Below are 57,671 nucleotides of genomic sequence, written 5' to 3' on the forward strand. Positions count from 1 at the left end.
CTTGGTCTGGCAATGGAAACAAACATGAAAGCAGATCTGTGTGTCCATACACTGGAAAACGCCCTGACTGCTTATCCTGCACTGGAAGGCGCTATCATCCACAGTGACCGTGGAACACAGTACACCAGTGAGGTCTACCGTCAGGCCATTCGGAAGTATCACATCCATCAAAGCATGAACAGTGCCGGAGGACGCTGCCATGATAATGCCCGTTGCGAGAGCATGTGGGCCAGAATGAAGACAGAACTTCTCTACGACCGCTATGAAACAAAGCAGATGACTGTAGAGGAATTAAAGGTACTCATTTGGAGATACTTCCTCAGCTACTGGAATAACCGGAGGATATGCTCTGCCAATGGCGGGCTTCCACCTATGATAAAACGCAGGCAGTATTATGAGGATTTGGAACTGGCCGCATAGTCAGTGATATGCTTGAGAAAAATGTGTCAACTAATATTGACAATATCATTTCTTCACTTGTTAAAATAAATGAAAAGCTTAAAAATATTGCTAATCAAGAAGATGAATAGAAAATATAGTTTCAAGGGCATACTTTTAAACTTTATATAATCATCAATAACAAACAAAAAAAGAATCCTAAGAAATTTGATTTTCTCGGATTCCTATTTTATGTTAGAGATTATTTTGGATAATATCGTTGTTTTTATCATTGAAGTGAATTTTGCATACCGCTGGTATCTGGGATATGGGCTGTCGGAAGAAGTTCCTCATTTTTCTACCTTTGGCAAAAATTATCCCCGCCGTTTTGATGGGACTGGTCTATTTGAAACAATCTTTGCCCGTATTGATAGAGGATGGGAAAACGCCAGTGATGCCGTATGGCAGGCCAAAGACGATAAAAGGATTTTTCCGAAAAAATGAATTTGTATATGACGAGTACTATGACTGTTACATATGTCCAAACAATAAAATACTGCACTACCGGACCACCAACCGGGAAGGATACCGGGAATATAAAAGTGAGTGGGCGGTCTGTATGCAATGCCCTTACCGGAACCGGTGTATAGAAAGTAAGGCGTATGAAAAAGTAATCACGCGTCATGTATGGGAAGGCTATATGGAGCAGGTCGAAGAAATACGCCATACTCTGGGGATAAAAGAAAAGTACCAGGAAAGGAAAGAGACAATTGAACGAGTATTTGCCGATGCTAAGGAAAAACACGGCATGCGCTATACCCAATACAGAGGTTTAGATAAGATCAAAATGGAGCTAAACCTCTTGTTTTCTTGCATAAACTTAAAGAAACTAGCCATTTGGAAATGGCGTAAGAAGTGGGGAGCCTGGTACAAAGATCTACCTACTGTTTGTACCCTATCTCAACTATGGAGAATAACCATGAAATGGTTCTCGGGCAACGCCCAGAGAACCATTTTGTCTACGGTCTGAGAGTTCCGTAAATGGAACTCTTGATTTCTGCCCTGCAGACAAAGTGTACTATCTGGTTTCTAAAAAAGTAGCTTCTTTTTTTCCTTTTTCATCGTCCGGATAGGCTTTTACATATTCTTTTGCATAATGGTATGCTGTTTTAAAATCAAATTTAGCTTCATAAAGGCTGATCCTTGCAAACATCAGCTCTTTTTTCTTGGTGGTAAGATTCTGCTTCAAAGCTTCACTTACAACAGAAAGTCCTTCATCGTACTTCTTCTGCTTCGCAAGAATACTATACTTGGCATAATAACTTTCTCCTTCTGAGGGGAGAGAACGTATCCCTTCACTGCAGACCTCCAGTGCCTGTTCTTCGTGTCCTAATCCCACGTAACAAAGTGCTTTCCATTCATAAGCCCTGCCCTGCGGCTTTTTCTCTATGATCCGGTCATAAATGCGAATGGCATCTTTATAACGCTTCAGCCGGCAGAGAGCTTCCGCCTGATAAAACATCACATCATTTTTCTGGTTTGTCCACAAAAGAGTCTTTTTACTGCCTGCTTTCTCAAATGCTTCATACGCTTTCTGGTATTCACCCTTGGAGAGCAGCTCAATTCCGTCATTTGCCGTAAGTTTCTGAGTCACATACTCATATCCGAGAAATCCCGCACCGCCGACGACAATAACCAGCACCGCGATCAGGACTGCTTTTAATTTCTTATCCATGTCATATTCTCCTTTTCACTTCAAGTCATTTAGATTTTAACACAACACGTCCGAAAATTCATGAGTTTTTTATCACTATTTCCGTCACGCTTTGAAATGCGCTCCTCCAATAGTGATAAAAAACGATCGTTGAATGGCTTCTTTTGTTCAATGGATACTTCTGGAGAGGCTTTCATGAAAGTCAGAAAATCTTACATCTCTGAGACAGCAATCCGGAAAACTGTCCAAAATGTCATCTTTTATTGCCGTCTTCTTACAGCATTCTGTATATCTTCAGTTTTTTTCTTCTTATAGCTGTATTTCCGGTATAAAAGGACTGCTGCCAGAGCCGCTGCCGCCTCTGCTGCCGGAAAAGAAGCCCAAATTCCATTGATCCCCATGCGAGAAACCAGAAATAAAGAAAGAACCGGAATGATGAAAAACTGTCTCAATGTAGACACGGCCAGAGATGCACTCCCTTTTCCCAGCGCCTCAAAGACACCGGAATACACTACTCCCACAGCAGAAAACAGGAAACCAATGCTGATGATCCTAAATGCCATGATTCCCATCTTAAGAAGCGTACCCCCTGCGTGGAACAATCCCATGATCTGCACAGGAAAAACAACAAATAAGACGGTTCCTGCGGCCATAATCCCACCGGTGACAAGAAGACTGTCCCTAATCGTCTCTTTCACTCTGTCATCTCTTCCTGCCCCGCAGTTAAAACTGATGATGGGCCTCATCCCCTGGATCAGACCGTTGGACGGCATATAGATAAATGTCTGTACTTTAAAATAAATGCCGAGTACTGCAATTCCCACTTCTGAAATTCCGGCCAGTATCCCATTCAGGATCGAGATCAATATAGACGGCAGAGACATGGTGATGGCGGACGGAACTGCTACCATATAAATCTTTTTGAGCAGTTCCCGGTCAAATGCAAAGCCGCGAAACCGGATGTGGACGGTATGTTCCTTCCGAAACAGGAGGAAAACAGCGAGGAGGCAGGCGCTCCACTGTCCGATCACTGTGGCGATTGCTGCTCCTGCTACTCCCATTTTAGGAAAGATACCAACCCCAAAAATAAAAAGAGGATCTAATATAATATTGATCAGGGCACCCATCCCTTGCAGGATCATCGGCACTTTCATATTCCCCATCGCCTGAAAAATCTTTTCTATCGCTACATGAACAAGTGAACCGGCAGACAGCAGCACCACAATATATGTATACTGGCTGCTCAGGGAAAGAACTTCCGGGTCTTTTGTAAACATTCCAAGATACGCACGGATTCCCATAAGGCCGGATGCGATAAAAACTAATGCATGAAGACCGGCCAGCACCAGTCCGTGGACAGCTGCCTGATCTGCTCTTTTGGTATCCCCTGTTCCGTGACTCATGGCAATACAGGCATTAACGCCTACTCCCAGTCCTACACCGACGGATAAGATGAGGTTTTGCAGCGGATAGGCCAATGAGATGGCTGTAATGGCATTCACCCCAAGCCTGGCCGCAAACATACTGTCTACGATATTGTAAAGCGACTGGATCATCATTGAGATCATAGGAGGCACGGCCATAGAAATCAGCAGAGGAAATACCTTTTTCGTACCCATTGGGTTTGCAATAGTATCCATAATTTCTCCTTTCCATGTAAAAAAGCTATATATTTTTCTGTTTGTGATCAGAAACAGAAAAATATATAGCTTTTTTACAGCAGGGACAGAATAGCATATAGTAAAAGAAGCTGTCAAGCATGAAACAAAAAAAACAAATGAAAATCCTTCTCCGACTTTTTATCTGTGCCTGTACATTCATGGGAAATTATACCCGGAACAGCTTTATCTTTTGTATGTGCTGCTATTTTAATTTTACTGCTCCGGGTATAATGCTCCACTTAGGAATTATATTACATTTGGATTGATTGAACAAGAACTAAGAGAAATAAATTTAGTATCCCCTAAATGAAAAAGTAACTTCCACTTTTTTATAACGGTTGACGCTCTTGCTATATCCGCTACTGTTTCCCCTGAAACAGGAATAATCACTTCATTTCCTTTACTAAAAATGGCACCATTTTTACCTCTGAAAAATGATATCTTATTATATTTCTACCCCTAATATTTTAAGCTGCTCTGCAATTTCCCTTTCCAACTGCTCAATTTCTTTATTATCTTCCTCTATTTGCTTGATTACCTCCTGCAAATCAATAGGTTCTTCTTCCTCAAAGGTATCTACATACCTTGGAATATTTAGATTGTACTCATTTTCCTTTATTTCTTCATTAGATGCAACATGGGCATACTTATCGACATCTTTACGTGCCCGGTATGTTTCTAAAATTTTATTTATATTTTCATCACTGATGTAGTTTTGATTTTTCCCTTTTTCAAACTCTTTGCTGGCGTCAATAAACAATACATCCTTCTTTTTCCTGTTTTTCTTTAACACCAATATAATTGTCGGGATACTTGTCCCATAAAACAGGTTAGGAGGCAATCCAATTACAGTATCCAAGTAATTTTTTTCAATAATTGCCTGCCTGATTTTCCCCTCTGCCGCTCCTCTGAACAAAACTCCATGAGGAAGGACAATCGCCATTGTACCACTACTGTTAAGATGGTAAATACTGTGCAATACAAATGCAAAATCTGCTTTAGAGGCCGGTGCGAGTTTTCCGTATTCGTTAAATCTTGCATCCTTTAATTTCGTTTTTCTATTATCCCATTTTGCGGAGTAAGGTGGATTAGCTACCACGGCGTCAAAACTTCTTGGCTGATCAATACCCTTTTCGTCCGGACCGTCCGGCCAGTCTGCTTCCAATGTGTCTGCATTATTTAAATTCATATTGTTAAACGAAACACCATGCATCATCAAATTCATTCGAGCCAAATTATAAGTTGTTGTATTCAGTTCCTGCCCATAAAATTTAACTGCTCCCGGCCGATTACCGCCTGCTAATTCATCACGAACCGTCAATAGTAAAGAACCAGATCCCATAGCCGGATCATATACGGTAAAAGTCTTGTCCGATTCAGCAATACCGTCTGTCACTATTTTTGCTAAGATTTTGCTGACTTGATGCGGTGTATAGAATTCGCCGCCCTTTTTGCCTGCGCTGGCTGCAAATTGTCCAATAAGATATTCGTATACTTCACCTAAGATATCTTTCCCATCATCACTTTTATATTCCAGACTATCCACCAATTTCACAATATTATTTAATGATTTTGCGCGCGCTGTTGTGGAACTTCCAAGTCTTGAATCCCCCAGATTTATATCGTTAAATATACCCCTGAAGTCTCTGGAAGCCTCTATATTTAATTCAGCATTTCTATTAAAATTGTCAAATATAGTTTGATAATCACTGGGGATAATCTGAGCCTCATCGATCTTATAATTTAAAGATGCCCATGTGTCCTCTGGTTCAATAGCATATCCTAAGCTAGAAGAAATATCCTCCAGATAATCTGGCAAATCATCTCCTGATGCCTGTTCCTTATATGCTTCGTTAATAGTCTGTCCCGGGGCTATATCAATGATATCGTATCTTGCTAAATACTTTTCTTGATGCTCTGACAAATAGCGGTAAAACATAAATGCAAGGATATAATTTTTGAATTCTGCTGCGTCCATATTGCCCCTAAGTTCATTTGCCATTGCCCATAATTTATTTGATATTGTCTGAATATTGTTATTTGACATTTTTTCTTCCTTTTCTTCTATTTCTCCTATTTTATATAAACATCTGCTGCAATAGGCCCTTTTTTAAATCTTTTACATGTTCCAGCTTACGTTGATGAAGGGTGATGAGGTTGTCAAGAGATTCAATAAAATTTCCTATCCTCTTTTGTTCTTCATATGATGTGAAAGGAATATCTATAGTTTTCATTCCTTCAATGTCTATGCTTCTCCCATCTCTTATTCCATAAACATGAGGCAAAAGTCTTATTTTTATAAAATCCTGCGATCTAAAATACGAATAATAAAATCTTGAATCCGTCCCGACCCCATGGAACGTATGATAGGCAGGACTTATGATTCCATCACTATTTGCTTTTTCTAGTCCCCCCTCAAAGGAACGTAAATGCACAATAAAATCATTCTTTTTAACCATCTTATAATTTGACAGACTAGATTTATCATACTGCAAATTCCTATCTGATTTTTCTCGGAGAATTGTTCCTCCTCCTTGAATAATTGTTAACACTGGAAGTTCCTCGTGTTTCTTTTCAGAATATTCTTGAAACACATCTCCCAACTTACGCTGTTCCCAAGTATCAGTAAATCCGGGAAATCGAAGTTCTGGAACTTTTTCTCCCTTTTTAGGAAACATTTTTTGAAGTAAAGATTTCTTCAATTTTTGTAAATGCTCTGACTTACGCTGATGAAGGGTGATAAGGTGGTCGAGGTTGTAAAAAAAGGTTCCAATTACTTTCTGCTCAATAGTCTTAGGAGTTAAAACATCAATTTCATTGATTGCAGCTTTTGACAAACTCGGCACTCCGGTAGACTCATCTTTCTTTTTCCAATTGATATTTTGAAAAATATCAAACACAAAGTTCAGGTCGTTGCTATCTCTTGGAATCGCATAAAACAGTGTATCTACCGTCCAAAACGGTGCTTTAAGGATATACGGTTTATCTATCGTACCTTTTCTTCCAATTCCTATTGCATCTTCCAAGTATGATAATGCTTCACTCACGCTGAGCATGTATCCGCCTGTCCCATAGACCGGTATAGAACCTTCTTTAAGGTGCTTATAGTCTTTACCACTGCGAACATCAACCATTTTCCCCAGCTTCCGCTCTTCCCACTCGTCCGTAAATCCCGGGAATCTCAGCTTTGGTACTCTGCGTTTCTCTTCACTCATTTTTGCCTCCCTGGATTTTCCTTATCTCTTTATCAAAATCCGAATCTATAATCTGATGCTTATTAAATTCTTTATATTCCTCAATAGCCTTTTTCTTTGCGGACTTGTGTGATATTTGTCCATGTCCCTGAAGTATATCATAGCGGTTGAACTTTAAAAACTCGTCAATGCTTGTAGCAAAATCCTCCATGGATAAAAGTGTTTCATCCTCAAGCAATCGTTCTACATAGTCAAAATAGGCTGACACATTTCTCTCTAAGCTCTTAATTTCTTTTTCTGTTAAATAATTCTTTGCCACAATTACATCTGATTGGAGTATTCGTCCATCCGGTGAATGTTTCCATGTAGTCAATCCCATATGCTGCTTTTTACTATCTGCTTTATCATAAACAATTTCTGCCGCTGTTTTTCCGGTAATGGCAAAATGAAATTTATTTTGGACTTCTGCGTAAAACATTTTTGTGATTTCCGAATTTTTATCATAATCATAGGATATTTCCGCAAATATATCTGTAATCTGCTGCCAGATTCTCCGCTCACTTGCTCGTATCGAACGAACTGTTTCAAGCAATTCACGAAAATAATCTTGTCCAAAAACATTATTTCCTTGTTTCATGCGTTCTTCGTCTATCTTGAATCCTTTTTGAATGTACTCTTTTAAAATGTTCGTTGCCCACACCCTGAATCTAGTTGCCTTAATTGAATTCACACGATAACCCACCGATATAATCGCATCTAAATTATAGTATTTTACATTCTTTGTCTGCGTTTTCCCCTGCAGAGCTCCATGCCGCGTGGTATTTTCCAAAATGGAAACAACCACTTTTTCATCCAGTTCACCCGATTCAAAAATATTTTTCAAATGTTTACTGATTGCCGGTACGCCTACATCAAATAGTCCTGCAATTGCTTTTTGTGTTGCCCAGATTGTTTCATCCTTAACTATGACTTCTATTTTTGCATCTGCCTCATACATTAAAAACTCAATTTCATTCATATTGTTTTCCTTTATCTTAGTTCTCTACTAATCTGTCTGCAAGATCATAGATAGCTTCCCTTAATTTGTTGCGGTATTTTATTCTGGAAAGTGACTGTATCTCTTTATCATGGGATAAAACGGCATAATCTCTGCTTCCTTTTGCAATAATATCCCGAATTCTGCCGGTATCATCTAAATCTTGTATCCCATATTTATGGCGGGCGAAGAATGTACGCATTTCAGCGCTTGTGACAACATCGATAATTCCCCACTTGATTCTAAATTCCTGTAATAACCGATCTAGACTTATGTCGTTTGCCTCCTGAATGATCTGTTCACTTCCCGCATTCAGTTTGGCCGGATACTTAAAATCCGGATCTGTTGGATACAATCCTTTTGCGATCGCTTCTGCAGCATTGATAATTTTCCCCGCATATCTTCTATCTTCCAGTCCATTCGCAAACTGGTAAATCTTTTCTTTTGTTTCACAGGCTCCTTGTTCATCTCTTTCATGAACCTGATTCAGAAGTTTCTCCACAAGCTCTGTCAAGTAATCATAGTCAACCTTTATGTCTTTTACATGTGTCATCTTCAACTCAATTTGGTGAATTGATATTTTCTTCTCTTTTGCCAGTTGCTGTTTTAGTTCATTACTCAGAACGGTAGTAAGCATAATCTCTTCTTCCGGCTCCATTCCCAGCGACTTCAGCAGTTGATCCGGCTGTTCATAATCAAAGCCTTCCTCTTTCCCATCCACTACTTCCGGGGCATACTGTTTTAATTTTGCCATACCGCTGTTATACTGTCGTAACAGCTGCAGCATTTCTTCTTTCTTCTTTTCACTTGGCGGCACCCTTTCAAATTGGTTTGTAATAGCTCTAAGCTCCTGTACCACCTTTTTCACTTCTTCATGGGTTGTCTGGAAAGAATGGGCAATAATTCCGTCTTCTTCATTTTGCTGCTTTCGTTCTTCTTCAGAAATATTTGCCGAATCCTTATTTGCATAAACTGCAAGTGCCTTGTTCATAAGCGTTTCATTTAATGACGGCCAACGGTAGTTTACAATATTTCCCCACGGTTTATTCTGCATGTCCGCAATCCGATTCGTTCTGGAATAGGCTTGTATCAAACCTGCTCCTCTCAAAATTCTGTCCACATATAATGTATTCAGTTCCGGTGCATTAAAGCCTGTCAACAATTGATCCACTACAATAACAAGATCAAGATAATTTTTATCTTCTGTGGTCTTATTTAACCGGCTTGTTACATCCTCTATATATCCTGACACATCGTCCAGGCCAAATAATGTCCCAAACTCTTCATTATATACCTTCATGGCTTCATGAAGACCCTGGTTACTCTCTAACTGACTGTCATTATTTGTGGTATTAAGGCTATATGTAATCGCCACCTTTAATATCGGTTTCCCTTGTTTTTTATTCTTATTATTCACTCTTTGAAATTCACGAAAATACATCATGGCCATTGGTGTACTGGCTTTGCCGCCTCCTACATGGGTGGTTAATATTGCATTATATTTTCCCTCGCCGGAACGGTTTTTCCAGTTTTTGAATATATCTTCGACCACTAATTTTATGTGCTCTATATTTTCATCATAGAAGCTGGGCTCTATCGCATCATCTATATCCTCTTCCGTTAGATTTAGAATTTTATTTCTGATCTGTTTCTCGCTCCACTTAGGGTATCGTTGGCGATAAAATTCAGGAAGATATTCTTCCTTCATTTTCTCTTCATCAATTGTTGTCTCGAAGTCTACTTTAAAGCCCAGTACATTTCTATCCGCAATGGCTTCCCGAATGGTATATGCGTGAAGCAGCGGACCAAAAATACTCTCTGTATTCATACCTATAGCGTTTTCATCAAACATAGGCGTCCCTGTATATCCTATCCATGCGGACTGCTTAAAAGCTTTTTGTATTTTGGCAAAATTATCTCCGCCTGTGCTTCGATGTGCTTCGTCTACAATAAATACTATATTTTTCTCCGGTGATTTAAAGCTTTTACGGCTGACCAGAGTCCCCAGCTTTTGAACAGACGTTACTATAATATTATTATCTTTACTTTTTAATTTGCGGCTTAAGTCATTGGTGTTATTTGTATCCCGGACACTTCCCAATCGTGTCTCATCGCCGATTTCACCGTCTGGGTCATATGCCTTATAATCCTCACTCGTCTGCCTTGTAAGAGCAATTCGATCTACAACAAAAACGACTTTGTCCACATTCGGCATACGGCTTGCCAGCCAGGCAGTCTTAAAGCTTGTAATTGTCTTGCCAGATCCTGTTGTATGCCATATATACCCAATCTTGTTATTTCCCGCTTCAAAATCTGTCCGTTTAATCCCTTCCACTACTTTTTGAGTGGCATATACCTGATAAGGACGCATAACCTTTAACGTTTCCTTATTCTTCGTTCCGTCCAGAATCATATAATTGGTTGCCATCTGATGTGCCATAGGAATACTAAGCACATTGTCCGCAAACTCTTTCCAGCTGCGGACAATGGTATTGTCTTCCCGTCTCTGCCAATGAAATGCAAAGTCTTTATTGAACTTATCCGCCGTAGTATTTGCCATGTATTTCACGTTATTCGGAGTAATGGCAACCAATATCTGTACTGTAGAATAGATATCCCGGTATTGATTCTCGGCCACATACTGTTCCATCTGATTTAAGGCCTCATCCACATCCCGGTGGTCGTTTTTTTCCTCAATTTGAATAATGGGCAGTCCGTTAATCAGCAATGTCGTATCAAATATCCTATCCTTTTTTCCTGCTATAACTGCCGGACGTTTTATTTGATTCACCACTTGGTATATGGTATCGCCTGCTCCAATTTGCTTTTGATCAAATACGGTCAGGAACACGTGTCTGCCATCATCCAAATCAATTTCTATTTGAGAAACGCCATTTAAACCATATAAAAACTGCCCGGCTTTATATGGTGTATGCAGATTACTTATAATCTTTTTAACCTGGTTAAACTCTACAACACTTAATGGATGCTCTAACGTTTTTTGGTTATGCTGTTCCAGAATTTGCTTGAAGTTCTCCCAAAGTGCGTCTGTTGTTTTTATTTCCGGCTTGTATTCCCAAAATTTTGTTTTTACAATATAACTTGGTGTTTCCCACATAACAGAAGCTTTTGCAACATCTGTATCTGTTTCACCTGAAAGATATTGAATTAATTCTGATTCAAACTGAGCTTCTTTCATCCTCTAGTACCCCCTCTAATTTGTTCAGTAAAACTGTCATCTTGTAATCTGCCACCCGTTTTCTCAAAGCCTGCACCCGTAACTGTTTGAAATAAACTTCTCCGATTATTTGCTGCTCATGTAACGACGGCAAAGATGGAAGTTCAATTTCTTTTAACTGGGCTAATGTATATTTTAAAACGGTCGTCCCTTGTAAGCCTAATTGAAATTGTTTTCTAATGGCTCTATTTTCATTTAGCAAATAGATCAAATATTTAGGAGCGATATTTTTATCGGGTTTTATTCTAACATAATTCTGTGTATACAAGTAACCTTGATGGTCTTTTCCAACTATGCTTGCTGTACCTGATATTAAACTGAATATGATATCCTGCGGGAATACTATAGATACTTCGTCTCTGGTTCTAATCTTTTTCGGTTCCCCTGATAATAAATTTATCCCTACCAAGTCATCTGTCAAATCATTTTGACTATATACATTATAAATCGGCGCACTACGGTCCATGGATTCATTGATTCTAAATTGCGGCGTTCCACTCTCAAAATTGACATACTCGCTTAATTTATTCATGCTGGATTCCTTTCTAATTTCTTTTATAATAACACTCTCGTTTTACATTGTCAATTTATATTTGTAATTTTAAAAAATCACATATAAAAATTTCCGTTTAGTATCTATTTTAGTCATAGACTTCACATAAACCACAAGTTCATCAGTTACTTTGCTTTCATAATCAGAGAAGTCCTTTACTGTCCCGTTTTATTCCTGTCATTCCCCTTTCCCCCGACTTTTTTCAAACAGACTCTATATCGGCAGACTGTCCCTCACACACAGTTTTCCATACCCCACCTGCGAATTCGGATACTCACTAAATCCAGGAAGTTCCCTTGCTCCCTTCTGCAGGTATGCTTTGATCTTCTCTCCGTATAAAAATGGATCATTCCCTCTCACAATCCCCCACTCCATCAAAAGTGCCGCGCTGCCCGTCACAAACGGCGTTGCCATGGAAGTTCCACTCATTCTTGTATTCCCGCCGCCGGGACTTGCCCCCAGAATTCCCACTCCCGGTGCCGTGACATCCGGTTTTTCCATGCAGATATTCAGGTCTCCCCTTCCGGAAAAAGATGCATAAGAATTATAAAATACATCGTAGGCTCCCACAGATATAACACTTCTTGCCGTAGAAGGAATCGTCAGCGTCAGATCCAGGCTGGGTTCTAAAAATCTGGTTCCCTCATTGGTCCCGGCGGATACAGGCAGCCACATGTAATAGTCCCCCCTGACGATCCTTCCCGGTTCCATCACAATGGTCCACTGACCGCTCTCGATTTCGCCGCCCTGCGGTACAAAGGCAAAATAGATTTCCTGAAGCCTGTTATACGGAGTCGGAGAGCCATAATAGACATAGACCGTTGTCGTCCCAAACCGGTAGTCAGTCCTTCCCTCCTGGTCCTGAATCTCCCTTCGCTCTCCTGAGGGACTTTGAAGCCACAATCTGAATTCATCCACATAGTTTTTCCACAGCTGCAAATTCAGGCTCTGTTCATAAGGTGCCACTGCAAAGATCACATCTTCCGGCTGCCTTAAACATCCCTGCCTGTGCCTGCCTGATGCTCCCTCGTTTCCTGTTCCAATGCAGACGGCGGTCTGCCACTGACCTGCCATCTGGCTGATATATGTTTCAAGCAGGGAATTTCCCCTGTGATCTCCATAATTATTCCCATAGCTTAAATTTACGCTGACCGGCTTTCCCTTCGCCTCAGCGTAACGGATCACGTACTCCAGAGCCGTCATCAGCTGTGTCGTTCTGGGAAACCCCTGTTCCGTCGCATTTCCAAGCTTCACCACAATCAGAGCGGATCTGTCTGCAACTCCCTGCCTTCCCGCACAGATGGAAGCCACATGAGTCCCGTGCCCGTTGGTATCTCTGCTTAGTACAATATCCCTGCCCTCTGCCGCCGGTGCCTTCAGCGCGCGGTTAATCTCTTCCCTTGTGTATACACTCCCCTCGTAAAAACCTTCCGGCGGATGCCCCGGAATCGTCTGATCCCATAAAATTTCAATCACCGTGTTTCCCTGGTCATCGATGAAATCCGGATGAAAAATATCGATGCCCGTATCGATCACAGCCACATAGGTTCCATCGCCGTGGAGACCCTTTTGTCCATCCCTTACCGACAGAATACAGGAGGCGGCAATCCCCGCCTGATCACTCAGAAGAAGGTTTTTAGGCTTTTCCATATAAATAACCTGGGGAAGGTTTGAAAAAGCATCGATGGATTCCTCAGGCAGATAAGCTATGGCATATTCATTGCTCAAGGCTTCCAGCCTTCCCCCTTCCGGAACCGGAATCTGACTGATCTCACCTATATACCTGATGATCAATTCCCACAGATTCTGCTGCCTGTCATACCCCACATCCAAGTCTCTGCTCTTCTCCCGTTCTTCAGGAGTCAGACTCAGAGAAAGGTTCAGCTGATTTTCTATTTTTTCGTCCATATCAATCCCCGCAATTTCCCTGTTATTTGAATCTATGAACCCGGCCTCCTCACTCATTTATAGTTTTTATCTATGAATAGCTGGAATTTCACCGCAGCGTCTCCCTCCCAAAAGAAGTTTCAACCTTTTATTTACTTTTCAAATAAAACAGCTTTCCTTTTTCAGGTAAAGTAAAGATGTAAAAACGAAGTACAGGAGGATACAATATTAAATGAAAAAACAAATATTTGCTGTGCTGGCTGCCGCAGTGCTGGGAACTGCGGCCCTGTCGGGATGCAGTTCCGAAGACAAAAATACTTCCGAAAAAACTGCCACACTGACCATTCCCGCAGCCGCCAGTCTTACGGATGTGACAGAGGACATCGCCGAGAAATATAAAGAAAAGGAACCCAATGTAGAACTCCGCTTTTCCTATGGAAGTTCCGGCGCACTTCAGACACAGATTGAAGAGGGCGCGGACGCAGATGTTTTTATGTCGGCTGCCCAAAAACAGATGGATGCTCTCTCAAAAAAGAACCTGATCAATAAAAAATCCCGCACGAATCTGCTGGAAAACAAGCTTGTACTGATCGTCCCAAAAGGCAGCAAGACATCCGTTAAAACCTTTGAAGACCTGGCAGATTCAGGCGTAAAAAAAGTGGCACTGGGTGAGCCTAAAGCAGTCCCGGTCGGACAATATTCAGAAGGAGTCTTTCAAAAACTTGGCATTTTGGATAAAATAAAGAAGAAGGCAAACTATGGAAGCGATGTCCGCCAGGTTCTCACATGGGTAGAAAGCGGCGAAGTGGACTGCGGAGTCGTCTATATGACGGATGCGAAAATATCGAAGAAGATCAAAGTAGTCTGTGAGGCTCCGAAGAAAGCCGCCGACCCTGTGATCTATCCGGTGGCCGTGTTAAAAGACAGCAGACATCAGAAAGAAGCCCAGAAGTTTGTAGATTACTTAAAAACCGATGAAATACTGAAGCTGTTCGAGTCTTACGGCTTCCAAAGGATAAAATAATGTTCGATCTGTCACCACTGTGGATTTCTCTAAAAGTAGCCCTTCCGGCTACCATATTTACCTTTGTACTGGGTATCTGTGCTGCCCGGACCGTTGTAAAGCTGAAACACGGACAGGCTGTCATCGACGGCCTGTTTACTCTGCCTTTAGTCCTGCCCCCAACAGTCGTCGGTTTTTTCCTGCTGCTGGCTTTCGGAAAAAACAGCCTGGTAGGGCAGTTCTTTTCTCAGTTTGGGTTTTCCTTTATATTTTCCTGGCAGGGTGCGGTCATCGCCTCAACTGCAGTTTCATTTCCGCTGATGTACCGCACGGTCCGCGGCGCCTTTGAACAGATCGATCAGGAATATCTGTATGCAGCCAGAACCCTGGGAATGACAGAGGGAAAAATATTCCGAAAGATCATCATCCCCCTGGCATGGCCGGGCATCCTTGCAGGAACAATTCTTTCCTTTGCAAGGGCTCTCGGCGAGTTCGGAGCCACCATCATGATCGCAGGCAATATCCCCGGAAAAACCCAGACCATGTCCGTAGCCGTATACACGGCAGTGCAGGCAGGCGACCGTGAGAGTGCCTATCTCTGGGTCATGATCATCGTCTGTTTTTCCTTTGTGATGATGCTCGCCATGAACTTCTGTACATCTTTCCAGGTGCGCTTTGCACGGCGGAAAGGAGCAGCAAAATGAGTCTTTATGTAGATATTGAAAAACATCTGCCTGGGTTTCATCTTAGGACTTCTTTTGAAGCAGGCAATGAAATACTTTCTATTCTGGGGGCTTCGGGCTGTGGAAAAAGCCTGACTCTGAAATGCATTGCCGGAATCGAGACACCGGACCGGGGACGGATCGTTCTGGACGGCAGAGTTTTATTTGACTCCCAAAAGCGTATCAATCTGCCCGTGAGGGACCGGAAGATAGGATATCTGTTTCAAACTTATGCCTTATTTCCCCACATGACGGTGCGTGAAAATATTGCCTGTGGGCTGACTTCCAGGGACAGGTCTTTTGTAGGCTCATGGGTTGAAAAGTTCTATTTATCCGGCCTCGAAGACCATTATCCCTCCCAGCTTTCCGGCGGCCAGCAGCAGCGCACGGCTCTGGCAAGGATGCTGGCATCCAGGCCTTCTCTGATCATGCTGGACGAACCTTTTTCGGCTTTGGATGATTATCTGAAATGGCAGCTGGAGCAGGAACTGATGCACATCATACGGGACTTTCCCGGAACCGCCCTGTTCGTCTCGCACAACAGAGACGAAGTCTACCGGATGTCCGACCGGATCGCCGTCATGGGAAATGGCCGCCTAAAGACCGTACAGCGCAAAAAAGAATTGTTTCAGAATCCGGAATCTCTGGAAGCCGCGCTTCTTACAGGATGCAAAAATATTTCTCATGCAGAGTATATCGATGACCACACATTTTTTGCGTCCGACTGGAACATTGTCCTGACATCTTCCGTCCCTGTTCCAAAAGATATCAGATACGCCGGTTTCCGGGCCCATTACTTTTCCATCGAACTGGATGCGTCTCTGCCCAACACAATGGAATGTACGGTTACGGACATCATTGAAGATACCTTTTCCATGATTCTTCTCTTTCGGGAAAAGCAGAATAAAAAGTCCGGAGACTGGACGGGACTGCGCTTTGAACTACCTAAAACTCTCTGGAACGACCAGATAAAAAAGGATACGATCTTTCTCAGGTTTCCGAAAGACAAATTTCTTTTTATGAAATAAACAAAAGTGGATTTTACACGGCTTTTATCCTTTGTAAAATCCACTTTTTAATTTTCCAGCTGATCCAATGTATCGATATCCCTCAGTTCCCGTCCTCCGGCCTCAAATATAAACACATCTTCAGAATGGCTTCTTACGACCTGCTTGCCTCCCCGGTCTCCCTGTATGGAGAGAAGTTCCTTCACGTAACAGCTGTGAAACACACACGGGTTTTTCGGAATTCCATCTTCCGAGAGACAGCCGATTCCTTTTCCCGCCCGCAAAAAAGCAGACAGGAATTTCCTGACCGTCTCCTCTTTCAGTTCCGGCTGGTCAGCCGTAAAGAAAAGATAGTATGCATCCTCCCGCGGATGCAGATTGGCTTTCAGCCCGATCTGAACAGAGGATGATATCCCCTGTTCGCTGTGCCGGTTCATCAGGCAGAGCACACCGCTCTCTTTTGCATCCAGGTAAATTTCTTCATAGCGGGTCACCACAGTCACGTCTGCGTCTTTCAATTCCCGGGCCAGCGAAAGCATCACATCCAGTGTGTGCCTGTACATAGGTTTACCGCCGATCTCATACAAGAGCTTGTTGGACCCAAAGCGGCGGCCAAACCCTGCGGCCAGCAGGATCATGTGAATCTTCATCTCTATATCCTTTCAAACAGGACCCGGACATGCCCGCCGCAGATCATTCCAAGGTCAGAGGCATCTTTTGCCGAGAGGTCATATTCCTTTACCTGTACGCCAGATACGTGTCCGGCATCCCTGCATGCGGTATATTCGACGCTGCCTCCCCCGATGCTTCCATAAGATGTTCCTCCTTCTCCCAGGAACATCTTGCTTCCTGTCCCTCTCGGAGAAGATCCACTCTTTGAAAGTATCGTCAGCATGACTCCGTGTTCTCCTCCAAGGACCGCATTTGCCACATCCATATCCGCAAAGCCGGTATGGCGGCGGTTCTTTTCTTTCACGATCTCTGCCATGATACTCACGGCGATCTCCTCCGGCAGCTGTCCACCAAGGGGCAGACCGATCGGTGAGTGCATAGACTCTACCTTCTCGCCGGAAAACCCTTCTTCTAACAGGGCATCTTTTGTAATCTTTACTTTCGTGCGGCTGCCGATCATGCCGAAATATGCATGGGGATGAGATAAGACCTTTCTTGCGCAGGCCCGGTCTCCCTGATGTCCCCTGGTCACCGCCACATAAAATGTATTCTCATATCTGAACAGTTCATCCGGCAGACAGTCAAAATCACAGCAGAGCAGCCGGTCTGCCCACGGAAACCTGTCTTTCGTAACAAACTCTTCTCTGTCATCCACCACCGTTATGTCAAATCCAAGAATCTTTCCGATCTGGCAGACCGGCTGTGACACATGGCCTCCTCCTAAAATAACGAGCCTGGGGGCTTTTTGAAAGAGCTCCACAAAAATCTCACGTTTCCCAATCGAAACAGTCTCTGTCTGCTCCACCCTCCTGAGTTCAGTAAGAAATTCCTTCCAGAAATGCTCTCCATGCATCTCCTCCTGAGTGTAAATACATTTTTCTCCTGCCATCGGGCCGGAGACAATGGTGGCACTCAAAACTTTTCCCCTCTCTCCGAGCATTTCAAACAACAATTCATATGCAGACAAACAGACACCTCCTAATAAGCCAGTACTTCATATCCCGTCTCTGTCACGAGCACCTGGATCTCCCACTGGGCGGACGGACGGCCGTCTGCCGTGTAGACGCTCCAGTTATCTCCTCCATCAGTGTAGACTTCATCGGTTCCCATGTTGACCATGGGTTCAATGGTGAATACCATGCCCGGGACCAAAAGCATCTCCGTGCCCTTTTTCGTGACGTAGCTGACAAACGGCTCCTCGTGAAACTCCAGCCCGACACCGTGTCCGCCGATCTCCCGCACGACCGAATATCCATTCTTGACTGCGTGATCGTGGACCGCCTGGCCCATGTCTCCCATGAAGCCCCACGGTTTCACCTGTGCAAGCCCAAGTTCCACACACTCTTTCGTCACATCCACAAGCTTCTTCTTTTCATCACTTACATTTCCGATGCAGAACATCCTTGATGAATCCGAAAAATATCCATGATAGATCGTTGACACATCCACATTGATGATATCTCCGTCCTTCAGCACAATATCCTCAGAAGGGATGCCATGGCACACCTGCTCATTGATGGAAGTGCATACGCTTTTCGGGAAACCTTCATATCCCAAAGGAGCCGGGATACCCCCAAGTTCCGCAGTCTTATCGTGAACCAGCCGGTCGATCTCCTCTGTGGTCATTCCTTCCCTGATATGTTCTGCTACATAGTCGAGGACTGCGGTATTGATCTTTCCGCTTTCCCGGATTCCTTCGATCTGTTCCCTGTTTTTGAGAATAAATCTCGGCGGCACAATATGTCCCTGCCGCGCGAATGCCTCTATTTTTTCGTCCGAAGCCATATGGCAGACTTTATATTTCTTATTGCTGCCGCACCAGCAGGCATCATTTCTTCCCAATTTTCCTAACATGTCAGTTCCTCTTTTCTAAAATTTGTTTTCTGTCCCCTATTATATCACTGGAGTCCTGCCGTGTTAAGAAAATATCTTCTGTCAAAGCGGCAGATCTCTTTTTTGAAACCGGTATTTCCCCAATTCAAAAAACAGAATCCCAATCATCAGCAGAATCCCTGACATGACAATTGCCCGGCTTTCTCCTCTTAAAAGAGCATCTCCATCAAATAAAGTAAAAATTGTGGCATATTTGAGATTTTCCAGCTTATCCCCCATATTTGAGAGCATCTGTACAAGATAAAAAACAAGAAATACTCCGACTCCAATACCTGTGGACCTGCGAGTATCATTGCAGATACAGGACATAAAAAAGAAAAATCCGCTGATACATATATGAAGACAGAGCAGACCCGCATTTAAACTGAGAAATTCTGCGATTCCCAGGTCCCCCGGAAACATCATCTCAGAGCAGACAATGCCCAGCACCGTGATATATAAGATCATCAGGCACACGCTGGCTGTCAGGAAGAACCCCTGTGTTCGGACGACTTTTCTCCTGGAATGAGGCGCGGAGAGGATGGATGCCATAGAACCCCTGTCCACATATCCGGCCACCAGCTTATTGGCAGTAAACAGCTCATATATCATAGGCAGCACAAACATAAAAAAGCCGTATAAATAGGTTTTTAAAAAGCTCTGAAGAGTCGTCCCGGGATTTGTCATCCCTGCGGCTGACATGAGCCCCGGCATCGCCTTTTCAAACTCCGCCAGCATTTTCCCGAGATCGGGTTCAAACATGGAGACCATGACGCTGATATACATGGAGGCCACGGCTGCGATGATCAGAAACACTTTGTAATTGGATTTTATTTCCCGTTTCAAGAGCGGCATAACAAATATATTATTCATGAGAATCACCCCCGTAAAAATGCAGGAACAAGTCTTCCAGGGTCTGCTTCTGTTCCGCAAGATTTAAGACCCGGTATTTTCCTAAACATCTGATGAACTCCGAGAGTTCTCCCCTGACACCGACCGTGACCCGGTTCTCCCCGGTCTGCCTCACCCCGTTCATCTCCCTGGAAAATGCCTCTGCCTCCGCTTTCGAACCCAGGGTGACCATAAAGACCTTCTGCTTGCTCTTTCCAAGTGTTCCCATGTCTTCCACGGCGACAAGCCTTCCTTCTCTGATGATCGCCGTGCGGTCACAGGTCCTCTCCACCTCCTCGAACATATGGGAGGACATGAGAACCGTCGCTCCCCTCTTCTTTTCCTCCAGGATCAGTTCCACAAACTGATTCTGCATCAGAGGGTCCAGCCCGCTCGTAGGTTCATCCAATATGTAGAGATCCGGAGAATCCATGAATGCACATACAATGCCGATCTTCTGTTTCATTCCCTTGGACATTTTTTTGATCCTGCCTCCCGGGTCCAGAGAAAACATATCCATGAGCTCCTGCATCCTGCCCTTATTCTTCATGCCTTTCAGGTCCGCGGCGAACTTCAGAAACTGCTTTCCCGTCATATCATCCATAAATGCGATCTCTCCCGGCAGATAACCGAGGGATCTGTGAATATCCTTTGCCTTATGAAAACAGTCCATTCCGTTGATCGTACAGGTTCCGTGATTCGGGGTGGAAAATCCAAGGAGATGTCGGATCGTCGTAGTCTTTCCGGCTCCGTTGGGACCGAGGAATCCCATCACTTCTCCCTTTTTCACGGAAAATGTGACATCAAAGATACCCCTCTGATTTCCATAATCCTTTGTCAGGTGTTTCATTTCAATCGTATTCATAGATACTCCTTTCGGTAGACGCTTTTCTTTATCCAGTCCATCCAGCGCTCATAGTCTTCGCACACCCGGTCAAGATCAAAATCTTTTCTGCACACCGCCTCTCTCAAATATCCGTCTCCCAAATAGTAGAGCAGCATAAACACGTCCCAGGGGTCCACATCTTCCTTAAATTTCGAAAAATCCACCTCCGGAAACCACCGCGGAAACATCTCCTCTAAAAAGGTCTTGTTTCTATCTGAAAGTTCCTGCCTCACCGCCTCATTTTCTTCATATCTGGCCTTCAGAAGGAACCCGTGGATATATGGGTTATCCTTCAGCAGAGTGGATTTCACCCGTATCGAAAGTTCAAACAGTTTAAAAAAGTCATGTTCTTCTTTGAAATCCATATCCTCCAGCTGCCTCACGATCAGGCCAATCAGATAATCATAGACATAAAGATACAATGATTTTTTATTCTTAAAGTAGAAGAACAGCAGTCCCTTTGATATGCCGGCCAGTTCTGCCATCCTGTCTGTGGAGGCATGCTTATATTCTTTCTCCGCAAATACCCGGATCGCCGCATAAATGATCTTTCTTTGTTTTTCTTCGGGAAGTTTCAAAAACTTTTCGTTCAAAACAGCCTCCTTCCATTGACTGTTCCGGTTCATGAGTTAGTTTGATTATATGCCATTGACTCAAAAAAACAACCCCCTGTATTATCCAGAAACAAAGATAAGGCCAAAGCTGTAAAGCTCATTTTTTTGGAATATTGTAAAACAATATCCGGTGCGGTACAATAGATGAAAAATATGCGAAAGAAAAAGGTGAACATATGACGAAGACAAAAAGAAAAACAGGCAGATGGATTCTGCTTTTCATACTGCTGATCCTTCTTTATGAGGCGGCAGGGGCATGCCTGCCCTTTGCATTCCAGAAGACAGTTAGCGATTCCTACAAAAAAACAGTCGATGTCCCGGCGTTTTACGGTTCGGGCCCCGGCAGGGAGCGGGCCGGCATAGTCGAGACAAACATGGGCGCTCTGGACACAAGACTTGCCATGTTCCGGGAAGCAAAAAAGAACATCATCATCTCTACCTTCGACATACGGGAAGGAAAGAGCACTGACGATACATTTGCGGCTCTCATTAATGCCGCCGACCGCGGGGTCAAAGTACAGATTTTAGTGGACGGGCTCTACGGAATGCTGCACATGAACGGCAAATCAGTATTCCAGGCAGCAGGAAGCCATCCAAACATAGAAATCCGGTTTTATAACGAACCGAATTTTTTAAAGCCGTGGACAATCAATGGAAGGCTTCATGACAAGTATGTGGTTGCGGACGATTCGCTCCTTCTGATGGGAGGGCGGAACATGTTTGACTATTTCATCGGAGATGACAGCCGGGGAAGCATCGGCTATGACCGGGAAGTGCTTCTGTATTCCAAAAAACCGGAACAAAAGAACGGGGCTATTCCACAGGTCCTTTCTTATTTTAAAAGAGTTTGGAATTCCTCAGACTGCAAGACAGTTTTTGAGGGAGATCCCCAGAGAGAAAAGACAAAGAGTGAGATCAAATATCTCTCTCGTCGTTACCAGTCCATTAAAAAGAAGCTTCCTTCGAAAACGGACTGGGTAAAACAGACCGTTCCTGTAAAAAAGGCTTCCTTTGTGACAAACCCGGTCCATATCGGCAATAAGGAGCCTTATGTGTGGTATACGATGCAGCAGCTCATGCTGACTGCAAAAAAAGATGTCACGATCCAGACACCATATGCGGTTTTCTCCAAAGATATGTATAAGGGAATGGAGGAACTGACCGGGAAAGTCCCGAACGTAGAAATGCTGGTGAACTCCACAGCCGTGGGTGATAATTTCATCGCTTCCTCAGACTATACAAGAAACCGTTCAAAGGTCCTTAAAACAGGCCCCAGGGTCTACGAATTTTTCGGAGACCACTCCTGCCACGGCAAGTCCATTGCCATCGATGACCGGCTGTCAGTGATCGGCTCCTATAACTTTGACATGAGGAGCACATATTTGGACACTGAGACTATGCTCGTGCTGGACAGCCCCGAATTAAACAGAGAACTCAGAACAAACATGGACAAGTTGAAGGACCAGTCCCTTGAAATAAATAAAAAAGAACAGTATTTTCCAAAACAGGGAGTGACCCAAAAAGAACCAGAGAATTCCAAAAAGCTGCTGTTTAAATTCAGTTCCCTGTTTATTCAGCTTTTCCGATACTTAGCGTAGCGGAGAAGAAAGTGGGCAAGCCCGCTTCATCTCTCGGGAAAGACTTTCATGCACTAGCGTGACAAGGTCTTTCCTGAGAAAAAAACAACCCCTGTCATTCGGGATTGTTTTCTTTTTTGCCTGTCTGTTTCTTCTTTTTGACCCGGCTGAATACCAGGCCATTGTACAATCGGTATACGGAGGATACCATCATAATCCCACCGGACACTGCCATGGCGATGATCAGGGTTCTCTGCCCATACATGGCAAACAGCCCCCAGTTTTTTGCAACTGCATAATTCATCGTATAGTAAAGCTGCCCTCCCGGCACAAGGGGAATGATGGCCCCGATCAAAAATATAGTGGCTGGGCTCTTGGCCAGTCTGGCAAGTGCCTCCGCATAAACGGTCGCCGCCATGGATGCGACGAAGTTCGGCAGAAATGTACTCGTGGTCAGGGAAGCCATGACCAGATAGACCGTCCATGAGACAAGCCCCCCCAAACCGGCAAAAAATAACTTCTTTCCTCTCACATTAAATAAAATAGAAAAGCCGAGAGCTCCGATAAACGAAGAAAGAACCTGGATCGCCTGTACTATCATAAGACACCTCCCCACAGTACAAGTGCGGTGAAGGAACCAGCCGCAAGAAATACAGCGGTCACCACCACTTCACAAAGCCGTATCATACCCGCCATCACGTCTCCTCCTATAATATCCCGGATAGAATTGACAAAAGCCACCCCGGGTACAAGAAGCATGATATTTCCTATGATGATCGTGCCGTAATCTCTGGTGGCCCCCAGATGCGCCAGTATATATGCAATAGTGGCCACCATAAAAGCTGCAGTAAAGTCTGAAAACATAATATTGGAATCCAGCTTTTGAAGAAAAGCCATCAGCCACCAGACTGCCGCACCGCATAGGGCCCCTATGATCCCTTCCACAAATCCTCCGCCGAAAAAGACTGCAAATGTTCCTGCGATCAGAGATGCAATCAGACACTGCACCGGCAGGCTGTAAATGTGCTCCTGACGAATGTCCGAAAGCTTTTCCTCCAGATAAGAAATATCCGGCTTCTCCCTGCACACATATCTGGAAAGATCATTTAACCGGTCTAATTTATGAAAATCCGTCTTGTAGTATTTAATTCTTTTAGTCTGGGTAAACACATCTCCGTCTTCCGTAGTCACCGTGACCACTATGCTGGATGTGATCGTAAACGCCTCAACTTCCCTCGCTCCGTATGCAAGGCAGATGCGCTCGATAGTGTCTTCCACTCTGGAAACACCGGCTCCGCTTATCAACATCATTTTTCCGAGATCCATGGCCTGGATCAATACCTGCTTTAAAAACATGTGAACTCCTCTAACGTAAAATGACCGGATATTGGCTGTCAAAACAGATACCGATGCGGGCAGCCTGATCCATCCGCTCCTTTGTGTCACATTGGTTCAGCAGAATAAGAAGGTCCGCATCCGGGTATTGTTTTCTGAGCATTATAACATATTCCATACGGATCAGCTTCATAATATCCTCATAATTAAGAAATTCTTCATCAGATTTTTCAAGAATTTTACACGCGTGTTCCGGCCGGTGGCACACATCCTTTATTGGGTTCCCGAGAGCACTCATCCCTGCCACGATCAGAATCTGGTCCGTTTCCTCCGGTATGACCGGCTCTGTTTCATTTCTGGCCTTTACCGGCATTCTCTTTGCTCCGTCCGCCTCCACTATGGTAACGTCAGCAAAAGAGGAGGCTGCCTTAAAGACTTCTTTTGGCAGCCCCTTCATCTTTTCTCCGTCACGGAGTCCTGCTGTAACGGTCCGGCCCGGCTTCAGTCTCGGTATAATATCATCCGCATCTCCGGAAAGCACGGTCTCCCTCCCCGGAATTTCCATGTGAGTGGTGGTCGTCACCAGGACCCTTTTTCCCATCTCTTCCTGTTCTCCTGCGATCTTAAATACTGATGTCGTCTTTCCCCCGGCTCCCACTACGGAAAGGATACCGTCGCGGATTCCAAAGGCTTCGGACAGCGGCTCCTCTTTTCCTATCCTTTTCATTCTTAGTTTCTCCCAAGTTTTATTTTCTAACCTCCCTTTTACTATAGCTTATTGCGCGGAACGCGTCCACCCGAAGGGTATAAAATACGGTGTGCCCTATGGGTGTACTTATGATTGTTCATTATTTGTAGCTTAATTCATATTTTTTACTCGGCAAATCGGAGTTTATCTTCGTATATAATCCAAATCTATGATGCCATTATATGATTGTGTTTTAAGTAACTTCAGCTTTATCTCCTGTTTCCCATTTTCAAATAGACGCGTACCTGAACCCAAGAGTGTTGGAATTACAGTAATATAATAACGGTCAATCAAGTTTTTATTTATGAACTGTTGAATCAGGTTTGCACCACCGCAGATCCAAATATCTTTTCCATTTCCTTCTTTCAAATGATGTATTAACTCAACAGGATTTTCATTTATAAACCTGATTTTCTCAGATGAAGCAAGCTCGTTATGTGTAATGACATAGGTTGTATAATCGTCATATATCCATTTATTTGGAGAAAGTTCAGTAACTACTTGATGATAAGTATTCCACCCCATCAAAATCGTATCAATGTCTTTTACAAACTCTGAATAAGTATCAATATTTTCATTGTTGCTGCCTTGTCCTTCTAACCAATCAACTTTGCCATTGCTATCTGCAATATATCCGTCAAGACTCATTGCAATAAACAAACTAACTCTTCTCATATCTGTTTACCTCACCAAATTCTGATTGCTCTTTCTTCAACAGTCCTTGAAAAACCCATGACATTTTCCACATGATTTCCGTTTGGCTCTTAGAATGCCTCACTCCAATCATGTAGAAAATGGACATAATATCTGCAGGAAAGGTGTTCTTCGAATAAAATGGGCTATTCTCCAAAAGCCTTCTTTATTCATCTGATTTCCCTTAAAGCTGTTTTTTTTGAAAGGCAATGCCCGATAAAACCAAAAGGATCAGGAGGAGTACTCCCGTCATCAGAAAGCTCCTGGAAAAATCCGAGGTTTTGAGAGCCCCGGTAATCAATCCGTATGGCTCGGATACCAGACGCATAGGATTAAATTTCCGGATCCTGGGAACGATATTCAGCAGAAACATCACAGCTACCATAATTCCGGTAAATAAAAGGCTAGAATAACTGCTCTTTGAAATCACGCTGCCCAAAAGGTCTGAGGCCAGCAGCAGTACCCCGAACAGCCATACCCCCAGGAGCGCAGGCATCAGATGATCAATGTCTTTCGTTTTCCAGAAATAAACTGTATATCCATAGGTTACTCCCGTGCACACCGCATAGGATACTGTCCACAGAAGGACTGCCACCGTAAACTTTGAACAGAGCACCGCCGTCCGGGAAAGCCCCTTGGTGACCATTAAGATCAAAGTTCCTTTTTGGATCTCGCCTGCCATCATTCCGGAAAAGAGAATGGCTAAAACCACAAGCCCCATCTGAGGCACATTTTTGAAAAACTGCATCCAGGAATCCGCCGCCGAGGGAGCCGGAAGATCAATGCTGATGCCTCCGGGCATAAAGCTTTTCACAAGCTCCGGGGTAATCTTTGCTATAAAAGGATTCATAAAACCAAACATCAGAAAAATACATCCGAGGATCAGCAATTTATAAGTGCAGATACTTTCCAGCAGCTCTTTTTTCGTAAACGCCCAGTACGCCCTCATGATATCACCTCCATAAATAAGTTTTCCAGGGTCGGCTTCTGCACTTCCATTTTCAGCGGACATATATTGTGCTCTGTCATGCAGATCATAAGCTCTGTCTCCAAACGGGCCATATCCGATGTGTGGAAAATTAAAACTCCATTCTTTTTCTCTACCCCGAAAACATAGCCCTTCTTCTGAAATTCAGATTCCAGCAGTTTTTGTCCTCCCGGTGTGCCCGTCTCCAGACAGAGGCTGTCTTTCCTGTGCTGTGCCTTCAGTTCTTCAAGGCTCCCCGAAAGGGCCAGGCTTCCGTCTTTGAGCACTGCCGCCCGGTCACAGATTCTCTCCACATCGGACAGCACATGGGTTGAAAATAATACCGTTGTTTTTTCTCTGACTTTTGAAAGGATATCCAGGATCTCCTTTCGTCCCAGAGGGTCCAGGGCGGAAGTCGGCTCATCGCAGATCAAAAGCCCGGGCTCGTTGAGCAGTGCCTGTGCAATGCCCAGACGCTGTTTCATACCTCTGGAGTATCCGCGAATTTTTTTCTTTTCCTCTGAAAGTCCTACCAGACTGAGAAGTTCTTCGCTTCTTGAACAAATCTCTTTTGCTGAAAGCCCTGTGATCTCCCCGCACAGACGCAGGTACTGCTCTGCCTTCATATACCCGTAAAATTCAGGCACATCCGGCAGATATCCCACTCTGCGGTTTGTCTTTGCGAAACCGTAGCGAACCGTTTCTCCCAACACCTTCACTTCCCCTTTGTCAGCTTTTAAAAGCCCGAGGATGATCTTCATGGTCGTCGTCTTTCCAGCTCCGTTCTGGCCTAAAAATCCATATACAGAGTGCTCCGGCACCTGAAAAGTTAAGTCCCTTAACACCTGATGGGTTCCAAACTGTTTTGAAAGATGTTGAATCTCCAGCACATTCATCATTCATCCCCTCTTCCAAACACAAAATACACGACCGGTCCTAAAAATTGTATAAACATGACAATTAATATCCAGAATATACGGTTCCCAAACCGGTAATCCGGATGTCTCACCACATGTACCAGGGCGGTCACCATCAGCACCAGTTCCAATATGATCACAGGGATTAAAAAAGGCATATATTCCATCAACTCATTCATCGTCATAACCTCCATTCTTTTTGTATGCGTTTTACAATCTCTTCAAACCTGGGGTTTCCTGTGAGCGGCTCGAATGCCGGATGTTTGAACCCGTCTATCACTGACTGTTTGATCAGCTTTGCTTCCCGCGGTGCCTGGACTCCCAGACACATTTCATTCAGCCATGGATCGACCAGATCAAAGAAATCATCTCCATGCAGTGTGTACGGCAGAAGATTGTTCAGGCAGACTCTCTCATAGTTTTCAAGCATGGCGAGTGCTTTTTCTTCTTTTTTCTGTCCCATATACCCCACTGCGGCCGCAAAGTATAACTGTGCCATTGCATTTACGTACAGAAGGTCCAGTTCAAATGCCTCTGCGATCTGACTGCCTCTCTGGACAAGCATTTCAAACTTTTCTTCATCTTTTTCATACAGGGTCAGTTCCTGTATCATAAATGACATCACGCCCACCAGATTCTGATACAGACTGATCTGTACTGTCTCCCTGGCCTTTTCCTCATTTCCCAGCATGCGGTACGCCTCCGACAAGATGCCCTCATCAAAATAATTCGCCCTGACTTCCTCGTCCAGAAGTTCCAGCACCTTTTCAGGATGTCCCTCCAGCAGTTCCATTCTGGCTTCCAGAGAGTTTGCCTGGGAGGAGAGAAGGACATCACCGCTTTCTTCTTTCACTCTTCGGCAGAGATCCGCCGCCGTTTTCATTACGGTCTTCTGTTCTTCCGGTTTCTCCAGCAGGACAAAATGATTCATGTACAGAATAATCATCTGCATAATAAGAGGAAAACAGGAATAATATTTTTTCAAGATCCCGTCACATTCCTCAAATACTTCTTTCGCCGGCTTCTGACTGAAGTCCTTTGCCAGTCTTAAATAGAGTTTCCGTATGTCTTCCTTTGTCATCTGCGGCTTATATCCTATGAGTTCATCGACACTCATGTTGAAATAGGCCGCCAGCTGGGGCAGAAACGTGATATCCGGGCAGCTCTGCCCGGTCTCCCACTTGGATACCGATGCTTTGGAGACACCGATATAGGCTGCCAGCTGATCCTGGGTTATTCCTTTTTCTTTTCTCTTTTTCACCAAAATATTTGACAGATTTAACTCCTTCATATTCATCACCTCAAGTTCATTATAACCGTATACAGGAATACTACAATGGATTTGAAGTTGATTTTAGTTGATAAAATCAACCAAAAAGAAACAATGCCGCGGTATAGCATCCCGCAGCCTTTATTTATACCGGAAAATCTTGTTCAGTTCATTGACGGTCTCCATGCAGTTCATGGCAAGAGTATTAAAATACAGCTCCTCGTCAAGGCATCCGTATACCCTGTCCTCTCCCAGAATCATGTTGTTCTTCGGCGTAATCTGCCTTCTGCGCATATAGGAGCCGATCTTCCCCCATTGTTTTTTCATCAGTATCAAGAAGGCTGTTTACACTTTTTAAAAAATCAGACTCTGCGGTGATGGGGAGAAGAAATTTATTCACAAGAAGTACAGTGTCCGCCAAGGCTTTTAAATATTTCGGTCAGCACAAAGGTCACTCCCATCCCCGCAATGGTCCCGAGGATACGGTTGTTGATCTTCATCATGCTTTCCTCCGAATACGGCATCAGCATCAGAAAGAGCTCATCGGATACCAGTAGCCGTGTTCCAGATTAGTCAGTCTGCACACCAGGTTCTCCGTCCGGCTGAAGCTTTTAATTTTTTCTATGATCTCACCGTTATCCGTCTGGTTCATATGGTACATCATCCGGATGAGCTCCTCTTTATCCCTTGAGTCCTTCTTCCCGTCCGATAGCCTGATAAACTGCACCGCCAGATTGTTCATTCCTTTTCTTACAGTTTTATAATACCTTTTTTCTTAATGATTCTGGAATGCAGATACAGAAAAGCTGTGAGGACGGCAATGGCATAGAGAAATGCACATAAGCGCACAGGCATCGCCTGTGCCGGGATCAGGCGCAGCTGGAGAAACACAAATAACAGGGAATGCCGCCCATTGTCTCCCGGCCGTGTGCATCCCGTTCTGACAATGCTTCATATTATCATCTCCCCTGCGTTGACTTTTAAAATAGAAAGTGCTACGATTTTATCACATGAAAGCAAGACTGTAAAGGAGACAGACTATGGGATTTAAACTTAGAAAGATCGTTATCATCGGAGCGGGACATGTGGGAACCATGTGTGGACTCAGCCTCATGTACCGGGGTGAAGTTGATGAACTGGTTTACATAGATATTGACAGAGAAAAGGCTTACAGCCAGGCACTGGACCTTGACGATGCGGTTTCTTTTCTCCCGCATCAGATCACTGTCCGGACAGGAGACTATGGGGATGTGGAGGATGCAGACGTCATCGTTATGGCCGCCGGTGTTTCCAGGCTCCCGGGCCAGACCCGTCTGGATATGCTGGACGATTCTATCCGCATCATGAAAGAAACAGCCTCTCACATGCAAGGCCTGCATATACCGGGAATCCTGATCAGCATTTCCAATCCGGCTGACATCGTGGCGGATTATCTGAGAAAGCAGCTGGGCCTTCCGAGAAACCGCTGTTTCAGCACCGGAACTTCCCTGGATTCATGCAGGTTAAGAAGGATTCTTTCCCAGAAGATGCACCTGGACCGCAATTCTATCCAGGCCTTTGTCATGGGCGAACACGGCGATTCACAGATGATACCTTTTTCTGCGGTCCATATTTCTGGCAAACCTCTGGTTCAGTGGATGAAAGATGAGCCAGTGCGGTATGGAAAACTGGATCTTGTACAGATCGAAAAGGAGACTGCCAATGCAGGACACGAGGTGATCGAGGGAAAAGGCAGCACAGAATTCGGTATCGGCATCGCCCTGTCAGAGATTGTCCGCTCTATTTTCCATGACTCAAAAAAAGTCCTGCCGGTCTCTCCCCTGCTTGATGGGGAATACGGACAGTACGGAATCCATGCGGGTGTCCCTTGTGTCATCGGAAAAGACGGAATCGAACAGATCATAGAGATCCCTCTGACTGACAAAGAAAAAGAGAAATTTGAAAACTCCTGCCGGGTGATTCGTGAATATATCAGCCGGATATAATCGTATTTCATCCCTCTCTTTTTTCCATGGTAAAGGAATTACATATAAGGATTGTAGCGGAAGGAATTGAACATAAAGAGCAGGTAGATTTTCTAAAGGATATCGGCTGTCACACGGTCCAGGGTTACTATTTCTACAAACCCATGCCTGAAGGTAATTTCGCCGCGCTCTTAAACGGGATAGAAAAATAACATAAAAAGAAGAACAAAGTGGGCAAGCCCACTTCAACTCCCCAACCCCTCAATCTTTGAGGGGCCTGACAACTTTGCGTGCCAGATGCAATTTGCCGCAGGCAAATAATTTCCTTACGCATCTGTGCACGACCAGCGGAGCGTTTTTCTTTGTCTCTCATGATCAGACTCTGTAAATGTAATGTTCTTTCCTTGGTTTTGCTTTCGGTGTTTCTCCGTCCTGGTATCCCAGAATGCAGTGGCCGATGCCGACATAATCTCCTTCAATTCCCCATTGTCTCAAGAGTTTCCTTCCTTCTTCGCTCTCAAACTCCTGCTTCGCCCGGTGAATCCAGCAGGAACCGATTCCCAGCGCGTGTGCAGCATTCATCAGATTCCCCATCACAAGACTGCCGTCTTCCACATATGTGGACCGGTTTTTGTCTGCCAAAACAACGATCACCGTCGGAGCTCCGTAAAAGGGATCGATCGATTCATTTCCGAGGAATTTAGCGTTCATCTTCGACAATTTTGAAATCGTTTCTTTGTCCTGTATGACCACCATGACCGGTGACTGCATCCCCATGCCTGTGGGTGCGTTCATGCCGGCCTTCAGGATCTCCTGAAGGTCCGCTTCCTCGATCTGTCTGTCCCGGTACTTTTTTATGCTTCTTCTTTCCTTTAAATCTTTAATCGTATCTTTCATTTCATACCTCCTGTTTTGTATTATACAAGAGTTTTTGTCCATGCGATTGCCAATGCCCCGTAGCCTATGTGACAGGCGATGCTCAGAGACAGCGGGTCCATCTCAAAGTGATGTCCCGGAAAACGGCCTTTGATCTCTTCTGCCCAGAGAGCTGCTTCTTCCCCGCTTCCCGTATAGGCGGCCTGAATAATGACATCTTCCTTTTCCATAGACGGACCGAACATTTCATTCAGTTCCTTTTCTACGGCTTCCAGCATTTTTTTCTTGGCAAGCTTCATTCCTCTTGCCTTCGTAAATGCATCCAGCTTTTCTCCCTTGATCTGGAGCACCGGCTTAATATTCAAAACAGAGCCGATGGCTGCCGCTGCCGGAGTAATCCTCCCCCCCTGCTTTAAATATTTTAATGTATCTACGGTTATAAAAATAGATGACTCCATTTTATGTTCTTCCAATATGCTTTTTATCTCGGCCGCACTCATGCCCTGCTCTGCCATCTTTTTGGCTTCCAGCACGGACTGCTTCTGGGTGACAGAAATCCTCTGGTTATTCACTACCTGGACTTTGCCGTCAAAGTCCTCTGCCAGCATATGTGCCGTCTCACAGGAACTGCTCAGGCCGCTGGACATAGGGATATGGACAATCTCATCATATTCTTTCAGCACCTTGTTCCACAAATCCATCACATCTCCCGGAGCAGGCTGAGACGTCTTGATATCCACGCCCTCCCCAAGTCTCTTATAAAATTCTTCCTGAGTCAGGGTAATATCCTCAAAATACAGCTTTTCATCAATATAGAACGGCATAGGCAGCACGTAGATTCCATACTCCCCTGCCTGATTCTGTGTGATTCCGCTGTTGCTATCTGTAATTACTGCAACTTTTCCCATAACGAATCCTTTCATGATTTTTAGGAACTATTGATAATCCCGTCCTTTTATCATAACAAATGTTAGGGTATACAGTCAAATACCTATTTCCCCGGATGTCCGCATTCCGATTCTTTTCCACACAGGATACCCAGTCCGTGGGAGAGTTCGTCCAGGATACATTCCAGATTTTCTTTGACTGCTTTCGGGCTGCCCGGAAGATTTATGATCAGTGTACGTTTCCTTATGACAGAAACTCCCCTGCTGAGCATTGCCCTCTTTGTAATCTTCAAAGATTCAAGGCGCATGGCTTCGCTGATCCCCGGAGCAAGCCGCTCCGCCGCCTCAAGTGTGGCTTCCGGCGTCAGATCCCTCTCTGAAAATCCGGTGCCTCCCGTGGTCAGGATCAGATCCGCCGTGTGCCGGTCACAGATCTCTATGAGTCTTCCTCTCAGCGGTTCTATCCCATCCGGGAGGATTTCAGCCGAAACTACTTCATAGCCTTCCGCCTCTGTCATCTTTCGGATCAGCGGACCGCTTTCATCCCGGCGCTCACCCGATGCGCCTTTGTCGCTCAATGTGATAACTGCTATTTTATATGCCATGTTTCTTCTCCTCATGCTCTTATGATCTGATCATCTACCCGGAGAGTCCCTCCGCACACCACTCTCAGAAAAATGCCCTCTGTCGGCATAATGCATTTTCCGACCCTTTTGTATATTTCGCAGTGACTGTGGCACTCCTTCCCCCTCTGGGTCACTTCCAGGACCACATCCCCCGCCAGGAGACGGTCGCCCACGGCAAGACTGTCCACATCGATTCCGGATACAATGAGGTTTTCCCCGAAGTCCCCGTCCTCCACTTTTCCTCCCTGCTCGGTAAACTCTTTTATTTTCTCATATCCGAGAATACTGACCTGCCGGTGCCATTTTCCGGCGTGGGCATCCCCCCGGATTCCAAACTCCTCAACGAGAAGTGCTTCTTCTACCGGACGTTTTACAGTCCCCTTTTTTTCACTGATACAGATTGCCTCAATCTTTCCCACTGCTGTCCTCCGTTTCTGCCATATCCTCTGAAACATAACGGAATGATCCGCTTCTTCCTCCGGATTTCTCAAGAAGATGAATGTCTCCCATAGACATGGACTTGCTGACTGCCTTACACATGTCATAAATGGTCAGCAGTGCGATCTGCACCCCTGTGAGCGCTTCCATCTCCACTCCGGTCTTTCCCGTTGTCTTCACTGTACAGACGGCCCTGATCGAATAATCTTCTTCCCGCATCTCAAAGTCTACGCTGCATTTGTGAATCAGCAGCACATGGCACATAGGAATCAGACTGCTGGTCTGTTTCGCGCCCATGATGCCTGCGATCCTGGCCACCGAAAGTACATCACCTTTTTCTACCTGCTTCGTTTTGATCTTTTGATAGACCTCTTTTCCGACAAAGATTCTGCCCTGGGCAGAAGCTTCCCTTCTTGTATTCTCTTTGTCCGACACATCCACCATCACGGCGTTTCCGTTTTCATCAAAATGTGAAAAATCGTTCATCTCTCCTACCTTCCAAATCCACAGTCCGGATAAGTACACGGATCACACTGCATACAAAATCCTCCGTGTGCCATTTTTATAAAATCCTCTCTCGTCAGCTTTTCCCCGGCCAGAAGTCTCGGCACGGCCAGGTCGAACACCGTGCGTTTCGAGTACATGACACATCCCGGAAGTCCCACTACCGGAATTCCTTTTACATAGGAAAGCATGAACATAGCTCCCGGGAGTACAGGGCTTCCGTAAGTGACAACCTCACCGCCGCAGTCTCTGATGGCAGAGGGCGTCACATCGTCCGGGTCCACACTCATGCCGCCGGAAACCTGCACCATTCCTGCCCCCTGTTCTATGAAACGAAAGATTGCTTTCGTAATCTCCTCTTTCTCATCTCCGGGAAACACCTGTCCGATGATTTCCCCGTCCAGATCTTTTGCTTTTCTTTTAAGAACCGGGCCGAATTTATCCTCGATGCGCCCGTCTGCAATCTCGGACCCTGTGGTCACAATCCCGATTCTGGTGTGATGAAACGGCAGGACTTCGATCATCGGGCCTTTCTCTTCACAGAGTTTCTCAAACCGCAAAAGCATGTCTTCCTCTGTCACCAGAGGGATCACCCTCGTACCTGCCAGAACCTTTCCCTCTTCCACTGTTTTTCCGGAGTGAATGGTGGAAAAGCAGACATCCTTTAAGCTGTTTAACTCGTACAAAAGATCAATGTTAATCCTTAAGACACCCCGGCAGGATGCCCTGAGCTCTATTTTCCCTTCTTCCGGTTCTCCGTAAGAAATATTGGCTCCGGCGGCGGCCTTTACCATCCGCTTCGCCGCATCATCCTCGTGAACATATCCCTCTTCCAAGTCCCAAACATAGAGATAGCGTTTGCCAATATCCAATAGCTTTTCGATATCCTCTTCCATCACTACATGGCCCTTTTTGAATGCCCGGCCTTTAAACCTTCCCGGCACAATCTCTGTCATGTCGTGGCAGAGCACCATGCCAACCGCGTCCTGAACCCGCACTTTCTTCATAGTCTTCACCTTCTTAGCTGTCCTTTCTCTCCGGCACATACAAGCCTAAGTACACTGCCGGCGATGCATCTTGCCTTATCTGAAATCGTAAAACAGTTGTCTCTTTCTTCGATCCTCGGATCAATATCCGCGATCTTAAATCCTTTTTTCACCGGGTAGCCGTCCCGGATGAGTCCCCGGACGATGCCGTTAAGAGATGCAAATACAGGCACCTCCGTGCCGCCGTCTTCTTTGATCACAGCAATGACATCGCCCTTTTTTACCTGTGCGGCAATCTCTGTCCGCCCATACAGAAGTCCTCCTGCCGGAGCGTGGATGACTCTTTCCTTTCCATACCCCATGATCTTTCCGGGGACGCCTGTGTCAGCCATGGCGGTGCCTTCTTCAATGATCCTTCCGAGATTATGGCCCCGCATAGTCTCGATCACATAATCCACATCCTCTCCTGCGCTGAATCCCGGTCCCAGTCCGATGGTAAGCCCCGACATGTCCCGGCTGGTTCCCAGATTTCTCTTTGCGAGAATGGCGTCCACCACCACATCGGGTTTTATCTCCCTGATAGAATCCCCCTCCGGGTCGATAAATACCACCGGCCTTGAAGGACTTACCATGTCCATGGCTTTTTTCAAAGAATCTGCACACACGGCTGTCAGCCCCTCCACGGATGCAGTTCCTTCATATACGGCTTCACAGAAGGCCACCTGCCTGCGGATAGCAGACGGATGTTCTGTCTCCAGGACAAGAACGGGATATCCGGCCCTGCTCAGCTGACAGATCGTTCCGGTGGCGATATCCCCGCCGCCTCTTACAACGATTGGCTTCATAACATATGAGGTCCTCTCTTTATAAATTTTCCTTGTTTCTCCTTCATGACTGTTCCTCCGTCCGTCATTCGAGTATACAGCCTTTCTCAGGATAAAGGCTGTAAAGCTTCGCAGGGTTCTCTGACAGCACCCGGCACATCTGCTGGGGTGTCAGTCTGCCTGATCTCACTCCATAAGTATAAAATAAAACGGCTCTGGTTTCCACCCCCGGCATTCCGTTTGGAATCCCGGTAAAATCATCCTTTCCCATATTCTTATCTTCCACCGTAAAACTGCAGTGGTCCGTGGACACTGTCTGGCTCTTTCCTGTCCTCAGTCCTTCCCAGAGCACCTCCCTGCATGTGAGATGGACTACGAATACCGAAATATCCACCTCTTTCGCGATCGCCAGGAGACGGTTGACTGCCTCTGCCTCCGCCCCGCCGGGCCTCACTCTCGGGTGAGCATCGGCTCCTAAATCCCCTCTCTTTTTCGCCTCTTCTGTCAGCGCGTCGATCATTTCCGCATTTTCGCAGTGGACGCCTGTGATGCCGCTGATCTCTTTCATTTTCCTGAGCGCCATAAAAATATCATGGTCATTCAGGATCATGTATACAAAACACTTTTTTGATATCTAAAAGTTTTTGTATTTTTTATTGCAATCCTAAAAAAACGTGCTAAGATTAACTTATCAGGCAACCTAAACACTCAGAAAAGGAGTGATCAATATGAATCCGGAACTGGAACTATTAAAGCAAATGGCGCATACGATCGCCATGCAGTTCGGCAAGGACTGCGAAGTCATCATCCATGACCTTACAAGTAAGGATATGGACCATACCATCGTACACATCGAAAACGGACACGTCACCAAAGGGAAATTAGGAGACGGCCCTTCCGCCGTCGTTTTAGAGACACTTCACAGAGATCCGGAAGACATCAAGGACCACTATGCATATCAGATCAAGACATCCGACGGCAAAATCTTAAAATCCACAACGACATTTGTAAAAGGGGAGGACGGAGAAGTCCACTATATCGTGGCCATCAATTATGATATCAGCGCTCTCTTAATGATCGACGCTTCCCTCCAGTCTCTGATGCATGTGGAGGAACAAAAACAGGATGAGCCCACCGCCATCGTAGGAAACGTTCACGACATGCTGGACAGTCTGATCGAACAGTCTGTCTCATTGGTCGGAAAACCAGCGGCTCTGATGAACAAAGAAGAAAAAGTAAGAGCTATTCAGTTTTTAAATGATGCCGGAGCCTTTCTGATCACAAAATCCGGTGATAAAGTCGCCAAGTACTTTGGCATATCAAAGTTTACTTTATACAGCTACATCGACGTCAACAAATAAAGGCGGATTTAATCTATATGGAAACAATCAAATTACGGGTTTACACCTTTTAGGGCATAACGAATATCAACAAGTCTTAATACATCTTGATATGCGTTATCCTTAGAATTTAAATCTATCATAAGCCACTTTTGTCCATTTCCCTCTCTAGTATTGTGATAGATTTCCTGTATATATTCAGAAAGCCTAGGTAACAAGTTTTCAACACGTTCTTTCTCTTTATTACCCACGACCACCAACACAGTAAAATAGTTTTTTTTAGGATAGATAACACACAATGATTTTCCAGATTTTCTAAACTTCACATTCCAGCCGCGTGCCCAGACATCTTTACTGTATTCGATTTTGCAAACCGCTTTATATTTATCGTTCATATACTGATAGAACTCATCAAATATAGGGTTTTCAATATAACTGCTTATTTCACTAATATTAGGTGCATAATTTATATCTTTTATATTTATCACAACAAACTACACTCTCCTTTATAGACTTTCTGTTTTATTTCCATTGACATTGGATAATTCCTTTTCAGCATTTCCTATTTCCACAGGAATTACCCAAATTTCCATATAACTAAAATCTGCATTTTCCTTGTAGTATTTTTCTGCCATGAACGGCTTTGTAACCAGTTTATGATTTGGAAGCCAAGTTTCAAACAGATACTTATTTGCTTGATTTAAAGCAGTAGTAACAAGTTTATCAAAAGATTCTGCCTCAATTCGGCATACAACATATTCACCTGCTGGTAATGTATGTTGTACCATATTTTTAGGACATACATCTGTTGATGAAACCATACCTCCCGCAAAATAAAGGAACGTTCCTTTATCTGGATTTGCCGAATGAGACACGCCGAGTTCAATATTGTTGTTAAAAACAACATTTTCGGTCTGCATTTTCTTTGCATGAAACTCACGCCATAGCTGACCCGGAATATCAATTCCCGTGCTTTTTCCAGGGGGAATCTGTTCATCGACATTTACTGCTTTTTTAAAACCAAAATACGTTTCGCTTGCTTTTAATGTTTTCCTTTGAATTTCCAGAACAATACCCCCTACAATCAGTGGGACATTTTCATCAATCAAAACATAATGAGAAGAAAGTTCTGGCTTGTCAAATGTATTTAACATAGGAACGCTCTTTCTGTATTCATCAGGAGTAATATGGTAAACTTCTTTAAATGCCCTGGTGAAATTAGCATGGTCTGAAAATCCATATTTTAAAGCTATGTCTAATATTCTTTCCTCCGAATTATTTAATTCTGTTATTACCATTGCTAAACGACGAAGTTTAATATATTCTTGAACTGATTTCTTGACTAATTTTTTAAATAGTCTCTGGTAATAAAATGTAGATAGACAGGCAATCTTTGCTAGTTTCTCTGTTTCAATTTTCTCATTCAAGTGTTGTTCAATGTAATTTAATGACATTTCAATATTTTCATATGCGTACATATCAGTACCTCCTTTTTTTTTATAGTTACAGTATACACGAAAAATATTTGTACGGCTTGTCGCACAATGCCATTATCTTATAATACATTTCGCTACCCTTGACATGCTCTGTGTCATTCCAAATGCTTCTAATTTTGCGTGAAATGTTCGGTTGGTATATTGAAATCATCTATCCCTATGAAATAGGGGTTGCGCTTTGGGATTATAGTAGGCAAGCTCCTTTTCTATGGCGGTTGAATAGAAATTGTTTCTGTTTCATGTACCGTGTGCAGATTGGAAAGGACGACATTGGTCTGTAACAAGGCTTCAATGAGATTTAGCAGAAAGTATGTTTTACCACCGCCAATCCCACCAGCGATAAGGGTGTGAGGGAGTGCGTTATATTCCAAGACAAGATTTTTCATCAGTCGCCTTGGTCACTCATGCCTTGAAAATAGCGTAATAAGATTACATCACGCTGTTTCTCTGATAACTTATGTAAAGCAACAGCAAGTTTCTCATTTGATACTTGGATTGTATTATTCAAGACTTCAAAAGAAATATAATCACAAGAATAGTTATCTGTTGTTCCACATTCAAGCTGTTTCATATCTGACAATTCACAGAACAAAACTTCACGCTTAGAACGTCTTGCAAACTGTCTTTTCTTGCTTTTTATTGTACGTTTGGTAACAGTCATTATCAAAGCATTAAACTGTATTCTAACGATATGCTCAAAAGAAGATGTGTTCATAATCTCACCCCCTTTCCGCAAACGCTGAAATATATAAACGGAAATACCGTCTATACCTTTGGAAAATACGGAAAAGAGAGTAAGAAAAAAGCCCACACAAAACATATAGTCTGTATGAACTAAGATATTAAAATATTCAGTTGTAGTAGTGCATGGATTGCTGTTAAGTTGTTCTTGAGTTTTTGGTAAATTGCTTAAAACACTTCATACACAATCCCCCTTAAAGCGATTGTACCATTCTAAACTTTCGTCTTCTTGATAAAGATATAAATATATTCTTCTGGTGTAGGGCGTTTATTTCCGAAATACTTCTTGAAATTTGCCTGCACCTCTGGGTCTGTACTGTTCATAGCTTCATCAATAGTAGCTTCTATATTAGCCCGAACGTCAGCCATGACATACCACCAGCCTTCAAGACTTTTTTAATATCCCGTTTTCTTAGTTCTATCATAAAACTATCTCATTCACTATAACTACTGACATAATCATATTTCAAAATCCCATATAGGTAGTAGTCGCAATAGGTATTTACCATTTTCCCCTCACGAATATGTCCTTCTTTTTGAAAACCTACTTTCTCTAATGTTTTATAAGAAGCATGATTTAAAATATGCACATCTGTCCATAATTTTTGTAATTCTGTTTTTAAAAAACAAAATTCAATTACGCTTTTCAACGCTTCACTCATTAGTCCATTACCTTGATATTGCTTAGAAAGTCTGAAAGCCACTTTTGCCATTCTATTATTTTCAATAAGATATATCCATATTTCACCAATCACTTTGCTATCTTGTTTATGGACAATTCCCCAATGAAAACTTTTAGTAGCTTTTTCTGGCTTATTAAAGAGTACTTCTGGATTTTTTTCGCTTTTTGATGGACGCTTGCCCCAATACTCATATAAAGAAATATCACTAATCCATTCTTTCAAATCATCAATATCACTTTTATTCATTGTTCTTAAAATAAGGCGTTCTGTTTCAATTACTGGTTTTTCAAAAATGTACTCCTGCAAACTCATGGTTCATTACTCCTTAAAAATTGAATTCGTTTTCCCATGCAAAAGAAGCAGATTCTTCTAAGCTATGAGGCCAATGACTACACCAATCTGGAACCTGCGGATTTTCCACTCTATCCAAACTCGGCGTGTATGGTTTAATATCCAAGATAGGCGTTTTGTCATTAGCATCAATGTAAGCAATTTTTATCAGCCCACTTATATAATCAATATTGATAATTTCTACTGCTGATAATGCAATCGGATTTGGGCGTACTGGCGACCTTGTTGCAAAAATCCCCATTTTTTCTGGAGCTTTTTTATAAGGCTGGTCTGTTTCCAATACGCTTCTGAAATCCTCATTGTCAAAATCGCTAAACCACCATAAAACATTGATATGACTAAATCCGTCTAATTCCTTTAATGCTGGAATATATGGTGCTTCAAGTTGAATGAAAGCACTATTTTCATTGTTGTAGATAGTACCTATTGAATTTACTTTATAAGTTGTCATTGTATTTTCCTCCGTTTTCTTCTTGCTAAATAAACGATAAACCTTAACACCATGTTAAAGTCAAGGCAGATTATCATTTTTTACAAGAGATTTTCTAAAGGAATTTGGATTTCTGTTAGATAGTTCTCTGGATTTTTCTCGTTCCACGGTCCACGATGAACTATTTGACGGCTTGAACCTTTCATTTTATATTGACTGTTTTCTTGAAGCCATTTAGCAAATGAACGATAAGCATAAGAAATATTAGAAAAATCTCCATATACCATAGTACAAGCCATCATAGAAACTGGTTCGGTAAAACGAAACTTAAAATCGCCAGTATCTTTTCCTATTTTATTTACAAATGCACATAATTCTACATCAACATCTTTTTCTTTATATTCCACATTGTGATATATTGAGAACGTTTCATCAGCAATATCTATTTTATTTTCTTTAGCAAAAGCAGAAAGTTCTTTCCAGAGCTCGCCCTCGTAATAATAATCTGGTATTTCTTTTCTTAAAGATAAAACACAATAACTCGGTATCTCTTTTATGGTTATGTTAAAATACAATTCACTTTTGCCATGTAACAATTCCTTTTTAGCAATCTCAATTTTCTTTAATTTTTCTTGTTCTTTCTGTATATTATCCATAATTTCAATAGACTTTTTATCAAGCTGTTCTATAATGGCAATATTACTGTAATTGAGGGCTAATGCAATTTCAGCAACATTGAAGCCACTATCACGCAAATATATGATTCTATTTAAAGTTGAGATTTGTTCTGCTGAATACATACGATATCCAGTCAATGAATCGATTTTAGCAGGCTTTAACAAACCCATTTCATCATAATAACGCAACATTCGAGTAGAAACTTGTGTCAATTTTGAAAACTCACCAATTTTGAACATTTTATCCCTCCATTCATGTACCTAATTATAATTATTGTTAATTTATACTTCAATATAATAAGGGCTTGCACACCACAGTTATGATACAAACCCGTTTTCATGTTACCTTACAATCTTTCAATTCCCGTTCTTTGTAAAGATAGGGTTTACCAGTTCCGAAAATACATGGTTCCTGCCGATAGGCTCATGCACATTCCCCGATACATAGTAGGCAAGCTCCTTTTCTGCGGCTGTTGGATACAGCTTAAAGAAAGTTTCCAGAAAAGCGGTAGCGTTATTGATTGTATCTGCGTCCACGCTGTTATCGGCTTCTGGTGTCTTTGATTCATAGTCTGATTTTGCGATTGCTGAGGAAAGGGTAGGATTCTGAACGATTACCATATCCCCGTCAGCATCCCCATGGACTTTTACCGTATAGGTTGCTGTTACATTGTTTGTCTGGTCGCCCTCTTTTATCTGCTGATCTACTTCGTAGGTAGCAGAAAAAGTGTCCGTTCCCGACTGCTCGATATTCCACACAATCACATCTGTAACCGCAGAGCTGGTCGGTATATCCGTTTTGATAGTATCTACATTCAAGTCCTACAACTCCTTTGTCAGATAACCGCTGATTGCCTGCGTCCTTGCTTCAATAGCTTCGTTGCTGTTGCTCCATGTGTAATAGGACTTCTCAAAGTTCTTCACGAAATTTTCAATCCCGTTGGTATCGTTTAATCGTAACTGTATAGTTTGTCAACCTTGTGTATTCATGCCTTTTAGAAGTAATGTTTAAATTTAATCCCAACCTATCACATAGCTTTTTAGTAGATATAGCCACATAGCCAGTTGCATTTGTTTTTTTGCATATTTAAGTATTCAATATTTCAAAACATATTTTATTGTGACAAATGCAAAATTGAATAAATTTTTCCAATAGTTTTTTTAATAGGTCTATCTTTATAGAAATAGTATTCTACATATTTCCATTTGTCTGGATTGTATATTAACACTTTACTTGTACAGTCATCTTTCTCCAATGAAAAATTTATAGCTTTCATTTGTTCCATTGGTGTAATTTCATGTTCAATTTCAAGAGCAAACTTTGACAGATTAAAGTCTTTTCCCAAACAACATGTTATTGGAATACCTATATTTATTTTTTGCCAACCGAATGAACTTAAAATATTATCATAGTAACCATCAAAAATGAATTTGTTCATGCCATCATTATTCTGCCATACATATAGTGGAGAATACTCATTACAACTCTTTGAAGAATCTCTTTTTTCAGATATGAGATATGCTTTAAATATTAAATCTTGAAAGCCATCCGTCCTATGTCCATTATCAGCTACTCGCTGTCTAATCATGTTCATGTCGTAGTTATCTGGTAGTGAAATCTTATATTGCATAGCAATCATTATTTTATCCTCCTATCTATCCTGCTTCAAATTTCAATTTAATTATACATATTAGTTCGTTATGTGTATAATAGTTGTAAATGATGATAGATATCATTTTAAATAATACTGGAGGTGCTATTATGGAAAGTCTGGAACTTAGAATATTTAGGGAAGTTGCTTATACAAAATCAATATCGAAAACTGCGGAAAATATGGGGTATGTTCAATCTAATATAACTGCACATATCAAAAAACTGGAAGGTGAATTAAACACGACACTATTCATTCGCCATAGCAAAGGCGTAACCCTCACAAAAGATGGAGAAAAATTACTGTATCAAGCAGAAAAGATAATCTCTTTACTCGATAAGACCTTACAATCTTTTCAGAACAATCCTAAAACTTTAAAAATTGGCACAACGCAGACAATAGCTGGTTATTTATTGCCCAAATGTATCATTGAATATCAAAAACAGTTTCCAAATGTGTCATTGTCAGTTTCTACACTAAATCAAGACGAATTAGACCAGAGTCTATCTAATGGACTATTAGATTGTATAATCACTAACAGTACCCACAATATTACACAAGGTAGGCGGATTTTGGAATTTCAAGACAATTTAATGCTGGCAACTCCATGCTCCTGCAATTCCATAAATGATATTTTTACATATCCAATTATCATAAATAATATCAAGTCCTGCCCCTACAGAAAAGCTCTTTTGGATTGGTGGAACTTACATCAATCGAAGTCACCAATGATAATTGAATTAGATACTGTAGAAGCAATTCTTAATACCGTTGCTATGGGCGGTGGAATATCATTATTACCAAAGTATATTTTAGCAGATAAACAAAATATCAATAGCTTCTATATTGAAGATTTGCAATATACATCGATTCATATGTGGATTGCTATGAATAAGCTTCCATCAGAATATTTTGCTTTAAAGGACATTCTAAAAAAACAATTTAAAATAGATAACAACTAAGGCAGATAACCACGACACGGTGTACCTGCCTTTTACTATGTTATTCTACAATCTTCCAGTTATTATCTTTATGTAGCACTAGCTCAAACTGCGATACCTGCGTTGCCTTTGTCTGATTTACCATAAATCAAATTTGCCTGTTATCCACGGTAACTGCGATAACAGTTCCATATCTTCTTTTAAATTTGGATTTATCCTTTTTACAGCATAGTAAGGTGTTTTATACTTGTGTCCCTCTGTGCTTTCCCCGAACATATCCATGCTGTATAAATCATCATAACGGTCTAACATTTTTTGAAACTTCAAATGCTGGATAAATTCTTTGATTGGGTAAAGGTCAGACGCTTCCATGTTCTTTCCGCTGATGTAATCTGTAATATATTTGCGTAGCTGTTCTAATTCATATTCCAGCCATTCTTCTTCGCTGTCAAAGAAGTTATCATAATGTCCATGTTTCAGTTCTGCATTTAAACGTTCTTCCGCTCTTAGAAACTGGCAGACTTCCTTTTCTGCTTGATTGGCATATTTCCATTCCCCCGATAACAATTCGTTCGGTGTTACGTCCAGCACTTCCATTATCTTTTCCAGCGTATCATAAGCAGGATAATTCAACCCTCTTTCAATCTTGGAAAGGCTCTGCATATTGATACCAATTTTGTCCGCAAGCTCCTGTTGTTTCATTCCTCTGAATTTTCTTATGGTCTGTATATTATTTCCTAAATGGCTTATTTTCATCGCATAGCCCTCCATATCTCATTATATCTTCACTGTTATAAGTCTATCACGCCTAATATGGCTTTTAAAGGCAAAAAAAGATATTGACAAATAAGCATATAAGAATTACTATGTTCTTGTAATCGAATAAGCACAATAGAATGAAATATAAGAACATTCAAAAAGTAAAACCTATCTGATTAAGCCCGTAAATATGAATAATGATTGAAATGGTACTTGTTAGAAAAGGGAAAAACAGGCTTGGATGACAAAGCATTTCCGTCCTTTGACGGCTGGGCGAGACTGCGAGCCTTGTATGTGCCCCCGTTCTCTAACAGGGGGGCACTATTTCAGAAAAAACAAGGCAAAAACCATACAATCCCAAAGTTATGCGTAATAAACGGTCTGATCGGATATGTTACAACATACGCTCAGCAGTTCTATGGACTTACCGCAACAACAGCTGCCACTCTGGGCGGTATTCGGTATCTACTCCAGGGTGTCGGAGGTATCGTCGGAGGCTTCCTTGCTGATAAGCTGCACTCACGTATTAAAGTAATCGTCGGCGGATGTATCGGATTTATATTTATCTATGCAGTGAGAAGCCAATACTTCGCAGTACATCAGGACGCGGGCATTCCGCTTGAGCTCAGTGGCCGTGTCTCCGGTATCTCTTCCGCACTTGGCTATATGCCTGATATGTTCATGTATACTCTGGTCGGAAGCTGGATGGATAACTATGGAAGAACCGGTTATAACATGACATGGGCATATGCAATGGCCGCTGCTGCTCTGTGTATCGTTCTTTCCTTTATTCTAAGCAAGGTTGTGAAAAAAGAGCAGAAACCTCAGGTATAACAAACAAATAACAGGGCTGCTGCAAAATCTATTATTCTGCAACAGCCCTACATTCTGTATTAAATGTCTTGATCTTTCCTATCCGTGCATCTAAAATCTGATCGGTGACCCGAAGCAATCTTCTTTGGAACAAAGTGGGCAAGCCCACTTCAACGCCCCAACCCCTCCCTCACTCTTTGAGAGGCTTGACAACTTTGCGTGCCAGATGCAATTTGCCGCAGGCAAATAATTTCCTTACGCATCTGTGCACAACCCGCGGAGCGTTTTTATTTCATAGGGAAGGTCGTAGAACTTTCCTATGAAATAAAAAAACGGTTAAGTTCTGTAATCGAACTTAACCGTTACTTATAATGCAGAAGAAGAGACTCGAACTCTCACGGGAGTAATCCCACTGCCGCCTGAAGACAGCGCGTCTGCCAGTTCCGCCACTTCTGCATGTCTCAAGCATGATTAATAATACACGATTCCAAAGAAAATATCCAGTCTTTTTTTAATTTTTCTTGTACTTTTTTACATACACGCCTGAAACTATTGAAAATTTTCTGCTGTTCCTGCATCCACTTTTCGATCTCATTGGTATCACGAAATGGTCCGAAATAGAGTTTCGTATAAAACTTTCCGACCTGGATCGCGGTGCTCTCTTTAAACGGTGTGCCATCCACAAAGGAGTAATCTGTAAGGGAAGTCCCGTCCTGGATATATTCCTGATATCCGAAATCCGGTGCCGCTGTGACATTGAATACCTTTCCATTGCCCCCTGCTGATCCGATGCCTGGCATTCCTGTCGTCTCATCGCCCTAGGCAACGATCACAGTATTTCTTATCCGCAACATTTCTTAAAGTGCTGCCGATAGCTCCTATAAGCCATATGTCCGGATTTCCTTCTGCAAGAAGCGATCCACGGGAACTATTGCAACGATGGTCTTCTATCCCTGCATATTCACACTGTACCCGAATTGCAGGTCAGCTGATTCTCCCCGACCAAAGTGATCGTGACATCTATCTGTCTCTACTCCTTCCAGCACTTCGATGTTATTGGAAGTTGTCGTACCTGTGATCCGGTATCCTTTCGGATTCAGGCTTGTCTTATTCTGTGCAAGACTGCCCCGGTGGCCCCATTTTTTGTGATCCGAATATTCCCCTGACTCACATCGAGAACTGTCTGCCCATCCATCTTTCTACTCACCGTCTAACAATTCCGCAAGCTTTCTGGAAATCTCCAATACAATCTTTTTATCTCTCGGCCCGCAGTTTTCAATCACCGCGTCAAGCTCTTTCACAAAAATATCCTCTTTCATTTCCGGTGACTGATAACTGTCCATCAGCAGGTAGTCCACAGAAACTCCTAATACATTGCTGATCTCAACCAACGTGGGAAGTGAAACCTTTGTCTTTGCCGTTTCAATATTTGAAATATGGCTGACCGACAGATCAACTTTCTCAGCTAAATACTCCTGAGTCATGTTCTGTTTTCTCCTCACTTCTTTTATTTTCCGTCCCAGCGCTTCATAATTCATTTTCATACACTACTCCACTTCTTACATATTTATGAATCGAGAGCAACAAACTCCTGCTTACATAAATATTTTCTATTTTTAAAATACATTTTTCTGTCTCTATTGTCTCCGTTATTTGTTTTTGTTAGAATAGCTTATATAAATAAAAATCATTTACATAGTTTAAAAGGTGAATTTTATGGACAAAAAATACTTATTTAAGGTCTGGGTTCTGTGTACTTTTCTCATCTTTCTTTCTCTGTTCCTGTCATTGTTCCAATACAGGCAAAGAGAAAAATGGGCAAAAAAAGTCGTCGAAAGGTGGCGTATAAAATACCGTCCCTTCGACGATGATTCGTCAGAATCTTTATAATCTTTTCATGATCTCATAGCATCGGTTGGTCACATAGCCGGCCCATGTGTTCCCAACACAGTAGCACTGATTGACTCCTTTTACTGTGGGGCCGTGATAATAAGCCCCTCCCTTGACCAGATACTTTTCTTTCAGCAGTTTGGCAGTCATCAGAAGATTCTCTTCCTTAGTCGGCGCATTGATGCCTTTGGCGCTGTCAGATGTGACCCCGTAGCCTGTGAGGTTGTGGTCCTCCCTGGCACGCCTGCTGGTCCCCCAGGCGCTCTCATGGATAGCAATGCCCATCACAGCGACTGCATTGACCCCATATTTCTTCTCACACTTATAAAATGCGGGAGCCTGTTCTTCAAGAGCGGAACCCTTCAGCATCAGACGAATCTCTTCCACTGACAAGTTACTTTTCTTCAGAAGATTCATCGGATCAAATACGCGGGGCTTATCCGCCTTCAGCTCTTTGATCTGCTTCTTGAGTGACCTTATCTTTTTCCCGCTCTTTTTTAGTTCCTTCAGCCTCTGCTCCTGTGTTTTGTCGCAGTTTAAAATCTGCTGGTCCAAATACTGCTTTAACTGGATCGTCTCTTCATCTTCAATGACATCCGCCACCTTCACTTCACCGGCTACATCGAAATTATAGTTTTCTGCGATGTCTTTGAGATAACCGTTCTTGGTCTTTACTGACAGTTCCAGAAGCAAATGATTGACTCTGTGGCCGATCTGAGTGTCATTCACGTCCTTCTTCACCCCGGTCAATGCCACTACACCCGGAATTGCCACACTGCCGCTCTGCTCATTCAGTGCCTGATAAAACTTCTGGATCTCTTCCTTTAACTTATCCGCATGAATGAGACTCTGCTCCAGGCTTTCTTCCCTCAAGAGCTGTCTTTTTAATTTTTCCTCTCTGGCAAGAGCTGTCTCTGATCTGACGGAAACAGACTCCTCCGGAGCGACGATCTTCTTTTCTTTCTCTTTCTTCTTATCTTTTTTCTTTTTTAGTTTCTTCTTGCTCTTTTTCTTCTTGTTATGTACTTTTTCTGTCTTTGCTTTGTCCCCCTTTTTCTCTGTGGCAGGCTTTTCTGAAGCCGTTGTAGGTTTAGGCTCCTGTGCTGCCGTCTGTTCTTCTGTGGTCGCCTCTGTCTCTGTTTCTGAAGCACTGGATGATGAAGTCTCAGCAGTGTCCTTTGCTTTATCCGGTTCCACGGCGTATGCCGGCACCGACACGCTCAGAGTAAGAATGACCATACATAAAACACCTGCGGCCTTTCTTAAAGCTTTATTCACGATAATACCCCCCTTATATATTACCCATGATACATCGGCTGTCATAATTTTGCAACTCTCAGAGATAAATTCAGATTTTTTTAATAAATCTAAAAATCCCGGAAACCGAAGTCTCCGGGAAATTAATTTTATTCTTGTATATTCTTTTGTTACTGGATGATCCTTCTTGCACATACAGGAGTCCGGTAGAATGCATTTGAGACCTTGATTCCTCCTTTTGGATAAGGAGCTGAATTACTTGCATGCACAACCTGTCCACCGCCGATATAAAGGGCTACGTGGTTGATGCTTCCGCCGCTTCCGTAAAAGATAAGATCTCCTGCACGGAGATTACTTGTGGAAACTGCGACACCTTCAGAGGCCTGTGAACTGGACGTTCTGCTGATGCTGTATCCGAACTTGGCCAGGACCTGCTGTGTAAATCCGGAACAGTCGATTCCGTTCGAGAGGCTGTTTCCGCCGTAGCGGTACGGGTTCCCTACAAACTGCAGTGCGTAGTTCGCCACTCTTTTTCCTGTAGATGTTCCTGAAACGCTTGCAGATGCCGGAATCGATTCCCTGCTCTGGCTGCTTCCGGTGCTCTGCGTGTCTGCGGAACTGCTTCCTGATGACTGGACTGAGTTCTGAACAGTCTGCTGTTCCCGGGCTTCCCGGGCTTTTCTTTCTGCTTCCAGCTTTGCCTGGCGCTCTGCCTCGATCTGCTTCATAGATTTTGCTTTTTTAAATTTATATTTTACATCCACATAATCTTTTGAAACATATCCGGTTTCACCATCGACTTTTACCTTTGCCCAGTCACTGTTATGTTTTTTCACCTTATAAGTTTCATCCTGAGAGACTAATGTCACTACATCAGCGTTTTTAGAAGCTTTTTCCCTGACCCTGAGAGTCTCTGTGGTGACTTTTGCAACCTTCTTAATATTTTTCTCTGCAAACGCCTGTATATCGTCTTCAAAGACAAGATAGTCATTTTTCGCATAACCGATCACATCCCCAGATTTCACTTTAGTCCATTCTGTACCTTTTTTTACAATGGTCCCGAGTGCTCCTCTTTTCATCTTTCCTAAAATCTTGGAATCTGTATTCGGCTTCTTTCTTATGTTCAAAGTAGAGGAGCTCTTTACTTTCGCAACTACTTTATCGGCATACTTGCTCTGCTCCTGGTTGTTTTCTTTTTTCTGGTCCTCCGCTGCCGGCTTCGCTGTTTCTTTTGGTGCCGCATTTACAGGAGCCGATGTCAATATCATACCTGCCATGGCCACTACTGCGGCGGACAGTTTCATCTTCTTGATAATCATGTTTCCTCCTCAAATTCTAAATGTTACAATTTTGTTAAGATCGTTGTTACAGGTGTTATTATAACACGCCCAGCCTCCATGTCAATACTTTTTAAATAACTTCGTAATAGTTTCGTAATAAATACGCATATTCTGTAACATTGTAGAGAAACATGTCAAACGGAGGTATTTAATGTAAAAAACACCCTTCCTGCGGGATACAGTATAAAAACTGTATCCCGCAGAAAGGGCATCTGAAAGCCGCAAGGGCCGTAAAATCAAATGATATGTTTACGCTAATTTTCCTTTTGCAACGTCTACCAGTGCTGTAAACGCTTCCGGATTGCTGATTGCCATCTCAGAAAGCATCTTTCTGTTGATGTCAACTTCCGCTAACTTTAATCCGTGCATGAATTTACTGTAAGATAAACCGTTCATTCTTGCAGCTGCATTGATACGTGCGATCCATAACTGTCTGAACTGGCGTTTTCTCTGTTTTCTTCCTGCGTAAGAAGATGTGAGAGCTCTCATAACAGACTGTTTTGCAACTCTATACTGTTTTGATCTGGCACCTCTGTAACCCTTTGCCAGCTTTAATACTTTATTATGTTTCTTTCTCGCGTTCATTCCGCCTTTGATTCTTGCCATTTCTTATAGTACCTCCTTCAATATTCTATCTTATAAATACGGTAAAATCTTCTTCATTACTTTTGCGTTTGTAGAATCTGTCACTGCAGATTTTCTAAGATTTCTCTTTCTCTTAGGAGATTTTTTTGTTAAGATATGGCTCTTATATGCCTTATTTCTTTTTAATTTTCCTGTTCCTGTCTTTTTAAATCTTTTTGCTGCTGCTCTACATGTCTTTACTTTTGGCATGATAATTTCCTCCTTGTACTTTCTTCTTTCTTCCTGGCACTAGTTCTTAGGTGCTAAAAACATAATCATACTTCTGCCTTCAAATTTAGGACGTTTATCAACGGTCGCTACGTCATCTAAAGCTTTTGCAAACTCATCAAGGATTCCCTTGCTGGAATTTACATGGGCAAGCTCTCTTCCTCTGAAACGAAGCGTTACTTTAACGCGGGCACCCTTAGACAAAAACTTTCTGGCATGGCTGATCTTTGTATTCAGATCATTCGTATCGATGTTCGGAGACATCCGAACCTCTTTCACCTCAACAGTCTTCTGCTTCTTCTTCGCTTCCTTCTCCTTGCGGGCCAGTTCATACTTATACTTTCCGTAATTGATAATCTTGCACACAGGCGGTTTCGCTTTCGGAGAAATCTTCACCAAATCCAGTTCAGCCTCATCAGCTTTTTTCTGAGCTTCCCTTGCGGACATAATCCCTAACTGTGATCCATCTTCTCCGATCAGCCGCACTTCTTTGTCTCTGATTTGTCCATTGATCATTAAATCGCTAATAACGTTACACCTCCATAAAAAATAAGTGGATAGTCAGACTATCCACTTTACATTCAAGCATGATTATAGAATCAATTTCTTAAATATTAACCCAAGTCACTCCGGTGCTAAGGTGAGAGTGGATACTCTTCTTTCTTGTTCCTGTTGTTTCTCACAACTCTTAATATCATACAATCAAAATCTGATCCTGTCAACTGTTTTTGTCTACTCTTTGCTGAATTCCACCAGTTCCAGTCCTTCGTTGCGGTCCAGAACAAATTGGATGCCCCATTCGTTTTTAAATAAAAGAAGGGGATTTCCTCTCATATCCCGGACTTTCTTTACCTCTGCAACGCCTTTTAATTTATTCATGTCTGTCTTGACGTCCTTAATCCAGCGGATCGCCTGGTACGGAAGCGGCTCCAGACGGATCTCGCAGTTGTATTCATTCTCCAGACGGTATTTTAACACATCAAACTGCAGGGTTCCGACGACTCCCACTATGATTTCGGCAAAACCGGCCTGGTGTTCCTGGAATATCTGAATGGCACCTTCCTGGGCGATCTGCTCCACACCTTTTACAAACTGCTTTCTCTTCATAGAGTCCAGCTGAATGACCCTGGCAAAATGCTCCGGCGCAAACGTAGGGATTCCCTCATACTCAAAGTCGTCTTTCGGCATGCAGACCGTATCTCCAATAGAAAAGATCCCCGGATCAAATACCCCGATGATATCTCCGGCATAGGCCTCCTCTACAATTTTCCTCTCCTGTGCCATGATCTGCTGCGGCTGGGAAAGGCGCATCTTCTTTTTGCTCTGTACATGTTTTACTTCCATATTGGCTTCAAATTTACCGGAGCAGATCCTCATAAAAGCGATCCTGTCCCTGTGGTTTTTATTCATGTTTGCCTGAATCTTGAAAACAAAAGCGGAAAAATCATGTTCCGCAGGAGCGATCTCTGTCCCTTTTGATACTCTCGGAAGCGGCGCTGTGGTCATTTGAAGGAAATGCTCCAGAAACGGCTGCACACCAAAGTTCGTCAGCGCAGATCCAAAAAATACCGGGGACAGCTCACCCTTATGGACCTTTTCCATATCGAGAGGCTGGGATGCACCGTCCAGGAGTTCAATCTCTTCCATAAGATTTTCATAGAAGTCCTCTCCTATCATCTGCTCAGCCTGTCCGTTATCAATGGAAACGATGGTCTCTTTCGCCTCCTTGGAACCGCCTGTGGATACTGATTCAAATCCCAGGATTTCTCTGCTGTTTCTCTCATAAACTCCCTTAAACTCTTTTCCGCATCCAATCGGCCAGTTGACCGGACAGGTGTCAATCCCGAGCACTTTTTCAATATTATCCAGGAGTTCAAATGTATCTTTTGCCTCCCGGTCCATTTTATTAATAAAAGTAAAAATAGGAATGTGCCTCATGACACAGACTTTAAACAATTTGATCGTCTGTGCCTCCACACCTTTGGACGCGTCAATGACCATCACCGCACAGTCCGCAGCCATCAGAGTCCGGTAGGTATCCTCAGAAAAGTCCTCATGTCCCGGCGTGTCCAGGATATTGATGCAGTAGTCATCGTATTCAAACTGAAGAACAGAGGAAGTCACAGAGATTCCTCTCTCTTTTTCAATTTCCATCCAGTCTGAAACTGCATGTTTTGCGTTGGCCTTTCCTTTTACCGAACCTGCCGTGTTGATCGCTCCCCCATATAACAGAAACTTTTCTGTAAGTGTTGTCTTGCCCGCATCCGGGTGAGAGATGATCGCAAAGGTCCTCCTTCGTCCGATTTCCTTTTCTATGCTGCTTGCCATTCTATCTTCCTCTTTCCTTATTTCTTGAGTTGAGCCGTTATCTCATTCATTCTATTTGATAACATACCTAGTCATATTAGCATAACGGGAGACAAAATTCTACCCATATTTATAACATTGGCAGCTTTGAAAAATAAAACGCCTGCAGGAAATCTGCAGGCGCTTCTCTATGATCTTCTATTTTTCAATAATTCCCTGTTCTACAAGGTAATCATGTGCCGCTTCTCTCGGCTCCTTTCCAAGTTCATCTACTTCATAATTCATTTCCATCATGGCTTCATTGGTCAATGCAGAACTCAGTTCATTGATAACTTTCTCAAGTTCCGGATATTTTTTAAGTGTATCTTCTCTGATGACCGGCACTGCGTAATATGGCGGAAAATATTTTTTGTCATCTTCCAGCACCTTCAGCTTAAACTTCTTTAACAGACCGTCTGTGGCAAAAGCATCTACCACATCAACTTTTTTATTTTCTAAAGCCGTATATCTCGGTGAGCCGTCAATTCCTGTTTCGCTCTTAAACTTAAAACCGTAAGTTTTACACAATCCGGGGATTCCGTCAGCACGGTTCAGGAACTCCAGAGTGGACCCGATACTCAGTTCTGAACCGACTCCCCGTAAGTCGCTGATTTTGTTCAGATTATATTTTTTTGCAGTCTCTTTGGTCACAGCCAGTGTATAGGTATTGTTAAACTTCGTCTGATCCAGGACTTCAAAATTGTTCTTTTCCTTAAAATATTTCTTCAAAGTCCTGTAGACTTTATCCATGTCATCCGTGGATTTTTCCTTTAAAATATTCATATATGCGGTACCTGTGTATTCCACATACATATCGATCTCGCCTTTGTCCTGGGCTTCATAGCAGACTTCGCTTCCGCCCAGATTCTCTCGGCGGTCCACTTTAATGTCTGTTTTATCCTCGATCACATCGGCATACAGGTTACAGAGTACCAGCTGTTCCGTAAAATCCTTGCTTCCGATGGCAATCCTCTTATCATCTCCCCTGAAGCTTGCAATTATCGAATTGCCCATGATGGCAGCTACCAGAATTCCTACCAGTACAAGGACACCTTTCTGGCGTCTTCTCTTTCTTTTTAACTGTTCTTTTGAACCTTCATATCCCTGCTGCAGACTGATCGGCGTCACAAGCTTTTCAATCAGCCCTGTGAGATAATCTACCAGAAGTGCCAGGATACAGGACGGAATAGCCCCTGCCAGGATTTGGGCATTGTTGACCGTACGGATTCCTGAAAACACCAGATATCCGAGTCCTCCGGCACCGATAAATGCAGCCATGGTCATAAGCCCCACTGCAGTTACCGCAGAAATCCTCACACCTGCCATGATGATCGGCAGGGCCAGAGGTATTTTAACTTTAAACAGCACCTGTGCTTTTGTTAATCCGATTCCCTTGGCCGCTTCCACCATTTCCGGACTGATGCTGTTAATACCGGTAAAGGTATTCTTTATGATGGGAAGCAGGGAATAAATAATAACCATCACAACAGCCGGCAGGGTACCAATTCCTAACAGAGGAATGGACAGTCCCAAAAGCGCCATGCTTGGGATCGCCTGCACTACATTTGCGACTCCAAGAACCGGTTTATTTAAGTTCTTCACATAGCTGATCAGGATGCCGAGAGGGACACCGACGAGAATAGAGCAGCCCACTGCTATGGCGGTGAGTTCGATATGTTCTGTCACCAGAGATAAAATCTGTTCTTTGTTTTGTATCATATATTGAATAAATTCCATCGGTTACACCTCCTTCTCTGTCATATCTTTCTGGTCTTCATCTGACGGCCGCACCGCTGTATCTTCATCGTCTTCTGTTAAATACTGCTGGCTCAGCGTAGAGATCAGGTTGCTGTTTGTGATCAGTCCAAGTACCTTTTCATTTTCATCAACTACAGGAATATTCCCTACATCATATTCGTCGATCAGTTTTAAAAGCTTCAGGATATTGTCATCCGGACTTGCAGTCAGAACATCTGTCTTCATCATGGTCTCCGCTGCAGCCAGCGGATTCTTGGCACGGTACAGAGCTTTTCTGTTGACCATGCCCTGGAGCTTCCTGTTTTTATCTACTACAAGCAGGGTATCTACATGCCGTTCTTTCATCCTTTTGACACATCGGGTCCTGGACAGGTCCCCGTTACAGGTGACCGGATTTTCAATCATAATATCCTCCACCTTTATGTACTCCGGTGACCCCCAGATACGGTTCTTCCCTACAAAGTTTTCTACGAACTCGTTTGCAGGGTTTTTAAGGATTTCTTCCGGTGTATCATATTGGAGAATATGGCCGTCTTTCATGATGCAGATTTTGTCTGCGATCTTGATCGCCTCATCCATATCGTGGGTGACAAATACGATGGTTTTGTCCACTTTCTCATGAAGAGCAATCAGCTCGTCCTGAAGACTGACCCTTGTCATTGGGTCCAGCGCCGAAAAAGGTTCGTCCATCAGAATGATTTTTGGATTATTCGCGAGTGCTCTGGCGACACCGACACGCTGCTGCTGTCCTCCGCTCAGATCATTGGGATAGCGGTCCAGGAATTCATCTCCGTTAAGACCGACCATATCCATAAGATATTCCGTATTCTTCCTGATCTGTTCTTCGTCCTTTTTTTCTAATCTTTGAATCAGTTCGATGTTCTCTCTGACCGTCATATGAGGAAACAGCCCGGCCTGCTGTATAACATATCCGATACTGCGCCGCATCTCGACTTTGTTCATATCTTCAATGTCTTTTCCGTCGATAAAAATCTTGCCTTTCGTCGGACGGATCAGCCGGTTGATCATCTTCAGCGTTGTGGTTTTTCCGCAGCCGCTGGAACCGATAATCGCCACCAGTTCCCCATCTTCAATCGTCAGAGAGATATCCGACAGGACTTTATTATCTTTAAAACTCTTAGTTACATGTTGAAACTCTATCATTCAATTCACTCCTTTTGTATAAACAGTCAAAAGGATCTGTATCTCTCCAGATCCTTTTATTCTGTTTCCTATAAAACAAATTTAATTTGTTCTATATATAGAATTGTCAGCACTGTATCTTCCAGTTTACCATATTTGAAAACTTTTTTCCACTCAGGCACAAGGGGCACTGTACAGCCGCTGTACAATGCCCCTTGTTATATTTTCTTAAAACAGGTCAAACAGACTCATCTGCCTGGCTTCATACGGACGCCTGTATGCCCTAATGATATGACGCATATTAAACAGAATACCCGCATCATTGCAGGCGGCCGCAAACCGGCTCCACAGCTGTTTTACATGCGGACTGGTACACTGGTATCGGTCTCCATACCTCTTCTTATATTTTTCCCTCAAATTTTCATCCGGAAACAGTCTGTCCAGTTTCTCAAAATACCATTCTCTCTGATTCTGTCTCAATGTCACTCCGAAGGCAGGATAGATGAAATCTGCTCCACATTCTTTCGCTGCCTTAACAATACCAAGAATATTTTCTTCTGTATCCTCGATCCACGGAAGCACCGGCATCATTAAGATCCCTGCAAAAATCCCCGCGTCTTTGAGTTTCGCAAGAGCCTCAAACCGTTCAGATGACAGGGATACCCCCGGCTCTATTTTTCTGCAGAGAGTGTCGTCACAGGTCGTAATCGTCAGCTTGCAGATTACAGGGGAATGTTCCTTTATCTCTTCCAGAATGTCGATGTCTCTTGTAATCATGGCACTTTTCGTTGCAATGGCACTGCCAAAGCCGAAAGCGTTGATCAGTTCCTGGGCATGCCTGGTCAGCATCAGTTCTTTTTCAAAAGGATTGTACGGATCACTCATGGCGCCGGTTGCCACAACTCCCTTTTTTGTTTTCCTTCTCAGATCATCCCGGATAATTTCCATGGCATGTTCTTTCGCTTTCACCTGATCAAAATTCTTAATATGATAACAGTCACTCCGGCTGTCACAATAAATACAACCGTGGCAGCAGCCACGGTATATATTCATATTATAATCTCCGCCGAACCAGGAGTCCCCCGGTCCTCTGGTTATGATATGCTTTGCTTTCACATAATCCATTTTTGTGTATCACTCCTTCAGTGCAATATACATATGAATTTCTGAGTCTTCCAGCGTGCCTCCCGGCTGGTATTCTTCAAAATCCCCTGTAAAGCTGCGGTTTAAATCCATCTTCCACAGCTTGATCCAAAACTCGG

Annotated in this window: 62 protein-coding genes, 1 tRNA gene and 4 pseudogenes (1 of these 67 running past the window's edge); 12 read left to right on the top strand and 55 right to left on the bottom strand. The window is 43.1% G+C overall.

What is annotated here, in order from left to right; translation table 11 throughout:
• From CI597_RS00005 to CI597_RS00010, 3 genes and pseudogenes are all read left to right on the top strand, one after another.
• A partial coding sequence (locus tag CI597_RS00005; RefSeq protein ID WP_143266053.1) for a DDE-type integrase/transposase/recombinase occupies positions 1-420 on the top strand: 420 nt, incomplete at its 5' end.
• Positions 421-630: 210 nt separating this feature from the next.
• On the top strand, positions 631-882 hold the full coding sequence (locus CI597_RS19645; RefSeq protein WP_024726931.1) for a transposase: 252 nt from the start codon (positions 631-633) through the stop codon (positions 880-882).
• Positions 827-1,300: pseudogene (locus CI597_RS00010) on the top strand (transposase); the annotation flags it as partial. The gene CI597_RS19645 and the pseudogene CI597_RS00010, both read left to right, overlap by 56 nt.
• 156 nt (positions 1,301-1,456) lie before the next feature.
• Here the strand turns inward: CI597_RS00010 and CI597_RS00015 are convergent.
• The 8 genes from CI597_RS00015 to CI597_RS00050 form a co-directional block, all read right to left on the bottom strand.
• A complete protein-coding gene (locus CI597_RS00015; protein ID WP_024726929.1) occupies positions 1,457-2,113 on the bottom strand; it encodes a tetratricopeptide repeat protein in 657 nt (218 codons plus the stop codon).
• 239 nt (positions 2,114-2,352) lie between these two features.
• Entirely contained in the window at positions 2,353-3,732 is a 1,380-nt protein-coding gene (locus CI597_RS00020; protein ID WP_024726928.1) for an MATE family efflux transporter, read from the bottom strand.
• A gap of 466 nt (positions 3,733-4,198) precedes the next feature.
• Positions 4,199-5,800, bottom strand: a complete 1,602-nt coding sequence (locus CI597_RS00025) for a type I restriction-modification system subunit M (RefSeq protein ID WP_024726927.1) — start codon at positions 5,798-5,800, stop codon at positions 4,199-4,201.
• A 31-nt stretch (positions 5,801-5,831) separates the two neighbouring features.
• Entirely contained in the window at positions 5,832-6,968 is a 1,137-nt protein-coding gene (locus CI597_RS00030) for a restriction endonuclease subunit S (protein WP_024726926.1), read from the bottom strand.
• Positions 6,961-7,965 (bottom strand): virulence RhuM family protein, encoded by a 1,005-nt coding sequence (locus tag CI597_RS00035; RefSeq protein WP_024726925.1) that lies wholly within the window; start codon positions 7,963-7,965, stop codon positions 6,961-6,963. The genes CI597_RS00030 and CI597_RS00035 overlap by 8 nt, the downstream gene beginning before the upstream one ends.
• Positions 7,966-7,981: 16 nt before the next feature.
• On the bottom strand, positions 7,982-11,182 hold the full coding sequence (locus tag CI597_RS00040) for a type I restriction endonuclease subunit R (protein ID WP_024726924.1): 3,201 nt from the start codon (positions 11,180-11,182) through the stop codon (positions 7,982-7,984).
• Positions 11,163-11,753, bottom strand: coding sequence for a restriction endonuclease subunit S (locus tag CI597_RS00045; protein ID WP_024726923.1), 591 nt, complete (start codon positions 11,751-11,753; stop codon positions 11,163-11,165). Before CI597_RS00045 ends, CI597_RS00040 begins: the two co-directional genes overlap by 20 nt.
• 234 nt (positions 11,754-11,987) lie before the next feature.
• Positions 11,988-13,739: a S8 family peptidase gene (locus CI597_RS00050; protein WP_081723794.1), complete on the bottom strand. Its 1,752-nt coding sequence runs from the start codon at positions 13,737-13,739 to the stop codon at positions 11,988-11,990.
• Between the two features lie 154 nt (positions 13,740-13,893).
• On the opposite strand from CI597_RS00050, the gene modA reads away from it, so the two are divergent.
• The 3 genes from modA to CI597_RS00065 are packed head-to-tail and all read left to right on the top strand — an operon-like array spanning position 13,894 to position 16,414.
• Entirely contained in the window at positions 13,894-14,685 is a 792-nt protein-coding gene (gene modA, locus CI597_RS00055; protein ID WP_024726921.1) for a molybdate ABC transporter substrate-binding protein, read from the top strand.
• Entirely contained in the window at positions 14,685-15,368 is a 684-nt protein-coding gene (modB, locus tag CI597_RS00060) for a molybdate ABC transporter permease subunit (RefSeq protein WP_024726920.1), read from the top strand. Before modA ends, modB begins: the two co-directional genes overlap by 1 nt.
• Positions 15,365-16,414 carry a sulfate/molybdate ABC transporter ATP-binding protein gene (locus tag CI597_RS00065; RefSeq protein ID WP_024726919.1) on the top strand — a complete coding sequence of 350 codons (1,050 nt, stop codon included), beginning with the start codon at positions 15,365-15,367 and terminating at the stop codon, positions 16,412-16,414. The genes modB and CI597_RS00065 overlap by 4 nt, the downstream gene beginning before the upstream one ends.
• 47 nt (positions 16,415-16,461) lie before the next feature.
• On the opposite strand, the gene CI597_RS00070 is transcribed toward CI597_RS00065, so the two are convergent.
• The 6 genes from CI597_RS00070 to CI597_RS00095 form a co-directional block, all read right to left on the bottom strand.
• On the bottom strand, positions 16,462-17,043 hold the full coding sequence (locus CI597_RS00070; RefSeq protein ID WP_024726918.1) for a nucleotidyltransferase family protein: 582 nt from the start codon (positions 17,041-17,043) through the stop codon (positions 16,462-16,464).
• Positions 17,044-17,045: 2 nt separating this feature from the next.
• The gene (locus CI597_RS00075; protein WP_024726917.1) at positions 17,046-18,032 is read right to left on the bottom strand and encodes an XdhC family protein; all 987 of its coding nucleotides are present in this window, start codon (positions 18,030-18,032) and stop codon (positions 17,046-17,048) included.
• A gap of 11 nt (positions 18,033-18,043) precedes the next feature.
• Entirely contained in the window at positions 18,044-18,919 is an 876-nt protein-coding gene (locus tag CI597_RS00080) for a methionyl aminopeptidase (protein ID WP_024726916.1), read from the bottom strand.
• 81 nt (positions 18,920-19,000) lie between these two features.
• Positions 19,001-19,810 carry an ABC transporter permease subunit gene (locus CI597_RS00085; RefSeq protein ID WP_095142854.1) on the bottom strand — a complete coding sequence of 270 codons (810 nt, stop codon included), beginning with the start codon at positions 19,808-19,810 and terminating at the stop codon, positions 19,001-19,003.
• Positions 19,803-20,693 carry an ABC transporter ATP-binding protein gene (locus tag CI597_RS00090; protein ID WP_024726914.1) on the bottom strand — a complete coding sequence of 297 codons (891 nt, stop codon included), beginning with the start codon at positions 20,691-20,693 and terminating at the stop codon, positions 19,803-19,805. Before CI597_RS00090 ends, CI597_RS00085 begins: the two co-directional genes overlap by 8 nt.
• Entirely contained in the window at positions 20,690-21,307 is a 618-nt protein-coding gene (locus tag CI597_RS00095; protein ID WP_024726913.1) for a TetR/AcrR family transcriptional regulator, read from the bottom strand. The genes CI597_RS00090 and CI597_RS00095 overlap by 4 nt, the downstream gene beginning before the upstream one ends.
• Before the next feature lie 197 nt (positions 21,308-21,504).
• On the opposite strand from CI597_RS00095, the gene CI597_RS00100 reads away from it, so the two are divergent.
• Positions 21,505-22,926, top strand: coding sequence for a phospholipase D family protein (locus tag CI597_RS00100; RefSeq protein ID WP_024726912.1), 1,422 nt, complete (start codon positions 21,505-21,507; stop codon positions 22,924-22,926).
• Between the two features lie 94 nt (positions 22,927-23,020).
• On the opposite strand, the gene CI597_RS00105 is transcribed toward CI597_RS00100, so the two are convergent.
• From CI597_RS00105 to CI597_RS18055, 10 genes are all read right to left on the bottom strand, one after another.
• Positions 23,021-23,506, bottom strand: coding sequence for a threonine/serine exporter family protein (locus tag CI597_RS00105; protein WP_024726911.1), 486 nt, complete (start codon positions 23,504-23,506; stop codon positions 23,021-23,023).
• Positions 23,503-24,261 (bottom strand): threonine/serine exporter family protein, encoded by a 759-nt coding sequence (locus CI597_RS00110; RefSeq protein ID WP_024726910.1) that lies wholly within the window; start codon positions 24,259-24,261, stop codon positions 23,503-23,505. Before CI597_RS00110 ends, CI597_RS00105 begins: the two co-directional genes overlap by 4 nt.
• 10 nt (positions 24,262-24,271) lie before the next feature.
• Positions 24,272-24,967 carry a selenium cofactor biosynthesis protein YqeC gene (yqeC, locus tag CI597_RS00115; RefSeq protein ID WP_024726909.1) on the bottom strand — a complete coding sequence of 232 codons (696 nt, stop codon included), beginning with the start codon at positions 24,965-24,967 and terminating at the stop codon, positions 24,272-24,274.
• 165 nt (positions 24,968-25,132) lie between these two features.
• Positions 25,133-25,663, bottom strand: a complete 531-nt coding sequence (locus CI597_RS00120) for a dihydrofolate reductase family protein (protein WP_024726908.1) — start codon at positions 25,661-25,663, stop codon at positions 25,133-25,135.
• A gap of 202 nt (positions 25,664-25,865) precedes the next feature.
• Positions 25,866-26,630, bottom strand: coding sequence for an ABC transporter permease (locus CI597_RS00130; protein ID WP_024726906.1), 765 nt, complete (start codon positions 26,628-26,630; stop codon positions 25,866-25,868).
• Entirely contained in the window at positions 26,627-27,544 is a 918-nt protein-coding gene (locus tag CI597_RS00135; protein ID WP_024726905.1) for an ABC transporter ATP-binding protein, read from the bottom strand. Before CI597_RS00135 ends, CI597_RS00130 begins: the two co-directional genes overlap by 4 nt.
• Positions 27,544-27,744, bottom strand: a complete 201-nt coding sequence (locus CI597_RS00140) for a PLDc N-terminal domain-containing protein (protein WP_024726904.1) — start codon at positions 27,742-27,744, stop codon at positions 27,544-27,546. The genes CI597_RS00135 and CI597_RS00140 overlap by 1 nt, the downstream gene beginning before the upstream one ends.
• 2 nt (positions 27,745-27,746) lie before the next feature.
• Entirely contained in the window at positions 27,747-28,856 is a 1,110-nt protein-coding gene (locus CI597_RS00145) for a helix-turn-helix domain-containing protein (RefSeq protein ID WP_235824510.1), read from the bottom strand.
• A 120-nt stretch (positions 28,857-28,976) separates the two neighbouring features.
• On the bottom strand, positions 28,977-29,162 hold the full coding sequence (locus CI597_RS18050; RefSeq protein ID WP_186992423.1) for a hypothetical protein: 186 nt from the start codon (positions 29,160-29,162) through the stop codon (positions 28,977-28,979).
• A 202-nt stretch (positions 29,163-29,364) separates the two neighbouring features.
• Positions 29,365-29,577 (bottom strand): hypothetical protein, encoded by a 213-nt coding sequence (locus CI597_RS18055; protein WP_024726892.1) that lies wholly within the window; start codon positions 29,575-29,577, stop codon positions 29,365-29,367.
• 298 nt (positions 29,578-29,875) lie between these two features.
• Between CI597_RS18055 and CI597_RS00155 the strand changes: the two genes are divergently transcribed.
• Entirely contained in the window at positions 29,876-30,820 is a 945-nt protein-coding gene (locus CI597_RS00155) for an L-lactate dehydrogenase (protein ID WP_024726891.1), read from the top strand.
• Positions 30,821-30,846: 26 nt separating this feature from the next.
• A complete protein-coding gene (locus CI597_RS19295; protein WP_081723791.1) occupies positions 30,847-31,011 on the top strand; it encodes an EAL domain-containing protein in 165 nt (54 codons plus the stop codon).
• Positions 31,012-31,174: 163 nt separating this feature from the next.
• Here CI597_RS19295 and CI597_RS00165 read toward each other — a convergent pair whose 3' ends face one another.
• From CI597_RS00165 to CI597_RS00200, 8 genes and pseudogenes are all read right to left on the bottom strand, one after another.
• On the bottom strand, positions 31,175-31,696 hold the full coding sequence (locus CI597_RS00165; protein ID WP_024726890.1) for a nitroreductase family protein: 522 nt from the start codon (positions 31,694-31,696) through the stop codon (positions 31,175-31,177).
• 20 nt (positions 31,697-31,716) lie between these two features.
• A complete protein-coding gene (locus CI597_RS00170) occupies positions 31,717-32,583 on the bottom strand; it encodes a DegV family protein (protein WP_024726889.1) in 867 nt (288 codons plus the stop codon).
• Positions 32,584-32,666: 83 nt separating this feature from the next.
• Positions 32,667-33,182, bottom strand: a complete 516-nt coding sequence (locus CI597_RS00175; protein ID WP_034548995.1) for a MogA/MoaB family molybdenum cofactor biosynthesis protein — start codon at positions 33,180-33,182, stop codon at positions 32,667-32,669.
• On the bottom strand, positions 33,179-33,607 hold the full coding sequence (locus CI597_RS00180) for an MOSC domain-containing protein (RefSeq protein WP_024726887.1): 429 nt from the start codon (positions 33,605-33,607) through the stop codon (positions 33,179-33,181). The genes CI597_RS00175 and CI597_RS00180 overlap by 4 nt, the downstream gene beginning before the upstream one ends.
• Positions 33,594-34,112: a cyclic pyranopterin monophosphate synthase MoaC gene (gene moaC, locus CI597_RS00185; RefSeq protein WP_024726886.1), complete on the bottom strand. Its 519-nt coding sequence runs from the start codon at positions 34,110-34,112 to the stop codon at positions 33,594-33,596. Before moaC ends, CI597_RS00180 begins: the two co-directional genes overlap by 14 nt.
• Before the next feature lie 5 nt (positions 34,113-34,117).
• On the bottom strand, positions 34,118-35,137 hold the full coding sequence (locus CI597_RS00190) for a molybdopterin-binding protein (protein WP_024726885.1): 1,020 nt from the start codon (positions 35,135-35,137) through the stop codon (positions 34,118-34,120).
• A 5-nt stretch (positions 35,138-35,142) separates the two neighbouring features.
• A complete protein-coding gene (gene yqeB / locus CI597_RS00195; protein WP_024726884.1) occupies positions 35,143-35,961 on the bottom strand; it encodes a selenium-dependent molybdenum cofactor biosynthesis protein YqeB in 819 nt (272 codons plus the stop codon).
• Positions 35,958-36,544: pseudogene (locus CI597_RS00200) on the bottom strand (dihydropyrimidinase); the annotation flags it as partial. The gene yqeB and the pseudogene CI597_RS00200, both read right to left, overlap by 4 nt.
• 124 nt (positions 36,545-36,668) lie before the next feature.
• Between CI597_RS00200 and CI597_RS00205 the strand changes: the two are divergent.
• Complete coding sequence (locus tag CI597_RS00205; RefSeq protein ID WP_024726883.1) at positions 36,669-37,301, top strand: helix-turn-helix transcriptional regulator; 633 nt, start codon at positions 36,669-36,671, stop codon at positions 37,299-37,301.
• A gap of 32 nt (positions 37,302-37,333) precedes the next feature.
• Here the strand turns inward: CI597_RS00205 and CI597_RS00210 are convergent, their stop codons facing one another.
• The 9 genes and pseudogenes from CI597_RS00210 to CI597_RS00255 all read right to left on the bottom strand — a co-directional run bounded on the left by CI597_RS00210 (position 37,334) and on the right by CI597_RS00255 (position 43,298).
• Positions 37,334-37,768 (bottom strand): DUF3788 domain-containing protein, encoded by a 435-nt coding sequence (locus CI597_RS00210; protein WP_024726882.1) that lies wholly within the window; start codon positions 37,766-37,768, stop codon positions 37,334-37,336.
• Positions 37,769-37,786: 18 nt separating this feature from the next.
• Positions 37,787-38,758 carry an AraC family transcriptional regulator gene (locus tag CI597_RS00215; RefSeq protein ID WP_024726881.1) on the bottom strand — a complete coding sequence of 324 codons (972 nt, stop codon included), beginning with the start codon at positions 38,756-38,758 and terminating at the stop codon, positions 37,787-37,789.
• 403 nt (positions 38,759-39,161) lie between these two features.
• Positions 39,162-39,491, bottom strand: a complete 330-nt coding sequence (locus CI597_RS00225; RefSeq protein WP_024726879.1) for an RNA polymerase sigma factor — start codon at positions 39,489-39,491, stop codon at positions 39,162-39,164.
• A gap of 239 nt (positions 39,492-39,730) precedes the next feature.
• A pseudogene (locus CI597_RS00230) lies at positions 39,731-39,942 on the bottom strand (hypothetical protein).
• 9 nt (positions 39,943-39,951) lie between these two features.
• On the bottom strand, positions 39,952-40,512 hold the full coding sequence (locus CI597_RS00235) for a GNAT family N-acetyltransferase (protein ID WP_024726878.1): 561 nt from the start codon (positions 40,510-40,512) through the stop codon (positions 39,952-39,954).
• Positions 40,513-40,525: 13 nt separating this feature from the next.
• A complete protein-coding gene (gene tsaA, locus CI597_RS00240; RefSeq protein ID WP_024726877.1) occupies positions 40,526-41,002 on the bottom strand; it encodes a tRNA (N6-threonylcarbamoyladenosine(37)-N6)-methyltransferase TrmO in 477 nt (158 codons plus the stop codon).
• 80 nt (positions 41,003-41,082) lie between these two features.
• A complete protein-coding gene (locus tag CI597_RS00245; RefSeq protein ID WP_024726876.1) occupies positions 41,083-41,898 on the bottom strand; it encodes a MerR family transcriptional regulator in 816 nt (271 codons plus the stop codon).
• Positions 41,899-42,018: 120 nt separating this feature from the next.
• Positions 42,019-42,630 (bottom strand): annotated as a pseudogene (locus CI597_RS00250) (conjugal transfer protein); the annotation flags it as partial.
• Between the two features lie 143 nt (positions 42,631-42,773).
• The gene (locus CI597_RS00255; RefSeq protein WP_024726875.1) at positions 42,774-43,298 is read right to left on the bottom strand and encodes a DUF4865 family protein; all 525 of its coding nucleotides are present in this window, start codon (positions 43,296-43,298) and stop codon (positions 42,774-42,776) included.
• A gap of 122 nt (positions 43,299-43,420) precedes the next feature.
• On the opposite strand from CI597_RS00255, the gene CI597_RS00260 reads away from it, so the two are divergent.
• On the top strand, positions 43,421-44,272 hold the full coding sequence (locus CI597_RS00260) for a LysR family transcriptional regulator (RefSeq protein WP_024726874.1): 852 nt from the start codon (positions 43,421-43,423) through the stop codon (positions 44,270-44,272).
• 117 nt (positions 44,273-44,389) lie between these two features.
• On the opposite strand, the gene CI597_RS00265 is transcribed toward CI597_RS00260, so the two are convergent.
• Positions 44,390-45,022: a helix-turn-helix domain-containing protein gene (locus CI597_RS00265; RefSeq protein ID WP_024726873.1), complete on the bottom strand. Its 633-nt coding sequence runs from the start codon at positions 45,020-45,022 to the stop codon at positions 44,390-44,392.
• 225 nt (positions 45,023-45,247) lie between these two features.
• On the opposite strand from CI597_RS00265, the gene CI597_RS00270 reads away from it, so the two are divergent.
• Entirely contained in the window at positions 45,248-45,844 is a 597-nt protein-coding gene (locus CI597_RS00270) for a hypothetical protein (protein ID WP_024726872.1), read from the top strand.
• 351 nt (positions 45,845-46,195) lie between these two features.
• Here CI597_RS00270 and CI597_RS00275 read toward each other — a convergent pair.
• From CI597_RS00275 to CI597_RS00335, 13 genes are all read right to left on the bottom strand, one after another.
• Positions 46,196-46,279, bottom strand: a tRNA-Leu gene (locus CI597_RS00275).
• Between the two features lie 5 nt (positions 46,280-46,284).
• Entirely contained in the window at positions 46,285-46,623 is a 339-nt protein-coding gene (locus CI597_RS18280; RefSeq protein WP_024726871.1) for a hypothetical protein, read from the bottom strand.
• A 399-nt stretch (positions 46,624-47,022) separates the two neighbouring features.
• Positions 47,023-47,367, bottom strand: coding sequence for a helix-turn-helix domain-containing protein (locus tag CI597_RS00285; protein ID WP_095142856.1), 345 nt, complete (start codon positions 47,365-47,367; stop codon positions 47,023-47,025).
• 340 nt (positions 47,368-47,707) lie between these two features.
• Positions 47,708-48,991 (bottom strand): glucosaminidase domain-containing protein, encoded by a 1,284-nt coding sequence (locus CI597_RS00290; RefSeq protein ID WP_158221709.1) that lies wholly within the window; start codon positions 48,989-48,991, stop codon positions 47,708-47,710.
• A 149-nt stretch (positions 48,992-49,140) separates the two neighbouring features.
• The gene (locus CI597_RS00295; RefSeq protein ID WP_024726868.1) at positions 49,141-50,289 is read right to left on the bottom strand and encodes a C40 family peptidase; all 1,149 of its coding nucleotides are present in this window, start codon (positions 50,287-50,289) and stop codon (positions 49,141-49,143) included.
• 270 nt (positions 50,290-50,559) lie between these two features.
• A complete protein-coding gene (gene rplT / locus CI597_RS00300; RefSeq protein ID WP_006569063.1) occupies positions 50,560-50,916 on the bottom strand; it encodes a 50S ribosomal protein L20 in 357 nt (118 codons plus the stop codon).
• 30 nt (positions 50,917-50,946) lie between these two features.
• Entirely contained in the window at positions 50,947-51,144 is a 198-nt protein-coding gene (gene rpmI / locus CI597_RS00305) for a 50S ribosomal protein L35 (protein WP_006569064.1), read from the bottom strand.
• Positions 51,145-51,183: 39 nt separating this feature from the next.
• Complete coding sequence (infC, locus tag CI597_RS00310; protein WP_006569065.1) at positions 51,184-51,678, bottom strand: translation initiation factor IF-3; 495 nt, start codon at positions 51,676-51,678, stop codon at positions 51,184-51,186.
• A 216-nt stretch (positions 51,679-51,894) separates the two neighbouring features.
• The gene (locus CI597_RS00315) at positions 51,895-53,490 is read right to left on the bottom strand and encodes a peptide chain release factor 3 (protein WP_024726867.1); all 1,596 of its coding nucleotides are present in this window, start codon (positions 53,488-53,490) and stop codon (positions 51,895-51,897) included.
• A gap of 177 nt (positions 53,491-53,667) precedes the next feature.
• Entirely contained in the window at positions 53,668-55,245 is a 1,578-nt protein-coding gene (locus CI597_RS00320) for a glycine betaine ABC transporter substrate-binding protein (protein WP_024726866.1), read from the bottom strand.
• Between the two features lie 3 nt (positions 55,246-55,248).
• Entirely contained in the window at positions 55,249-56,430 is a 1,182-nt protein-coding gene (locus tag CI597_RS00325; protein ID WP_024726865.1) for an ABC transporter ATP-binding protein, read from the bottom strand.
• Positions 56,431-56,637: 207 nt separating this feature from the next.
• A complete protein-coding gene (locus CI597_RS00330) occupies positions 56,638-57,534 on the bottom strand; it encodes an SPL family radical SAM protein (protein ID WP_024726864.1) in 897 nt (298 codons plus the stop codon).
• Positions 57,535-57,543: 9 nt separating this feature from the next.
• Positions 57,544-57,671, bottom strand: the end of a protein-coding gene (locus tag CI597_RS00335; protein WP_024726863.1) for a GyrI-like domain-containing protein. The gene runs 334 nt beyond the window's last position; only the last 128 of its 462 coding nucleotides appear in the window; its start codon lies beyond the right edge, outside the window; it ends in the stop codon at positions 57,544-57,546.

This window comes from Anaerostipes hominis (ex Lee et al. 2021) (assembly GCF_002270485.1).
GTDB classification, from domain to species: Bacteria; Bacillota; Clostridia; order Lachnospirales; family Lachnospiraceae; genus Anaerostipes; species Anaerostipes hominis.

Bases quoted from the DNA above. Each gene is read 5' to 3' on its own strand.
- infC (WP_006569065.1), bottom strand. From the start codon at position 51,678: ATGATCAATGGACAAATCAGAGACAAAGAAGTGCGGCTGATCGGAGAA.
- yqeB (WP_024726884.1), bottom strand. From the start codon at position 35,961: ATGAAGCCAATCGTTGTAAGAGGCGGCGGGGATATCGCCACCGGAACG.
- rplT (WP_006569063.1), bottom strand. From the start codon at position 50,916: ATGGCAAGAATCAAAGGCGGAATGAACGCGAGAAAGAAACATAATAAA.
- CI597_RS00165 (WP_024726890.1), bottom strand. From the start codon at position 31,696: ATGAAAGATACGATTAAAGATTTAAAGGAAAGAAGAAGCATAAAAAAG.
- CI597_RS00105 (WP_024726911.1), bottom strand. From the start codon at position 23,506: ATGATAGTACAGGCGATCCAGGTTCTTTCTTCGTTTATCGGAGCTCTC.
- CI597_RS19295 (WP_081723791.1), top strand. From the start codon at position 30,847: ATGGTAAAGGAATTACATATAAGGATTGTAGCGGAAGGAATTGAACAT.
- CI597_RS00110 (WP_024726910.1), bottom strand. From the start codon at position 24,261: ATGTTTTTAAAGCAGGTATTGATCCAGGCCATGGATCTCGGAAAAATG.
- CI597_RS00135 (WP_024726905.1), bottom strand. From the start codon at position 27,544: ATGAATGTGCTGGAGATTCAACATCTTTCAAAACAGTTTGGAACCCAT.
- CI597_RS00320 (WP_024726866.1), bottom strand. From the start codon at position 55,245: ATGGAATTTATTCAATATATGATACAAAACAAAGAACAGATTTTATCT.
- CI597_RS00100 (WP_024726912.1), top strand. From the start codon at position 21,505: ATGACGAAGACAAAAAGAAAAACAGGCAGATGGATTCTGCTTTTCATA.
- CI597_RS00090 (WP_024726914.1), bottom strand. From the start codon at position 20,693: ATGAATACGATTGAAATGAAACACCTGACAAAGGATTATGGAAATCAG.
- CI597_RS00130 (WP_024726906.1), bottom strand. From the start codon at position 26,630: ATGAGGGCGTACTGGGCGTTTACGAAAAAAGAGCTGCTGGAAAGTATC.
- CI597_RS00040 (WP_024726924.1), bottom strand. From the start codon at position 11,182: ATGAAAGAAGCTCAGTTTGAATCAGAATTAATTCAATATCTTTCAGGT.
- CI597_RS00140 (WP_024726904.1), bottom strand. From the start codon at position 27,744: ATGAATGAGTTGATGGAATATATGCCTTTTTTAATCCCTGTGATCATA.
- CI597_RS00080 (WP_024726916.1), bottom strand. From the start codon at position 18,919: ATGTTAGGAAAATTGGGAAGAAATGATGCCTGCTGGTGCGGCAGCAAT.
- modB (WP_024726920.1), top strand. From the start codon at position 14,685: ATGTTCGATCTGTCACCACTGTGGATTTCTCTAAAAGTAGCCCTTCCG.
- CI597_RS00170 (WP_024726889.1), bottom strand. From the start codon at position 32,583: ATGGGAAAAGTTGCAGTAATTACAGATAGCAACAGCGGAATCACACAG.
- CI597_RS00120 (WP_024726908.1), bottom strand. From the start codon at position 25,663: ATGAGAAGAGTTAGTTTGTTTATTGCAATGAGTCTTGACGGATATATT.
- CI597_RS00145 (WP_235824510.1), bottom strand. From the start codon at position 28,856: ATGAAGGAGTTAAATCTGTCAAATATTTTGGTGAAAAAGAGAAAAGAA.
- CI597_RS00050 (WP_081723794.1), bottom strand. From the start codon at position 13,739: ATGAGTGAGGAGGCCGGGTTCATAGATTCAAATAACAGGGAAATTGCG.
- moaC (WP_024726886.1), bottom strand. From the start codon at position 34,112: ATGAACGATTTTTCACATTTTGATGAAAACGGAAACGCCGTGATGGTG.
- CI597_RS00265 (WP_024726873.1), bottom strand. From the start codon at position 45,022: ATGGAGGGCTATGCGATGAAAATAAGCCATTTAGGAAATAATATACAG.
- CI597_RS00175 (WP_034548995.1), bottom strand. From the start codon at position 33,182: ATGAGGAGAAGAAACATGGCATATAAAATAGCAGTTATCACATTGAGC.
- CI597_RS00025 (WP_024726927.1), bottom strand. From the start codon at position 5,800: ATGTCAAATAACAATATTCAGACAATATCAAATAAATTATGGGCAATG.
- CI597_RS00030 (WP_024726926.1), bottom strand. From the start codon at position 6,968: ATGAGTGAAGAGAAACGCAGAGTACCAAAGCTGAGATTCCCGGGATTT.
- tsaA (WP_024726877.1), bottom strand. From the start codon at position 41,002: ATGACAACTTATAAAGTAAATTCAATAGGTACTATCTACAACAATGAA.
- CI597_RS00260 (WP_024726874.1), top strand. From the start codon at position 43,421: ATGGAAAGTCTGGAACTTAGAATATTTAGGGAAGTTGCTTATACAAAA.
- CI597_RS00085 (WP_095142854.1), bottom strand. From the start codon at position 19,810: ATGAATAATATATTTGTTATGCCGCTCTTGAAACGGGAAATAAAATCC.
- CI597_RS00045 (WP_024726923.1), bottom strand. From the start codon at position 11,753: ATGAATAAATTAAGCGAGTATGTCAATTTTGAGAGTGGAACGCCGCAA.
- yqeC (WP_024726909.1), bottom strand. From the start codon at position 24,967: ATGAAAAGGATAGGAAAAGAGGAGCCGCTGTCCGAAGCCTTTGGAATC.
- CI597_RS18280 (WP_024726871.1), bottom strand. From the start codon at position 46,623: ATGCCAGGCATCGGATCAGCAGGGGGCAATGGAAAGGTATTCAATGTC.
- CI597_RS00235 (WP_024726878.1), bottom strand. From the start codon at position 40,512: ATGAGTTTGCAGGAGTACATTTTTGAAAAACCAGTAATTGAAACAGAA.
- CI597_RS00285 (WP_095142856.1), bottom strand. From the start codon at position 47,367: ATGAAAATGAATTATGAAGCGCTGGGACGGAAAATAAAAGAAGTGAGG.
- CI597_RS00020 (WP_024726928.1), bottom strand. From the start codon at position 3,732: ATGGATACTATTGCAAACCCAATGGGTACGAAAAAGGTATTTCCTCTG.
- CI597_RS19645 (WP_024726931.1), top strand. From the start codon at position 631: ATGTTAGAGATTATTTTGGATAATATCGTTGTTTTTATCATTGAAGTG.
- CI597_RS00215 (WP_024726881.1), bottom strand. From the start codon at position 38,758: ATGTACGCATATGAAAATATTGAAATGTCATTAAATTACATTGAACAA.
- CI597_RS00255 (WP_024726875.1), bottom strand. From the start codon at position 43,298: ATGATTGCTATGCAATATAAGATTTCACTACCAGATAACTACGACATG.
- CI597_RS00015 (WP_024726929.1), bottom strand. From the start codon at position 2,113: ATGGATAAGAAATTAAAAGCAGTCCTGATCGCGGTGCTGGTTATTGTC.
- CI597_RS00330 (WP_024726864.1), bottom strand. From the start codon at position 57,534: ATGGATTATGTGAAAGCAAAGCATATCATAACCAGAGGACCGGGGGAC.
- CI597_RS00315 (WP_024726867.1), bottom strand. From the start codon at position 53,490: ATGGCAAGCAGCATAGAAAAGGAAATCGGACGAAGGAGGACCTTTGCG.
- CI597_RS18055 (WP_024726892.1), bottom strand. From the start codon at position 29,577: ATGAACAATCTGGCGGTGCAGTTTATCAGGCTATCGGACGGGAAGAAG.
- rpmI (WP_006569064.1), bottom strand. From the start codon at position 51,144: ATGCCAAAAGTAAAGACATGTAGAGCAGCAGCAAAAAGATTTAAAAAG.
- CI597_RS00295 (WP_024726868.1), bottom strand. From the start codon at position 50,289: ATGATTATCAAGAAGATGAAACTGTCCGCCGCAGTAGTGGCCATGGCA.
- CI597_RS00070 (WP_024726918.1), bottom strand. From the start codon at position 17,043: ATGAAGATTCACATGATCCTGCTGGCCGCAGGGTTTGGCCGCCGCTTT.
- modA (WP_024726921.1), top strand. From the start codon at position 13,894: ATGAAAAAACAAATATTTGCTGTGCTGGCTGCCGCAGTGCTGGGAACT.
- CI597_RS00035 (WP_024726925.1), bottom strand. From the start codon at position 7,965: ATGAATGAAATTGAGTTTTTAATGTATGAGGCAGATGCAAAAATAGAA.
- CI597_RS00190 (WP_024726885.1), bottom strand. From the start codon at position 35,137: ATGAAGAAAGTGCGGGTTCAGGACGCGGTTGGCATGGTGCTCTGCCAC.
- CI597_RS18050 (WP_186992423.1), bottom strand. From the start codon at position 29,162: ATGAAAAAACAATGGGGGAAGATCGGCTCCTATATGCGCAGAAGGCAG.
- CI597_RS00205 (WP_024726883.1), top strand. From the start codon at position 36,669: ATGAATCCGGAACTGGAACTATTAAAGCAAATGGCGCATACGATCGCC.
- CI597_RS00325 (WP_024726865.1), bottom strand. From the start codon at position 56,430: ATGATAGAGTTTCAACATGTAACTAAGAGTTTTAAAGATAATAAAGTC.
- CI597_RS00065 (WP_024726919.1), top strand. From the start codon at position 15,365: ATGAGTCTTTATGTAGATATTGAAAAACATCTGCCTGGGTTTCATCTT.
- CI597_RS00155 (WP_024726891.1), top strand. From the start codon at position 29,876: ATGGGATTTAAACTTAGAAAGATCGTTATCATCGGAGCGGGACATGTG.
- CI597_RS00225 (WP_024726879.1), bottom strand. From the start codon at position 39,491: ATGAACACATCTTCTTTTGAGCATATCGTTAGAATACAGTTTAATGCT.
- CI597_RS00245 (WP_024726876.1), bottom strand. From the start codon at position 41,898: ATGTTCAAAATTGGTGAGTTTTCAAAATTGACACAAGTTTCTACTCGA.